Below are 57,671 nucleotides of genomic sequence, written 5' to 3' on the forward strand. Positions count from 1 at the left end.
GTTTTAGTGTCCCTATCGTCTAGAGGCCTAGGACACCGCCCTTTCACGGCGGTAACAGGGGTTCGAATCCCCTTAGGGATGCCACTTTTAAAAAGCCAGCTTATGCTGGCTTTTTTCTTTTCTGACTTTCAATAATCATTCGCAATAACATACTTAAAAGATAGCTACTGCTTTGGGTGTATACATTAATTTCCTCAATTCCCTTGTCTGCTAGCAGTCGGATTTATCTGAAACTAGATATAAAAAAAGCCCTAGCATTGTTGCTAAGGCTTTATGTACTAACTATTAATTTAACTATTTAATTAAATTAGTATATCTCCGACAAGCGATAAGTTACTTGGCGGCTTTTTCATCTAGTAAGTTAAAGATTTTCTTAGCGATATCGGTGTTATCTAGATGGCCTGAAAAATCAGTACTTCGTGATCCTATCGCATAAACAGGAACATCTACTGCCGTATGTCCACTTGTAGTCCATCCTGTGTTAGTTAGCCTATCGATAACTTTATTTATGGCTTTGCCAATCTGCATTGCAGGCTTAGGTTGACGAACTTTTTGTTTCTCTTCGTTACTAAGCGTTTGATATTTTTCTAAGCTATCCAGTGCCTTTTGTTTAGCATCCTGAACTAAAATAACCATATCTTCGGAAATGTCACTATTAGCTAGATTGGCAGATAGTGATTCTTTTGTCACATCATTGCTGATGAAGTACTCGGCGAGCTTATTATTTGATTGGGTTAGCTTAGTTAATAGCTCTGGCTGCCAGATATACTCTCCATTTGCTGCGATTGTAAAACCACCTGTGCTGTGATCCGCTGTAAGGATAACTTGAGTGTCAGGGTTGTTCTTTACGTAATTCGATAAATACTCAAAGGTAGCAGCTAGATCTTTCATCTCTGCCATTGCTGAGTTTATGTCGTTACTATGAGCTGCCCAGTCAACTTGACTTGCTTCAACTAATAAGAAAAATCCAGCTTCGTTTTCTAATTGTGGTAAAGCCGCTTTTGTCATAGTTAAAAGCCTGATTGGATCTTTATCATCAATTGCTGCAGGCAAGCCAACGTCGTCAAATAAGCCCAATACTTTGCTTTGAGGAGAGATTTTTTCTAAGTCTTCGTAGCTATCTACATAAGTGAATCCTGCGCTTTTAAACTCGCCGACAATATTTCTATCTTCTCTTATAAAGTATTGCCAACCACCGCCCAATAATACGTCAACGTTAATACCATTATCTATGTAGCTGTTAGCGATTTGATCATAGTTTCGTCTGCTTTCATTGTGAGTAATATACGAGGCAGGGGTCGCATGATTTACTTGTGACGTTACAACAACGCCCGTCTTCATACCCATAGACTTTGCACGGTGCAGAACTGTTTCTACTGGCTTTTTGTTAGCATCAACACCAATAGCACCGTTATATGACTTAATGCCTGACGCCAGGGCTGTTGCACTAGCTGCTGAATCCGTTACATAGCCAGACACTGCGTCAGGAAATGTACTGCTTTGTCCAACTAAATAGCTATCAAAGATAGAAGCTTCAACTTCTGGTGTATTTTTATCATCTGCATAGTATCTGTATGCAGTGGTAAAAGCTGGGCCCATGCCGTCAGCAACTATCATTATGACGTTGTTTACAGGCTGAGACGGGGTTACATTTAATTCGGTATGTTCTTCGGTAGTTTTACAAGCTATAAGAGAGCTAGCAATCAGTAAAGATAATAGTGTTTTTTTCATGATTATTACGCTTATTGAACGTTACTTTGTAAATTATTTAGAGGGCTTTAAAACGATATCCACCCACACTAACCTGTGATCTGAAGAAGCTTGACGTGACGAAATAAGCCTAAAGTCAGCGTCAGCTTTTTCTGGCCAAAATACACCACTGTTTTTAACCTCAATGCCGTGAGTTGATGGCACGACATAGTCTGCTCTCATTCGCCAATAAGCCGTGTGATATGGAGCGTTCGGGTTAGTTTGTGTATGATACTTTGCCCCTTTACTTTGAGGCATAGGGTCATTTGTTAGCGGGCTTTCAAGTAAGGCCTTTATACTCGTGTTAATAGCATCACCTTCAGTAGCGGACGCGTTTAAATCGCCAAGAAAAACGAAGGAGCTACCGTTTTGAATTCCACCTTTGTTACCATTGTCATCGTATATATAAGCACCTTTATCTGGTGTTATATAATCTACCCAAAAACGAATTTCATCATGGTTACGCTTGCCATTTCTGTCTTCAGGCCCGTCAAAAACTGGCGGAGTAGGGTGGCTTGCTAATACGTGTATTGTTTCATTACCAACCTGTACAGGTATGTCCCAGTGAGACTTTGACGATAACTTAATAGTTGACCAATTATCGTCGCCATACCAGCTATCGCCTTTTTCATTTTTAGGTTGCAAAGCTCCTGGCATATCTGCCCATTTAAATTGCTGAAAGGTTCTTATAGAGTTAGTATCAATTGGATACTTTGATAAAAGCACCATAGAGAAATGACCAGGAAAGTGACCAAAACCATGAGTGTCAGCTGGGCGAGTAATTTTTCCATCTTTGTTGCTGTCAAAATTTAGCAAAACACCCGTATTAACGGGGGCTAAATAAACGTATGGGAAATTTATTGGTGCTTGTTGATTTTGACTAACTGAAAGATAGTGTTTTTGAAAGAGCTTTACAGAATCAACATCGGAGTTGTTGGCATTATCAAATTCATTCAGCAAAATAATATCGGGTGATACTTTTTGAATGATTTCAGCAATATTTTTAATCTGTGGCTGCTGATTTAATAGCGCAGATTTTAACTCTGAGCCATTAATAGCATGACGGCTATCTTTAGCAGTGTAGTTTAACGCTTCCATACTAACGTTAAATGTTGCGATTCTAATTGATTCTGTCGCCATAACTTGAGTGCTTAGTAATAGTGCCGACCATGTTACTGATTGCTTAATAAGGGCCATTTACTCGATATCCAAGCCTTTTAAAACCATTGCTGTTAAGAAAGACGTAACCTGTTTTACATCTTCTTCTTCATAGTCTGCTTGATTCATAATCGTTAAAATTTGAGTTTCGAAGTCAGCATAATGTTGTGTTGTTGACCAAATTAAAAAGATAAGTTTGATCGGGTCTACATCTCGCATCCTGCCTTCATCAATCCATTTTTGGAAAATCTTAGCTTTTTCTCTAACCCATTGCCTAAGGTAAGTGCGAGCAAATTCTTTAAGGTGTTGCGCACCTTGAATAATCTCCATAGCATATATTTTAGAGGCTTTTGGGTGTTTAAAAGACATTTGAACTTTAGCAGCTATAAACTTTTCGATTGCCAATTTGGGTCCGTCTTCATAAGAAATATCGCCTATGCCTTCGTCCCACATGTTTAGCGTTTTTTCTAATACAGCGTGATAAATATTTTCTTTATTCTTGAAGTAGTATAAAACGTTAGCTTTAGGTAAGCCTGCTAAGTCAGCAATTGACTGAACGGTGGCACCTTTATACCCATGAGTTATAAATTCATCTTGGGCAGCAACTAGAATTTTTTCCTGACTTTGCTGACGAATCTTACCTTGTTTTTTTTCTTGATTGTTGTCCATACAGCTTTCTCTATGGTGGATCTTTGCAGAAGATTAAATCATTGACTAATGTTAGGGGGTAAACCCTATCAGAGATGGCTATTATCTTGCAATTATATTAAAGAATTATTAAATAAAAATTCAATTTTAATGATGTTTATATTAATAAATGGGGCGCAAGTGGTCTTTTGAGCTATTTATGGTCTATAAAAGTATGTTGTATAAAATTTAAGTCGATGAGGGTTTTTTAGTTGTTCATGTGGAATAACTATAATATTAAATTATTATCAGTATAAATGCGGTTTATAGAGGTGGGTTTTTAATAGTTGACCGTATGGATATGTTTATTTGGTGTTGTCATTATATCTCTTATTACTTTTTATTATGTAAAATGTGAACGAAATTTTTATTTTGTATTTATTTTGTTATCCTCTTGTATTGTAAGGGTTTGTTGTTGTTTTGTTAGTTGTTTTTGGTGATTTTTGACTATTTGTTAAACTTGTAAAAATGACAGCTTTGCAATAGTGTAATAAAATCGTAAAAAAAGTCTGGTCTAATTTCTAGGATTTTTACTTTAACCAAACGGGCAGGAAAATTAATTTTGCTCGCTAATAAAATAATAACTTAGCACCAAGGGAAAATAACAAGATGAAAACTCATCGCCTCTCTCGTATATCAAGTGCGTTAGTGTTTGCACTTGGCTTGTCAACGTCAGCGCTGGCAAATACAACCACCTCGGCTATTAAAGGGCAAATTACCGGCCCTGACGGAAAATCAGCTGCTGGTACGCAAATTACTATCCTTCACACGCCATCAGGAACAGTTAAAACTGTGACTGTTAACAATGCAGGTGTTTTTACTGCACAAGGCCTTCGTGTTGGTGGTCCTTATAAAGTCACTATTGATTCTGATCAATATCAAGATCAAGTCATAACAGATGTATTCATCAAATTAGGTGAGCCGTTCAACCTTAATCTTGCGCTTGAACAAGACAATATCGAAACAATTGAAGTTACAGGTCGTCAAATTACGGCTGCAGAGCTAGGCTCAACAAGTCCTGCTACTAACTTTAATATTGCTGATTTAGAATTTGCTGCTTCAGCAGATCGTGATATCAAAGACGTGGTTCGTATTGACCCGCGAATTAATATCGAAGAGAGTGATAACGAAGAAGCCATTATTTGTGGTGGTAGTAACCCAAGATACAGTAGCTTAACTGTTGATGGCGTTCGCATGAACGACAGCTTTGGTTTGAACTTTAACGGTTACCCAACAACTCGTATGCCGTTTTCATTTAGCTCGTTAAACCAAATTACTGTAGAGATTGCACCATTTGACGTGCAATACGGTGGTTTCACGGGTTGTAACATTAACGGTGTTACTAAGTCTGGTACGAACAAATTAAAAGGTAGTGTCTTCTACGATTACACGAGCGATTCATTGCGCGGTGACGAGATCGAAGGCGAGAAGGTTGATACGGGTGATTACACTGAAAAGCGTTACGGATTCGATGTAGGCTTCCCATTAATTCAAGATAAATTATTCTTCTACGGTGCGTATGAGAAGTTAGAAGGTGCGCAGATTTTCCAATACGATGCACTTGGCAACCAAATTACTCAAGCTGAATTAGACCGTGTTATTCAAATCGCGCAAGACGTTTATGGTTACGACGCCGGTGGTACACCAGCTTCAATGCCAGTTGAAGATGAAAAAGTACTACTTAAGCTAGATTGGAACATCAATGAAGATCATCGTGCAACTTTAGTGTACAACTACAATGACGGCTTTAAGCTTGATCAATCAGATGAGCGTAATAACACAGTTACTTTATCAAACCACTTTTACGAAGTAGGCGCTAAGTTAAACTCAATCGTTGGCTCTTTATACTCTGATTGGAATGATGACTTCTCAACTGAAATTAGAATTGGAAAAACAAGTTTAGACAACCGCCAGAATTCAATCGACGCAGACAGTGGCTTTGGTGAAGTTCAAATTGATCACAATGGCGCAACAATTTTCTTAGGCCCAGACGACTCTCGTCAAGCTAATGAAATGTACTGGGATAATACTACACTTAAACTTTCTGGTACTTATTATTTAGAAAACCACAAAATTACTGGTGGTTACGAATACGAGAACTTAGAAGTTTATAACCTGTTTATGCAGCATGCTATTGGTGAATATCGTTTTGGTGGTGATAGAAGAAGAAACAACCCAGAAGACGGTACTACAGGTATCGATGACTTTGAAGCTGGTATTGCTGATGACGTTTATTACAACAACTCTGCGGTAACTAATGACCCACGTGATGTAGCTCGAATATTTGAATATCAAACGCACTCTGCTTATGTTCAAGATGAATATATTTTTGACGATGTCGATTTAACTATCGTCGTTGGTGCGCGTTATGATTGGTATACAAGTTCTGACAAGCCAATGCATAATGAATTATTTGAATCTCGTTATGGTTACAGCAACCAAGCAACTTTCGACGGTAAAGGAGTATTCCAACCGCGCTTTGGTTTTAATTGGTCGCTTGCTGAAAACATGGAACTTCGTGGTGGTATCGGTAAATACTCTGGTGGTAATCCGAATGTTTGGTTATCTAACTCATACTCTAATGATGGTATAACTAATATTGATACATACCGCGGTGATGTAAACTTACTTAACCCAGACGGTACGCCAATTGATGGCTTATTTGTTGGTGGTGGTTTACCAATCTACTCGCCTTTACAGTCGATGTATGATGAAGTTGCAGAAAATGATCCTTCACTTGGTAATGAGCCTTCAGTAAATGCTGTGCATCCTGATTTTGAAATTTCAACTGAATGGAAATATAACTTAGGTTTTACGTACATCACTGAAGACGATTACGTATTCCAAGCAGATATTTTACATTCTCGTAAGCAAGATGCGCCAATTATCATCGCTGAAAACTGGGATGCCGATAGCCGTGAGGTACTTTTTGATGGCCGTGCATCTTATGATTACGTGCAAGTCGGCGAGCGCGATGATGGTCGTCCAATTTACCGTAGTTTCCGTAAGAGTGATTTAGTGCTAACGAATGCTAAAGAAGATGGCAAATCAACAACTATTTCTTTCGCTGTTAAGAAAGAATATGACTTTGGTTTAGACATGCAATTTGGTTATGCATACAATAAGTCTGAAGATGTATCGCCAATGACAAGTGCAATTTCATATTCAAACTTTACTAGCTTTGCAACAACTGATGCTTTAAACCCTGGCTTAGCAACGTCTAACTATGAAACTCCTCATAGATTTACATTGAACTTGCGTTATAGCCACCAGTTTGTTGATGGTTACGATACTGCGTTTACACTATTTGCTTCTCGTACAGAAGGCCGCCCAATGTCTTACTCATTTGATGAGTTCTCTGTTGGTGCAACTGAGTATGAAAGCCGCCGTCAGTTGCTATATATTCCATTAGAAAATGACCCTAATGTGACTTATGCAGACAACTTTAACCACGATGAATTCAACGCTTTCATTGAGAAAATGGGCTTTGAGCGCGGTAAAGTCACTGAGCGTAATTCAAGAAATGCATCTTGGCATACACGTGTAGATTTACGTGTTGATCAGGAGTTACCTGGTTTTAATGATGAACATAGAGCGCGAGCTTACTTTGTCATCAAAAACTTCGGTAATATGCTGAACGATGATTGGGGTGTTAAGAAAATCGGTAACTTCACTGCACAAAACGTAGTGCAAGCTGAAATTAACGACGATGGTACTTATCACTACAGTGAGTTCTTCTCTGCTAACGCAGAAGAAACCACTTACATCACTCAGTCTCTATGGGAAATTAGATTAGGTCTTAAATACGACTTCTAATTAACTAAGATTGAGATAAAAAGCCAATAGTAAAACTATTGGCTTTTTTTATTCCTATTGTTTAATATAAAACATAACCAAATGGTCAAGAAAATGTTTTGGAATTAAAATATGACGGAAAACAAGCACTTTAAAAAACTCGTTCCTCTGGCTAAAAGCGCTTTCGATAATGCTTATGCACCATATAGTCGCTTTCATGTAGGCGCAGCCTTGGTGACTAAAAAAGGTGAGTTCTATAAGGGCTGTAATGTGGAAAATGCTTCATACGGATTAACTGTGTGTGCAGAGCGCAATTGTATTTCTGCAGCAGTTGTTGACGGTGCAAAGGACGTTGAATGTCTTGTAGTTTACACCGAGCAGGAGCAACTAACACCTCCTTGTGGTGCTTGTCGTCAGGTTATTGCTGAGTTTTTGTCAGAAGAAGGTCAAGTGATCTCAGTTAACCACCTTAACCAATCAATAGCCTGGAACCTTGAACAATTACTGCCAGCCGCTTTTACTCCAAAAATGCTCAAGTAGTAGGGACAACATATGTATTTACCCCAAGAATTAATTCGTATCAAACGCGATAATGGCACATTAACATCAGAGCAAATTTCTTGTTTTGTTGATGGACTAACAAATAAAAACTTCAACGATGCTCAAGTTGGCGCAATGGCTATGGCTATCTGGCTAAATGGCATGACAGTCACCGAAACAGTAGAACTAACCAAACACATGATGAATTCTGGTCACGTATTAAGCTGGCCTGGAATTGACGCGCCAGTTGTTGATAAGCACTCTACGGGTGGGGTAGGTGACAAAGTTAGCTTTATGCTAGCAGCTATAGTCGCATGCTGTGGTGTTTATATTCCGATGATCTCTGGCCGTGGTTTAGGCCACACTGGTGGTACGTCGGACAAACTAGAAAGTATTGCCAATGTTGATATTCAACCCAGTGTTGAAAACTTTCAAAAAATGGTAAAACGAGACCACGCCGCTATTATTACTCAAACGAGTGATTTAGCGCCTGCTGATAAACGTTTATATAGTATTAGAGATATTAGTGCGACGGTAGAGTCTATTCCACTGATCACTGCCTCTATTTTATCTAAAAAGCTTGCTTCAGGTTTAGATGCTCTGACAATGGACGTTAAAGTTGGCAACGGTGCAATGATGCAAGATCTTGAATCGGCGAAAAAGCTAGCGCAATCCATCGTTAATGTAGCCAATGGGGCAGGTGTTAAAACACAAGCCATCATTACTGATATGAACCAAGTGCTGGGACATAGTGCCGGTAATGCATTGGAAATGATTGAGACAATAGACTACCTAACAGGAAAATATCAAGACCCACGATTACACCAAGTGACGGTTGAGTTGGCCGTGTCTATGCTTATCACATCTGGTGCTTATCAAGACAAATATTTAGCGGAGCAAAAAGTTAATCAAGTATTGACTTCTGGACAAGCTGCGGAGAAATTTGCACAAATGATTTCAGCACTTGGTGGTGCGAAAGACTTCATGGAAAATCCATGGGCGTCTATGAATAAAGCAAACGTGGTTCAAGATATATGCGCCGAAAAAGATGGTTATATCGGTGAAGTCAACACACGCCAAATCGGAATGGCTGTTGTTGCACTTAAAGGTGGACGCACTTTTAATGGACAGCAAATCGATCACAGTGTTGGTTTTGATAATGTTTTAGCTAAAGGTAGTAAAGTGAGCAAAGGCGACGTAATTGCAAGAGTTCATGCTGATAACTTAGATTCAGCTGAACAAGCTAAAACTCAATTTTTGGCTGCTATCGCAGTACAAGATTCACCAGTTCAAGTTGAACCTTGTATTCATACTATCGTTGATTAATACAGAAATTGGCTCAAAAAGAGCCATTTCTCTTCTTGATTGTAACTTTGTGTAATTTCAGCGTAACACTCTGTTAAGGCAGTAATAAAAGGTGTTGTTTATTGCCCTGTCTTTGACTAGTCTAGTCACATGTAATCAATTTGTTACTGTCTTTAGACAGATTCAGGAGTGACAATGTCAGAGCGCAATTCATCGGTTAAGAAAATTCTTCTTGTAGAAGATGATCGACAACTATCTAATCTTATATGCGACTTTCTAGAAGCTGAAGGGTTTCACGTCAAGCAAGAGTTTAGAGGTGATACAGTTAATAAACGCATAGAAGTATTTACCCCTGACCTTATCATCCTTGACATCATGCTTCCTGGTAAAGACGGTTTTGCAGTATGTAAGGAAATTCGTCCTACTTTCAACGGACCAATTCTAATGTTAACAGCAAAAGGCACAGACTTTGATCAGGTGCTTGGCTTGGAAATTGGTGCGGATGATTACGTTATTAAGCCCGTTGAGCCTCGTGTTTTATTAGCTAGAGTCAATGCGCTGCTTCGTCGCGGTCAACTGCCAAATGAAGGTAGCGAACTAGCAGAGCTTAATTTCGGTAACTTATTAGTTCGTCGCGGTTCGAGACAAGTCATTTTAGACGATGTGAATATTGAATTGACCAGTCAAGAGTTTGATTTATTGTGGCTATTGGCCAGTAAAGCAGGTGAAGTTCAGAATCGTGATTATATCTATAAAGCTGTAGTAGGGCGCGAGTACGACGGTATGGACCGTAGTGTTGATGTTAGAATCTCGCGTTTACGTAAAAAGTTACACGACAGCACTGAAACTCCTTTTAGAATCAAAACTATTTGGGGTCAAGGTTACCTATTCGTACCAGACGCTTGGTAAACTAAGTAAATAGAGCCCTAGGGCTCTTTTTTTTCAGCTTATTCTTCTTTGTGTGTATTGGTTATGAAACTTACTCGTTCCTTTTTTAGCATTTATCTCATTATTATCTTTACCTTTATCGGTTTCACCTATTTGCTAGATGAAGCCTGGCGTTATTACTTGAAGCAAGATATTGAATCTTACACTGGCTATAAAGTGATGCTGCACGCGGTAGGTGACTATCTAGAAAACCACCCTGAAGATGATTGGCAACATATTTTGTCAGAAGCTTCGAAAAAGTATCAGTTGCCTTTAGGTATGATGAACTACGGTGATATGCGCGATCATTTTGCCAGATCAGATAGAAAGTCGTTAAAAAAGGGGAATACTTTTGTTGCTTATAATGACGATGATGTTCAGCTATACCACTTGTTATCTGATAAAAAAACACTGTTAACATTAGGTCCTGCGAAAATGCCGACCCGCCCTAGAATGGAAGCATTAATGAGAATGGGGATTCTTGCGGCTTTAGGCTTGCTTATTTTGTGCTGGTTGTGGCCGATGTCGAAAGACTTAGACCAATTGCGCAAAGCGACTCAAGTACTTGGAAAAGGTGACTTCGATGTAAAAGTGCCTAAAGCTAGATCTGTCATGATGGGAACTATGGTAAAAGCGTTTAACATGATGGCGGCAAGAGTTAAGCGCCTAATTGATGCCCATAAAGAGTTAACGAATGCCGTTGCCCATGAACTTCGTACGCCTTTAGCCAGATCAAAATTTGCCCTTCAAATGTTAGAGTCGGTGGATGAGACAAAACAAGCTCGATATCGCCAACAAATCGCTGGTGATATATACCAACTAGAAGAGCTAATTAACGAGATGCTGCTTTACGCTTCATTTGATAGTGACAAGCCTACACTAGATTTAAAAGAAACTGACATGGAAACGTTAGTGTCTGAGCAAGTAGGACTAATGTCTCATTATCAAGGTGAAATTACCGTTGATAACCAGCTAAACGATAATTTAATTGCTTGTGATCGTCACTTTATTGCTAGAGCCCTAACAAACTTTATGACCAATGCCCAAAAATACGGTAATGATAGAATCCATATCACGTTATCGGCCGACACCGATTATTGCCAAATTTCTGTTGAAGACAACGGTGACGGGATTTGTGATGAGCTACAACCAATATTATTTGACGCATTTTCTCGTGGCGATGTCAGTCGAAATAAGGAAACAGGTGGCTTTGGCTTAGGCTTAGCTATTGTCAGTCGAATTATGGAATGGCACGAAGGAGAAGCCAGTGCGGGCGAAAGTCAATTTGGCGGAGCAAAATTTACCATTCGTTGGCCGAATAATTTGTCATAACCTCAAAAATTGATAATTTTTCTCTAAAGAATAAAGTTTTACGGACGATAACAAAGTATTCCCACTAATTTGTAGAACGTTTTGTTGTCGTCAATTTCTGAATTACAACCGTTAGTAGAAGAAGCTCAACTCGGCTCACGCTTGAATGAAGATGTGCATTCAGGTCAAAGAGCAGACTTCGCTTTACTATTATCGATGTTAAACGATGATGTGCGGGCTCATAGTCAATTCACGCTGCCTGCTGTTGACATTGAAAACCCTACCACAGACGACATTAAGCTAAGAAAACAATTTAACCTTCCACAAAGTGAGCCTCTTGCTATTTCTTCGCTAGACGATATTGCAGACTTTGAGCAGTCTGCCTTAGTTGCTTCGGGTGAGTTGAGCCAAATGCATTTGGAAAACTGTTTAAATAGAAAGGCACTATCTTTTCGAAATGATGCAAAACATGTTCAAAGCAGTGTTATCGAAAATACGAGCTTGCACTGTCAATTAAAACACCGCAACCTCACTTCAGAGCAGCCACAAAGAAAAGCGTTTGATGCTAAAGGCTTTGTGAACGCCATTCAGCAATCTTTAGTCAGCGCACCGCTCATTGCATAACAACATGTATCAAAAGCCATTTAAAAGATTAGTCAGGTTTAGCCAGTTTATCGACAGTTGAAGAGCAAGCTTCTAAAAAGGTATTAATAAAGTAATCCACTTCAGGCATTTCACTACAAAGTGTGTTGATTTTTTTTGCCAGCCTTTCTTCTACATGATCAAATTCATGGTTATTGTGGTTAAGTTCATCTTTAGCTTTCAAGTAGGCTACCAAGATATCGGCAGCTTTAACGATTTTACGATATACAAGGTCGACATTATCTTGAACGATAATATCTTCAAAAATGTCGTGAAATTGAGCAGGGAGAGAGCGTAAACACTCTTGTTCTGCATGTGCCTCTATCTTTTTAAATTCACGAGCAATTTCGGGGTTAGCATATTTAGTAGGCGCGACAATATCACCATAACGTGTTTCACTAGCTTCGTGATACAAAGCTATAGTCGCCACTCTATCTGCATTGAGATCGCCAGCAAATTTTTTGTTTTTAATAACAGCGAGTAAATGCGCAACAATAGCCACTTGATGAGAGTGCTCTGCAACATTCTCGGGCTTAACACAATACATTAACGCCCATCGCTTGATTAACGGCATACGAAACATCCAAGCTAAGAAAGTACTTTGTGTTGTGTCTAGTGGCTTTGTCATATCTCGTCCTTTCACTTGAAAATAGCTTATGGTTTTGAACTATAAGAATTACCTTTATTCTTCTGTATACTGCGTATAGGTGTCAAAAAAGTGCTTTAGTCGCTCTAATGCAGGTACAAGCTCATCTTCATGAGGCAAGAACACCAGCCTAAAATAATTCTTTTCAGAAATGTTAAACCCGCTACCGTGAACTAACAGTATTTTCTCTTGCTTAAGAAGATCGAGAACCATTTTTTCATCATCGACCAAGTTAAACTTATCAGCATCTACTTTTACAAATAAATACAGGGCACCCATTGCTGGGTTGCAAGACAAACCGTCAATATCGTTTATCATCCGGTAAGCAATATTGCGTTGTTTTAACAGCCTGCCATTTTCCGAAATCAGTTCATTAATACTTTGGTAACCACCCAGTGCAGTTTGAATGGCATGCTGCACAGGTACGTTGGCACAAAGGCGCATGGAAGCAAGAATGTTAAGCCCTTCGAGGAAGTCTTCCGCATGAAGTTTAGGTCCGCTTAGCACCATCCAACCAGCTCTAAAACCGGCAATTCTATAGTTTTTAGATAATCCACCCATTGTGATAATTAACACGTCGTCGGCCAGACTTGCAGTCGGGATGTGGGTTGCACCGTCATACAAAATTTTGTCGTAAATTTCGTCGCTAAAGATAATTAGCTGATGCTTGCGCGCTAGTTCGATAATCCCTTCAAGTAACTCTTTAGAGTACACTGCGCCTGTCGGGTTATTCGGGTTAATCAACACGATGGCTTTGGTCTTTTCCGTAATCTTACTTTCCATATCTTTAAGATCAGGAAACCACTGGTTTGCTTCGTCACAACGGTAATGAATAGGTTCGCCACCTGATAAGGCAACAGCAGCTGTCCACAATGGGTAATCAGGTGCAGGAATAAGGACCTGATCTTCGTTATCAAGTAACCCTTGCATTGCCATCACGATGAGTTCGCTAACACCATTACCAATAAAAATGTCTTCGACGTTGACGTTGCGAATACCGTTCTGCTGAAAATACTGCATGACGGCGACGCGCGCAGAGTATATACCTTTAGAGTCACAGTACCCTTGAGCAGTGGGTAGGTTATGAATCACGTCTTTTAAAATATCGTCAGGTGCTTCAAAGCCAAATGGGGCAGGGTTGCCGACATTAAGTTTTAGAATTTTATGGCCTTCTTCTTCCAGGCGTTTAGCTTCCGCAGCGATTTGCCCACGAATTTCATAACATACATTGTTGAGTTTTGATGACTTCTTTACAGCTTTCATAATAAGGGATACAGCGAACTTGACTTATCCCTATTGTTGCCAAAAAATTGGGTTATTGAAACAGTTACTTGCACTTTTTTTATAGCAAAACTATAGATTAAAGTTAATCTGGTTATCAAAACATCTAATGGAGCTTAATATGCCGTTACCTATAGTGTGGTTAGGTGCTGCAGCAGTATCTGCATTTGCTGCGAAAGAACTGGCTGAACATGATCGCAAAAAGCAACAAGCTAAGCGCGAATCCTTCACGCGCGTTCAAACCTTGGCAGATTTAAGAGAGCATGAATCACCAATCGCAATTTACCCATCAGATATTATGGATACTGAGTTTAGTGTAGCGCCACGAGTCGGAGCATTAGTGTGTTGTGGCATAGGTGGCATACTCGACCATACGGGAATATGGGTAGATGACAACACCATTATTGAGTTAGACGGTGAAGGGTTAATCAAACCTATTTCTCCTAGGCGCTTTACCCAAGAAAGAACAGGTAAACAGATTTTCATTGCTTGTGACTCTACAGGACAACCGATATGTTGCCAGGAGGCAGCAGAAAGAGCGGTTGCGCAAATATACCAATATCGCGATTATCACCTTATTGACAATAATTGTCATAACTTCATCTGGCAATGTTACCAGCCAAACGACGAAACAATCACAACCTTTAAATCGCTAAATATAAACTTAGCTAAGATGTTTAATAGACAAATTTATTGGGATCTATGTGATTGCTAATCGATAGTTGACGAACGATTTATTCTCAATAATTTCAGTTTTCGCTGTTTAAAGGCAATTTAATAAAAAATGTCGTCGCACTCTCTTTCATTGTGTCGAACCAAATAGCGCCACCTTGTGCTTCCACCATTAATTTGGCTGAATAAGTGCCAAGTCCTGTCCCTTGCTTCTTATTGCCAGTCGCATATTTGTCAAATAAGGTATCGCGTAACTCTAATGGAATAGTGCCTTCGTTTTGACAACGTATAATAACACTGTCGTTTTCGATAATTTTCGACAATTGAACCTTGCTGTTATTGGGCGCTGCCTCAACGGCATTTTTGAAAATATTGCTAAATATCGATAAGCAAAACAAAGGCTCAACTGAGACTTCAATACCTGAAAAATCATCGACGACGACGGATATGTTTTTGTTTTTGGTTTCTATTTCGATGGTATTGCATGCTTGACTAATTAAAGGCGAAAGAGAAACTGCTTGTGGGGTGAACTGATAAGTTCCTTGCTCAATTTTGAAAATTTCAAGGGACAAATTTACCATACCGATAAGGCTTTTAACGGTTGTCTTAATGGATTTAGCGAGTTCAACGTCATCAATTTTTTCAGACTGAAATAAAATACTTGCTAAAGGGCCTTTTAAATCGTGTTGAGTTATTTTTTCTATTTCTTCTTTCAATCTAGCGGTTTCTTCAAGTTGAATGACTTGCGCCGCTAATTGTTGCTGGCTTTTATGCAGTGCAACATGGGCTTTTACTCTAGCTCTCAGTAATTCACCTTGAATTGGTTTCGTCACATAGTCTACCGCTCCTAACTTGAACCCCAAAGTCATGTCTTCGACTTCAATTTTTGCACTTTGAAAAATTATGGGGATATCTTTAAATCTGGTCTCTTGCTTAATTTGCTGGCACAACTGATAGCCATCTGTCTCTGGCATCATAATATCTGACAGGATTAAGTCGATATCTTGGCCTCGCTTTTCAAGAATGTTCATTGCCAACTTAGCATTGGTGGCAGCGAGAATATGGTAGTCGTGATGCAAAAGACCTTTAATAATGTCGATATTGCTGGGTTCATCGTCAACAACGAGTATAGTTGCCTTTTCACTGATCCGATGTTGAACGCTTACAGGCGTTGATTGTTCCGCTTCTGAAACTGCAAACCTATCTGATTTTGTTAGTGTAAATAAGCTTTTGAGCAACTTCTCTTTCGAAAAAGGGCGACTTAATACCTGAAAGTTCACTGCTAAATTTGGAATGGTTAATTGTGTATTATCGTTGGGTTGAATAAAGACGAAATTGACCGACGAATCTTGAAACAGGTTAACTAATTGCTCAATAGAATTGTTATTAAAATCGGTGGAACAGATGACGAGGTTTGGCGCAAAAAATTCAACCAACTCTATCGCATCGTCAACTGCTTCAACAATCGCTATATCTTGCGCTGGAACGCCAGTATTTAGCAGTATTTTTGATATACCATCTCTAACGAGCTTAATCGGTTCAACAATGAGTGCTTTCATTCGTTTTGACAATTCTAGAGTTATTTTTCTTTTGTTGTTAACACAGTATGTTGATTTTAAGCAATAAAACAACTGCTTTAATACATCAATTTGCTATTCATTATCATTTTTTTAAAAAGCAAAATTTACGACTACGCTTTATACAGTGAAAAGAGTTTTCTGTTTTTGTAATGGAGATGGTCATGACAAAGCCAATTGTTGCTGATATTAAACCGTTTAAAGCTGTTTTAGCCAAAGGTGAAGAGAAGTACTTTTGTACGTGCGGCCGGTCAAAGAATCAACCTTATTGTGACGGTTCTCATGCCGGTACCACATTCAAGCCTAAAGCATTTAAAGCAGAAAAAGACGGCGATGTTTATTTATGCCAGTGCAAACACAGTGCAAACCTTCCTTATTGCGATGGAAGTCATAAACAATTTGATCAAACTTCTATTGGTAAAGAAGGGCCTGGTATTAGGGTAAATAAAGATAAAATGCCCTCTGCAATTGCGACTAAGGAAGAGCCGACCGTTGCTTTCATTCATCAATTAGCGCGCGAAGGACTATCAAACTTAGGTCATCATGGCCCTATGACGTCTATGGGCGTTCCTCGACATCTGTTGCCTCACTGGGATGACATCCAAATTATGGTTGCTCAAATGGCTACCAAACCATTGATGGAAGACATGCCTGTTGAAACGGGGGCTGTCATTGGCCCATTAGCCAAAAAACCGCTGCATTTAAAAATACCTTTGTTTGTTTCTGATATGAGCTTTGGTGCCTTATCTGAAGAAGCAAAAACGTCGTTGGCTAAAGGGGCGGAACTTGCGGGGACTGGTATTTGTTCTGGTGAAGGGGGAATGCTAGTAGAAGAGCAGCAGGCCAATTCTCGTTATTTCTATGAACTGGCAAGCGCCCAATTTGGTTATGACGAAGAAAAATTGAAGCAGGTTCAAGCATTCCACTTCAAAGGTGGACAGGGCGCCAAAACTGGTACTGGCGGCCATTTACCCGGAGCGAAAAATATTGGCAAAATATCACAAGTTCGTGGAATCGAAGAGGGCACAGATGCGGTCTCGCCTCCAACTTTTAAAGACTTAAACACATCGCAAGACTTTAAAGCCTTTGCAGATCGTGTTCGTGAAATTACTGGGGGCATTCCAGTAGGGTTTAAGCTTAGTGCGAACCATATTGAAGAGGATATTCAGTTTGCTTTAGATGCCAGCGCTGACTACATCATATTAGATGGTCGAGGCGGTGGTACAGGTGCAGCGCCAGAAATGTTTCGTGACCACATTAGCGTACCAACCATTCCTGCGCTTGCTAGGGCAAGAAGGTATCTTGATAAAGCAGGCGCTAGTGGTAAGGTCACGTTAATTATTACGGGTGGTTTACGTGTGCCGATAGATTTTGTTAAAGCGCTTGCCTTAGGGGCTGATGCTGTAGCTGTGTCAAACTCGGCGATGCAGGCCATTGGCTGTGTTGCCGCTCGAATGTGCAACACCAATAATTGTCCAGCAGGAATTGCGACTCAAAAGGCCGATCTTCGTCAACGGTTAAATGTCGATAAATCAGCTTCGCAACTTTATAACTTTTTTACTGCTTCAACAGAGCTTATGCAAGTGATGGCTAGAGCATGTGGTCATGACAGCTTGAACAAATTTAATATAAACGATCTGGCGACTTGGCACAGAGAGTTAGCTCATTTGTCTGGCGTGAAATATTCTGGGTTTACAACGGATTAAGATTTTTATTGGCGAATCAGTGTGCGTGAGGGTTGAATTCTAGTGTGACAATACCATGTTTTTAATAAGGTTAGTTTACATCGGGTTAATATGCTCTCATATTTTTTACCAATTGCTATTGCTGTTCTTCTTATTGGGTATTCAGTTGGAAAACCATATTGGCGTGAGTACAAACGCAGCCAAATAAAACGACAGCCATTTCCCAAAGAGTGGCGAAGAATCATTCAGAGAAGAATGCCATTTTTTCGAAAAATGCCTGCTGATTTACAGCTGCAGCTAAAAGATCACATACAGGTTTTTTTATCTGAAAAGCAATTTGTTGGCTGTAACGGTGTAAAAATTACTGATGAAGTTCGCGTTACTATCGCGGCTCAAGCTTGTTTATTATTGCTTAATCGTAAAACAAATTATTACCCCAAGCTGACAACAATTCTTGTCTATCCTAGCGCATTTATTAAAACGCAGCAGTCAGCTGGCGCAGGTGGTGTTCAATTTACTGAAAGAAAAGCACTAGCAGGTGAGTCATGGGATATCGGTAAAGTTGTGTTGTCGTGGGATGATGCAGTTGAAGGAGCTGAAGTCCCAGATGATGGCAGAAACGTTGTAATTCATGAATTTGCTCATCAGTTAGATCAAGAAAACGGCCCTGCAAATGGAGCGCCTATTTTAGGTAAAGCGCAAAACTATCAGGAATGGTCAACAGAGTTTTCAAAGGAATTTCAGCAATTACAGCAGCGTGCTGAACACAATGTGCCTTCGATATTTGATTATTATGGGGCAACGAATCCGGCGGAGTTTTTTGCGGTTGCCAGTGAGGTGTTTTTTGAAAAAGCACAACCGTTTTACCAGTTGTACCCTAAGCTATATCGTCAATTAGCCCTGTATTATCGTGTTGACCCAATAAATTGGCACTAACAGATACCACATGCTAGTGCCCAGAGAGATTCAATTTGTTTTTGTTTAAGTGCGGCAACGATCCAAGTTTTCATTATTAGAAATGTGAATTTGAATATTATCGCCGTCAAATTCTTTAATACTCGGTTTTATTAACCTTTCAAACTCTTTAGCTGCTAGGCTGAGCCTTTCTGCACGTTGCTCAATCGCGGTGATATGTGGTTTATGAGCGTCAACGATGCGCTTCATTTGCTCTGCAATTTCTTTGTGCTCTTTTACCAGTGCCTTGTTCACCACAAGCTTGTCTTCAGTTTCCATGACCAATTGATCAGAGAGTTTCTCGAGCTTTTCTTCATAAAAAGCTAATTCTTTCTCCATTTCGTGTGTTGGTTTTTCAAAATCTTCAAAGCTATGTTCGTTTTCTTTTAAATTTTTATATGCCTTAAGTTGCTCTTCAGTCAGCTTGACTTCGGCAAGCTTGGTACACTCCTGATAGACGAATATTTTGGCTTCACTGCCGAACGTTGACTCTGCGTTAGCCCAAAAAGTTAAAGCGAATGTTGACGCTGCTAAAACAGACAAAGATAGGTGTTTCATTTTCATGTGTATGCCTTTACTTGAGTGGTTTATAAGTAGAGTCGAGGCAAGTAAAGAAAAAGTTTGTTTTATTATAAATATTTTTTGTTCATCTCCAGTTTTGCACGTCACTCCGTTTGTTTTTCCTTATTGTTTGCACAATTCCTGACTATTCTTTGTGTATTGTTCGTGTAATTTGCAAATCACATTAATCATTTCGTTTATGCATTAATTAGTGCACTTGAAATAGCTGTAAATAGGAATGTCGCAAAATGAAAAACAACACTGGGTTCATTGGTATAGGGTTAGCTTTCTTGTTAATTGGTTGTGGTGGTGGGGGCTCTTCGAGCTCGGCTTCAACTTCACCTTCAACACCTGAAGTACCGAGTAACCAGTCGCCTATTGTTGCTTTAGCAATCGCTGATCAAGATGTCACCTTTGGTGACGAATATCATTTTGATTTTACTCAAAGCGGTACGACTTTTTCGGATGCCGATGGTGATGCGTTAACTTATGTGGTGTCTATTACACCAGATAACAGCGGCTTAACAAGAAGTGGTACGGACATTTCTGGTACGATAGCTACAACCGAGCAAATCAATATTTCAATTTCTGCTAGTGACCCAAGTGGCTCCTCTGTTAGTGAGAGTTACGCTATCAATGTTACTGAGATTAACTCCCCCCCCTTTGTAAGCTTGCCTATTGCCGATAAAACAGCCGTTGTCGGCGAAGAATTTAGCTTCGATGTCACCCAAAACGGGCAAACATTTACCGACCCTGATGGTGATAGCTTAACTTATACCGTTAGTTTATCGTTAAATAGTGTTGGCTTATCTGTCACTGGTACAACAATTTCAGGCACGCCTTCAACCGCACAACAAATTACTGTCGATGTTATAGCTGCTGACCCTGAACAGCTCTCTGTTACGGAGTCCTTTACCATTGTCATTAGTGAGCCGCCATCGAATACAGAACAAAAAAATATTCTATTCATCATCGCTGATGACATGGGGCAAGACTCTTCTTCTCAATATAGCTACTCAACTGACTTACCTGTAACGCCGACATTAGACGCGCTGGCAAATCAGGGGATCGTATTCGAGAACTTATGGGTAAATCCTATTTGTTCCCCTACAAGAGCAGCTATCATTTCAGGTAAATACGGGATTAGTACGAATGTGTTAGCACCGGGTGATGTGCTAGCCCAAGAAGAAATAACCATTCAAGAAAGTTTAAAAGCGAATCCTTCTACTGCTAATTATGCCACAGCAATGATCGGTAAATGGCATTTAGGGGGCGATAACAATAGGCCTAATGATTCAGGTATAGATTATTTTGCCGGCTTGCTTGGCGGTGGTGTACAAGATTACTATGATTGGACTATCACAATTAATGGCGAAGATAGCGCTCGCACTTCATACACAACAACCGAATTTACTGATCAAGCAATTAGTTGGGTAAATGATCAAAATCAACCTTGGTTTTTATGGCTCTCATACAATGCGCCCCATACACCTTTTCATTTACCGCCAGAAAACCTCCACAGCCGAGATTTAAGCGGTGAAGCCTCAGATATAGACAACAACCCTAGACCTTATTATTTAGCCGCTATTGAAGCGATGGACAGCGAAATTGGCAGACTTCTTTCCTCAATGAGTGACTCAGAGAGGGAAAATACTGTAATCATCTTCATTGGAGATAACGGAACGCCTGGCAGGGCAAGAGATAATAGCGCGACAGTTCAAGGCACGAAGGGCGATATCTACGAAGGAGGCATGAGAGTACCAATGATAGTGGCTGGTGCAGATGTATCAAGGATGGGGCAACGTGAAAGCGCGATTGTTAACGGAACAGATTTTTACACCACAATTTTAGCGCTAGCTGGCCAAGACGTAGTACCAATTCACGATAGCGAATCGTTTGCTCAACTGTTAACGGAGCAAAATACCGGTACGCGCGACTATATTTTCACTCAAAATGAAGAAAACTATGCGTTGCGTTCTCAGCGTTACAAGCTAATTCAAGGGCTAGATGGTACTCGAGAGTTATACGACTTAAACCAAGATGCAGCAGAAGCAAACAATATCATCGATCAAAGCGCTTCAATAGCGAGTGATTTTCAACAACTTGAAACCGCGATGAGTCGCATTATTAACGACGGTTGGATTGTGAATGAATCTGATAATCGATCGCCATATTTAATGGACGGTGGTGAGTTTGTTGAGGTCAATGTGTTAAATATTGAGGACGATGGTACTAGTATTTCAGTGAATGCGAAAGCTGTTCCTAATTATCGTGTTGTTGTTACTGAAGAGCTTTTGACTGTTTACCAAAGTCGCCCTGATTCAGCATTTCGAAATGGACAAACCCTTGGTTTAGGGCAAGAAATTGAGTGGGGTGAAGATATTGGGCTTACAGCAAATTGTGGTGCAACTGGCGGTGATGGTTGGTGGCCACAAACGGGATCGGCTTGCCCTGAAGCACAAACAGACATGACTTTACAGTTCCCTAAAAATCCAACGCCAGCAATTAACGAATGTGAAACAGGCCTAGGACCTGTTGGTTTATGGGTGAATGGTGTCCCAATCTACAATTGGTCAGATGCCAGTTCATACAACAATGAAGGTGTTTGGGCTAACTATGCTGAACCATTTAGATCTGCGGCAATGGATGTATGTAATGGCCACGCGGGTAATGGCATGTACCATCATCATAGTTATAACACTTGTTTAAAGCAGCAGCTTGGCGATAAAGGGGATAGACACTCGCCTATCTACGGCTATGCTGGTGATGGATACCCAATACATGGTCCATATCACAGCAAAGATACTTTAACAAAGAGCTGCTGGAAAAAACGCGAGTATACTGCAACGAGTGCCACAGGCTGCGGAAGTGATGGCGATAGAACCTGTATATTCGTTGATGAAGAAGATATTAGCTTAGGTGTACAAAGTGTCGCTGCTGGGCCTAAAACAAGTGACATTATCAACTTCTTTTCTGCAGGTGAAGGTGTCGCGGAATCAGGTATTTTCTATCAAGATTATTACTATGATGCGAGCTGTACAGCTCAAGGAGATGAATATTTAGATGAGCACAGTGGCCATGACCATGATGGCTTAGGGTACCACTACCACACGAGTGTTGATGAAAATCTTCAACCAGTTTTTCCATTAGTGAACGGTCCTGACTATTACGGCGCAGTTAACAATGGTTCATTTCAATGCTTTAGGAGTAATTTCTAATGAAGGTATTTACTTTCCTCGTGTTATTAGTCGCTCCGTTAGTTTTAGTTGTCAAAGCGCATGAAGTTAATGGCAGTAATATAACCGTAACTGTTAAAAACCATCAGGTTGAGGTGTTGCAATCAACGCCATATGGCGATGCTAAAAAAATACTGGCGAACTTAGGTAAGCAGCCAGTTGAAAAAGAGGGCATCCTACAAGCTATGGCTGAGCAATGGAGAATCGAAAGTAACTCGCAACTCTGCCGCCTAGATAAACAAGCCGTACGGACGGTGCATCATGATTCTCAGTTACAAATGCGTTATTTATTTAGCTGTGAGCTAGGAACAAAGCCAGATATTGTTGCTTTGCCTTGGCTAAATCAAGCACCAGACGATCACTTTATCATTATGCAGTTAGTTATTGATAAACGTGCAAAGACGATCATCTTTCAAAAACAAGATTTAGTTATCGATTTACAATCTCACACTTAATTTAGTGACTGACATTTTTAAGACATAAAAGCTGCTAAGCTTATTTTCAGGAAAAGAATGTCGACCATTTATCGTAAATATCTGATTTTTTATCTTTAAATAGATGAACAGTGGCTCGACTTCTTATATTCTAATGCAAATAATTATTATTTAAGTTTTTAGGTCGTAAGAAATGTTGAGAAGCGCAACACTACTATTTTCTCTGTTGCTTGTGTTGGCAGTAAATGCTGAGCAGGCAACGAAAGTTAAAGTGATAAAAGGTGAAGCCGGAAGTAATGAAGAAGTACTTTCTTTATCTGGCACGGTAGAATCGGCTCAAAACGCAAGTTTAGCACCGCTAGAATCAGGTGTTGTTGCTAGTGTGTTGGTCGAAGCGGGTGACAGAGTTAGCAAAGGGCAAACGCTACTGGTTCTTGATGATAAATTGGCAAAAATCGCATTACTTCAAGCCGAGGCTGACATGCAAGCAGCTTCTGCTTCTTTATCTGAAGCTGAGCGACTGTTAAAAGAAGCGGTTGATTTGTCGACTAAAAAAGTGATCGCCAAATCAACAATAGATGAAAGGCGTTCACAAGTAGCGATTAGCCAAGCAGAGTTAGCAAAAGCTAAAGCGGTTGTCATGCAAGCAAAAGAAGAGTTAGCCCGCCATCAACTGAAAGCGCCATTTGCAGGTGTAATTGCCGAGAGACAGATTGATATCGGTGAATGGATTACGCAGCAAACGGTTGCTTATACGCTAATCGCACAAGACAAATTGCGAGTATCTATCGCTATACCACAAGAGTATTTATTGCAACTAACTGACATTGAAAACTTAGGGGTAACAGTTATTCCCGATGCGACCAGTGCCTCAGCAATGTCTGCAACACTGACTAAAATAGTAAGAGCCGCAAATAGCACTAGCAGAGCGGTAACTGCTTGGGTTGATTTACCTGCACAAAATGAAATGGTATCAGGCATGTCAGCAAAAGTGTTAGTGGCCTTTCCAAGTGCTGACGCAAACTTAGTATGGCTTCCTAAATCAGCATTAAAAGTTCACCCAGATGGTGGGAATAGTGTTTTTGTAGCTGAAAGTGGCATCGCTAAAAATATTCCTGTTGTTGTCGCTAGAACCGAAGGCAATAAAGTTGCTGTTTCAGGTGTTGAAGATACACAAAACGTTATAGTTTCTGGCGTGGCAGTATTGAAAGCTGGCGCTCAAGTTTCTATTAGTGGTGAATAGCCATGATTAAAGAAGCTGTCTCAAGAGGCATATTAGTCGCCGTTGTTGTATTAATTTGCAGTATTTTAGGTATCGTAGGTGCGTTAAATATTCCTGTGCAAATGATCCCTGACCTAGAAGTTAGAACTATTACTGTACAGACAGGGTGGCCGGGGGCAACGCCACAAGATGTTGAAAAAGAAATATTAATAGAGCAAGAGCGTTATCTACGTGGGCTTTCCAATTTAAAGCGCATGGTTTCATATGCAGATATGGGCTCTGCATCGATTGAATTGGAGTTTCCTTTTGGCGTTGATGCAAATGATGCGTTAATTCGGGTAAATAACGCCCTTAGCCAAGTGCCTGCGTACCCAGAAAATGTTGACCAGCCAAGGCTATTTTCTAGTTCTTTCTCTGGCAATGCCTTCATGTATTTTTCATTAAAGCCACAAGCTGGAAATCCGCTATCACTTGATGTTGATATGCTAAGGGATTTTGCCGAGGACTTTATTCGACCTCGCATGGAAAGTGTACCCGGTGTTTCTGAAGTGCGTGTTGGCGGTGGTGCTCAGCGTCAAATTCAGATTAAAGTGGACGCCGCACGCTTAGCACAACGTGGTATTAGCTTACCTGAATTAAGAACAGCAATTCGTAGTCGTAACCGAGATACATCCGCAGGTGATATTGAAAGTGGAAAGAGCCGATACTTATTGCGAGTAATTGGGCGCTTTGAACATATTACTGAGCTTGAAAATGTAATTGTTGCCAGGCGCGATGGAGCTGACATCCGTTTAAAAGATGTAGCAACAGTGGAGTTAGATCACTTTGAAACGCGCAGTATGTCGTTTAAAGATGGTGAAAGAACTCTGAGTTTATCTGTTAGACGTGAAAGTGGTTCTAATGTATTAGCTATTAAAGAAGCAATGCTACCTGTGGTTGAAGACATCAATAAGCAACTGCTTGTACAGAATGGCTTAGAACTTATTCTAACGAGCGATGATGTAAAGTACGTGAAAAGCTCATTAGAAAATGTCTGGGTTAACTTAGCATTAGGTGCTTTATTAGCAACGCTCGTCATGTATTTGTTCCTGCGTTCTGGCAAAGCGACTCTAGTTGGCGTTATGGGCATACCGCTTTGTACCATTGCCGCGTTTCTAGCGTTAATGGCCTTTGGTCGAACTATCAATGTTATTTCTCTTGCGGGCGTAGCATTTGCTATAGGTATGACGGTAGATAACACCATCGTTGTGCTTGAATCTATTGTGCAAGCAAAGCGACAAGGTATCAGTAAAATTGAAGCAGCGATTAAGGGGGTTACTGAAGTGTGGCCTGCTGTACTTGCCTCTACGGCGACTACGGTATTAGTTTTTGCACCTATTTTATTTGTTGTTCAAGAAGCAGGTCAGCTTTATTCAGATATTGCTATCGCCATTTCTGGCGCTATTATCGCTTCGATGTTAGTGGCTATTTTTGTTGTTCCCGTTGCATTAGCAAAATTAAGTAAAAAAGAAGATTTAAAACAAGGTAAGCAACTAGTTTTATCTGATAAATGGCTTTCATTGGCAAAAGGATTTACCGCGACTACACAGCGCGCAAGAATTTTTTCTGCTGCGTTTGTTGTCCTAGTTTTAGGCAGTGCATACGTATTTATGCCAGCAGCTGAGTACTTACCAGAAGGAGAAGAGCCAAAAGCGTTCTCGATGATGATTGCTCCGCCTAGCTACAACTTGTCTGAAATGACGGTAATCGGCGAAGAGCTAAGAGAGTATTTAGATCAATTCGTTGCGATGGAAAATGACGAAAGTTACTTAGCCGGAAATGCTGATATGCCTGCACTTGAATACTATTCAATGTCGGTTTCTGTTGGTCGAATTTGGTTATTAAGTGCGCCTAAAGATCCTACGTACATTAACGATATGATGGAGGCAATAACCACCAAGTTTAGAAGCTACGATAACATGCGTGCTTTCTCTTCTCGTGGTTCGATTATCTCCAGTAACGATGGTGGTACAAGAGCGGTTGCCGTTGATATTGCAGGCAGTGATATTAATGAGCTTTATGCGGCAGCAGACGCTGTTTATCAGCAAGCTAGTGTTGTCTTTGATAACCCGCAAATTAACTCAGATCCCGGCTCTTTAACACTAGACCAGCCATTGATTGAAATATCGCCAAGATGGCAGCGTTTAGCTGAGCTGGACATTAACAATAGTGATTTTGGTTATGCTGTTGCTGCCATGAGTGATGGTGCTTTTGTTGATGAATTTATTCTTAATGACGATAAAGTAGATATCTTCCTGTTTAGTGGTGCTGGTAATCAGCAAAGCTTAGAGCAATTGGCGAATACGCCTATGGTAACGCCAAATGGAGATATTCTGCCGTTAAAAGCACTTGCAGATTTAACTGAAAGCCAAAACAGTAACTCGCTTCGCCGTGTTGATGGTAATCGTACGGTGACGGTTTATATTATTCCTCCGAGAGATGTCGCATTAGAAATTGCTGAACAGGTTGTTCGAACCGAATTGCTTCCAGCCCTGTGGCAAGAAGGTAAAATTGCCCAAGGTATAAACGTAAGTATTAGCGGTGCCGCTGATCAGCTAGAAGAAACTAAAGCCTCTCTTAGCAATAACTTCCTTATCGCTGTTGTGCTTTGTTATTTATTACTGGTGGCTATTTTTACCCATTGGCGTTATCCGCTATTCATTCTAGCGACAGTACCGTTAGGCATGGCGGGTGGCTTATTAGGCTTAGTGACGGTAAATGGTATAAGTTCTGTATTTGCCGCGATTGGTTTGCCAAGTATCCACCTACCGTTTGATATGATCACCATGTTAGGCTTTTTAATCTTGCTAGGTACTGTCGTCAACAACCCAATTCTTATCGTTGATCAAACGCGTCGCTTTGTTGTTGAGCAGGGAATGGAAGTTAAGAAAGCGGTAATTCAGTCAGTTGAAAAGCGCCTTAAGCCTATATTAATGTCTACGGCTACAACCATTTTTGGTCTTGCGCCGTTAGTTCTGATTCCTGGTGAGGGAACTGAGCTATACAGAGGTGTTGGCGTTATTGTATTAAGCGGCATTTTCGTCTCTACCTTTATTAGCCTGACATTTTTGCCTGCTTTGCTTGTAGCTGTAATTAGCAAGCCAAAAGCATAAATAATAATTCTCTGATGATAAAAGAGCGGTTTACCGCTCTTTTTTTTATCTGCTGCTAGACTGAACTCTAGCGTTGTATTGTTCGTAAAATAGTCACTTTATTTTTAAAATCATCACTTTTAATAAAGGAGATATTATGTCGATTTTCACTTTACATACTGTTGAGTCAGCACCAGAAGGTAGTAAGCCGAGTTTAGAAGCCGCTAAGAAAAATATGGGAGCAATTCCGGGGTTGTATAGTGTTATGGCGGAATCACCTGAAACGTTAAAAGCGTATCAACAGTTACATCAACTTTTTACGCAAACGTCGTTTAACGCGGAAGAGTTAACGGTTGTGTGGCAAACAATAAATGTCGAACATCGGTGTCACTATTGTGTACCTGCACATACAGGAATAGCACACTCCATGAAAGTGTCATCCGACATTATTGACGCATTGAGAAATGAAACTCCGTTGCCGAGCGACAAGTTAGAGGCCTTAAGAGAATTTACCTTAGCCGTGGTAAGAACTCGAGGAGAAGTATCTCAAGAGCAAGTTCAGCGGTTTTTAGATGCAGGTTATACCAAGCAACAAATCTTAGAGGTTATTCTAGGTTTATCGCAAAAAGTTATCAGTAACTACGTCAACCATATTGCAGAAACGCCCGTTGATCCATTTTTTGAAAAATATACTTGGCAACCAGCAGGTGGTAGTTAGGAATTCCTGCTCACGTAATTAAACTCATTTAGATGGGCGCGCGGCAGAGTAAGAGTGTCAGTGGTCGAAATAGCCGAGCTATTTTAACGCTATAGATTCCGTTTTACTCAAACTCTCAACTGTCATCGACTTTTGTTTCTTTTTAAGTTTTTTCTCTGCTCGTTTGATTTCCGCTTTATCAATGTGCTTTGAAACCCATTTAACTAGTTTTTTCATTAATACTGGTGGAAAGTCGTGTCCCATGCCTTCAATAATTTTTAACTTTGACTTTCTAATGTGCTTAGCGGTTTCTTTGCCGGACGATACAGGAATTACAGGATCTTCAGAGCCATGAATCACCAACGTTGGGGCTTTAATTCTTGGCAGTAGTTGTTTTCGACAACCGCTCGACGTAATCGCAACTAACTGGCGCTTCACTCCAATTGGATTATGGGCTCTATCTACATGATATTCGGCATTTTTAAGCAGCTTTTTTTTCTCTATTGGGTAGCTTGGGCTACCAATTAATTGGTTTAATTTTACATTGTATTGAATGGCAGATTCCCTATTAGGTTTGTTCGGATGTTTGGCAAGTTGCAAGGCAATGTTGATTAAGTTTTTATGTAAGCCAGGTGTTCCTGTACTAGACATAATCGACGTTAAACTAATGACCTTCTTTTTATGTTTTGCGGCAATAATTTGTGCAATCATCCCCCCCATAGAGGCACCGATTAAATGTGCCTTTTTCACACCTAAAGCCGACATTAAATCTAATACATCTTGTGCCATGTCTTCTAAAGTATATGGTGCAGAGCTGGGTATTCGAGCCTTTTGGCTTAACCATGATTTTACTAGGCTAGGTGAGCCTAGATTGTTTAATTGGCTTGATAAGCCAACGTCGCGATTATCAAATCTTATCACCCGATAGCCTCTTTCTACTAAGCCAAAGTAGAATTCATCCGGCCATACAGTTAATTGGCAACCAAGTCCCATGATTAAAATTACCGCGGGTGCTTTTTTGTCACCTTGGTCTTGGTAATGCAAAGAAATGCCTGAATCAAATGTGACGGTGTTCATATATAAATCAATCATCTAGCAGATAAAGCTAACTATAGTCATGTTAACCTGATTTTCTATGGTTGAAATTAATTAAAAACAATTTAAACCTTTTTAAGCGTAACCTTCACTAATTAGTTTAACAAGGCTAAACACGTTAAGGATATAAAAATGAACAAGATGATGACAATGGCTTTATTACTGACAAGTTCTTCACTTATGGCTTTTCATTATGGTCATGAAGGTGATGATTACGTAAAAGTAGACAGCAAAACCTTAAAGCTAGATGCCGACAGCATTAGTAGCTTTAATATTGATGCCGGCTCAGGCAAGTTAACTGTAATTGGCGGTAATCAAGATAACATTGAAGTATTGGCAGATGTTTATCAAAAAGAAGGAATAGAAGAGGATTATTGTTTAGCACTTGAAGAAAAAGGAAGCACTGCTGAATTAAAAGCCAACTCATGTCACCACAATTCTCAAACCAGAGTTGATGTGACGGTATGGTTACCTAGCTCACTTAAAACGAAGATTGAAGATGGCTCTGGTTCTATTACCGTTGAAAATGCCACAATTGCAGTGATAGATGACGGCTCCGGCTCAATTATTGTAAAAGACAATCATACTGCGCTAGTAATTAACGACGGTTCAGGCTCGATTAGCATTGAATCTAATAAAGGAAATGTAGATATTGACGATGGCTCTGGAAGCATTCGCGTGACAGACGTTATTGGCGAAGTAAAAGTAAATGATGGCTCGGGCAGTATTTACGTGGCTAATGCTGACAAATTCACTTTGTTAGGTGATGGCTCGGGCAGTGTAAACTTGGAAAACGTTACCCAACAATAATGGTTAGTATTAGCTAGATATAAATTACCTGTAATTGCTCATCTCTGTTTAGACAAATAAAAAGCCTCAGTCTTATTTTGCCAGCAGTGATGAGCAAACAACCCGTGGCTTGTGGTTCATCGTCGCTAATGTTAGCCAAGCATTTAACAGCTCTTTATCTACGCGTATCTAGAACGCCCCACACTAATCGTTACATTTTAGTTTTGACGTATCCTCTACAGCCCCCTAAATTTAAATCAATTTTCATATAGCAAACTTAGTAATAGTTTGTTTATTTACGAATGGCTGTTGAAAACAGCGCCCACGCAACAAATATCAATTAGAGATAGACCTTTGTGATTAATGGAGAGGTAATATGCTAAAAAAAATCTTAGCGAGTGTAGGAATAGGTAAAGCGAAAGTAGATACAATTTTATTGACAGATGTTTTACGTGCCGGTGAAAATTTTGATATTGAAGTGATCATTACCGGTGGTGATGTTGAGCAAGAACTTCAAGCGATTGAGCTTGCTGTTATGGCACAAGTTAAAGCGGAATCACAAGTAGGTGAAGAGGAAGTTGAGTATAACAAGAACATGGTGTTACAACATTGGCATCAACCGTTAGATATCATTGTTCAGCCAGGTGAGGTGATTACACAACAATTTACCTTGCCACTTCATAGCGAAGTGCCTGCAACCACGCTATTTGGTCAGTCAATTTCTAAGTGTTGGTTGCAAACAGGCTTAGATATCAAAATGGGAATTGATGGCTCTGACAAAGATCCATTGCACATTGAACCTTCTGATACCCAGTTAGCAGTATTAGATTACATCTCTCAGCAAGGCTATCGTTTATTTAAAGTAGACATTGAACAAGGTGGCGTGCGTGGTAATGGCTTTGCATCGCATTTACCTTGTTATCAAGAATATGAGTTTAAGCCAGAATCTCGTTCTTTTTTTGGTGCAAAAGAGCTCGAAGTTACTTTTGTTGATAATGGTGAGGAAACAGGCGTTTTGATTGAAATTGATCGCGCATTTGTTGGCGATGGTTATTTAAGTGTGTCGATTCCAAACGATTGTCGAACAATTGATGATGTTGCACCTTACATCTCAGGCTTATTGAATTAACTAAGTTTAGTCGCTAAAAAGCAATTTAGCTTTGGGTACTAAGTTATTGGATGTACTTGAATCTTGAGTGGTATTTGTTCTGAATAATTTGATAAAAACGCTTATTAAGGCGAATTGGCATAGAGCTTTTGTTTTATTGCAGTTAAGCGCAGTTTTGGCATTAACTGGCTGTGTATCTCCGCTTAATCTAGCTACCGCTAAAAATGAGCAAGTGATATTAATTCACGGCTTTGGGCGAAGCGACAGTGCGTTAAGAAAAATGAAAAGCGCACTTCATGAAGCTAATTATCACGTATGTACATTAGATTATGACACTGTTGGTGTTGAAATTGACGCGCTTTGGCAAGAGACAGATGAACAAATTGATGAATGTATTGACCGGAAACTAAAAACACATTTTGTCGGCCATTCATTAGGGGGCTTAGTTATTCGTCATTATTTATCACAACCTGATAAAAGAGCGAATATTACCAATTTAGGTGAAGTTATTCTGATCGGTACGCCCAATAAAGGAAGCGAAATCGCCAATGCTTATCAAGAAACCTTTTTAATGAGCTTTGCTGGAGAAGTTGGAGAAGCACTGCACACAGGAAAGGGGACGCTAGGTGCAACAATTAACCCAATTGACGCAAATATTGGCGTTATAGCTGGAAGTTTAGACTCTTGGTACTCAAAGGAGTATTTTGATTCTGCTAACGATGGTGTTGTTTCAGTAGAGTCTGCAAAATTACCATCAATGAACGATTTTATTGTGCTGCCCGTTGGTCATGCTTCGATGAAAAGGGATGATAATGTTATCTCTCAAATGATTCATTTTTTGAGGTTAGGAAAGTTTGATCATAGCCAATTAACGAGTTCGAATTAACAGCAATAGACAGTAGCAAATGTAGAAAAAGGGCTTACCATGTAAATTGGTAAGCCCTTTTCAATGTTAAGTAACTAGGGTTTTCTTAGTTATCTAAACTTTTCTTCTTAAGAATAATAAGCCAGTTAACATTAACGCTGCACTTAATGGCTCTGAAACGACTGCGAAGCTAGCTGATTGTGGACCAAAAGTTTCGATGTTTACATTGGCAAAATCGACGAATTCAGCGCCACCTGCTAGGTTTACAGTATGAATGCCTAATGATTGTGCCGTGAAGGTAAAACTCGCTAACACAAATGATGTTCCTTGATTTGCTGCTATCACAGCCTCATCGGCAAAAAAGTCAGCTGCATCTGATAAAAATAAGGTACCAGGTACAAAATCATCAGCAAAAGGGAAGCTACCTAAGCCATCATCAAAGCCATTGCCGAAAGACCAGCCTGTTAACATCAATTCTAACTCATTGAAGTTAATTTCTGCTGCGAATAAGCCTAAGGTATCAGTAACGTTGTTTGCTACTAGTTGGCCTGTGATTGTTTCATTCTGCTGGTAAGTGTCTTTGTCAAATTCGAGCGAAATCAACGTTGCTTGAGTAGACATGCTCACCATAAAAGTGAATAGAGCGATTATTTTTTTCATTGTTACTTCCTAATTATTATTGAGCGATTGCACAGCGAGGTAAATCACAAAGCTGCATCATTGGTCGAAGATCTCTGTTGTTTACTCGGCCGTCTTGGTTAAAGTCTAAATCTAACGATAGATCAGTCGGGTTTCTTAGCATGCTTCTAAATAAGTTGATGTCCCGAATATCGACTGCGTTATTACCATCTATGTCAGCAGGATTCGATTCTTGAGCAACACATTCACCATTGCCTGCAACGACACATGCTAGCCATTCATTGAAATCCGCATCAAAATTCGTTCCCCACGTCGTTAAAATATCTTGGTAAGGTGTAAATGAAGGAATAACTGGGTTTTCTTCTAACGGTTGACCACATGTCCACACCCACGAGCCTGATGCCCATTCGCTATCGTCGTGAGCATAAAACCAATTGTTTTCTGCTGCTGTGGTTTTGCGCTCCCAGCGCCAATCAAAGGTACAATCACCTGCAGGTAGGGCTTGCTTTTTCGCGCGCAAAGTAGGTAATAGGGTATTTTCTATTTCACTTGGCTGCTCTTCCATCATGTAACGTACGCTTAGGTAACCCCAATGATAGACACGCTCGGTGTCGCCATTGTCATAAGTGGTTTGAAATAAATCACTTAGTTGATAGGTGCCATTTAACGCAACGTTTAAAGCATTTGGATTATTGTTAGGTTGTGACAGATATTCCGCTAATCCTTCAGACCACCAAACGGTGTTTGCTGGTTGCTGGCTATAGCTTCCCCACTTATTGAATCGGCCATCTAAGTAGTGAATATATTCGTGCTCTAGGTTCCATACTTGGAATTCAGGTAGCCATGTTGCTTGGTGAGCAATAAATCTGGCTTGATTGCCTGTTTCCCACGGATTTCCTTCTAAATACATACCACCGTTATCTGTACCTATGCCGAAAAATGTGCCTGCGTAACGTTCGTAGTCGTTGTAAGAGCTAAATACAACCACTTCTAAATCGGTGTTTTCATCATTAGCTACAGGAGTATTGCTGTTCGTTCCAAACATTTGATGAAACTCTTGTTCTTTTTGCGACAAGCTTTGACACATGCTGGTAAGGTTTTCGTTTGAAATTGGTTCTTGGAAACGAATTTTTAAGCTAGAACTACAGGTGTGGTTTCCAGACAGGATTGCATCTTCTAAACTGAAGCTACATGCATCGCCATACAGGTCGCAATTTGCGCTGTCGTAGAAACCGACCGCTGCTTGAGCATTTAGCCAGCCTTGGCTGCCTGCACCAACATGACTGTAATCAGATAATATCGCTTGAATACTTGGACGAACAGCATCGGCGATACTACCACCAAAACGAAGGAAGCGAGAGAGTTCGTTTACACTATCAGACCATTGATATTCGCGTGTATGACCCACTAACCATTTACCGTCAGTATCGACAAACTGTTTTAAGTTATTGACTATCGCAGGGTTATTAAGCGCCTCTTGCTCTAGCTCAGCCGTTTGATCACTTGAAGCGTTGAACAAGTGCGTTAAAATGCGCGTTACACCATTTTCTTCATAGTACACACCCCAATCATCAGTTCTAGAAACGGAATTCGCATAGCCCAATAAAGAGCCTGTCATGTCAGTAATATAAGGGATACGATTAGTACCTGAACTATCGACTAAAATGAGCATTTCATAACGAAGCATAAAGTTTCTGGTCGCGCTTCCGTTATAAGTGTCAAAGGCATTACTTGAAAAGTAGCTAGTAAATGCTTGTTCTAAACCCGTAAGGTATTCTGTTGGAAAAACACGATTGTTACCCCATTCAGCCCAGTGCATCGCACGTAAATAAATAACCAGTTTTTCAAGTTCGGCTGCTTGGGTTGCGTTTGTTGCATCATATGTATTTAACGCTGTGTTTATTGCGCCGACAATCGTTAGTAAGCTTTGATCAGAAAAAACGTCTGTGCCTACCCAAGATGTATTAAATAATCCATATAAACAGTTATTTAAGTCGCCACCTTTTACGGCAGAGATTAAGTCTTCTCCAGCTAGGCCCGATAAATCGCTTGCCGCTGAACATCCTGCTGTAACAGAGCTCATCAGGCTATCTGTTGCTTGTCTGAACTTCTTCACCGGATGACCATTATTTTTATAAATACTGTCTAACGATTTATCTGCTCGCATCAACTCTTGAAATTGTTGCGGAGACATAGTTCGAGGTGGATTAAAGCCTTTATTTAAAGACGAAGTACTTTGTTGAGCATGGGATAGCGACTTAGCTAAAGCTCCTGCGTGTTCTTTCGCTATAACATTTCCTGTGCCAGCGCCGAGCATGATGCTAGCACAAAGCAAACTGTGTGAAATTTTCACGGTATATTCCTCTAGAATTGAGTTTGTAATTTTTATTAGTAGTGTACTTAGTACACAGTTAGAGTATATTGTATGCAATAAATTTTACAACGTTTTAATATAAAATTAACTTTGTTGTGTTAATTCAGTCGAGGTTAGAGGAACAAAGGATTTGACGTCTTTTCGAATATAAAATTTAAAATCCCATAAAATAAGGGGTTTTGTTGTTCACTTGCCTTGTTTCTTGAGTTTTTGAGCTCTGTCGTTAAGAAGCGATGTAGCTCAAGTGTAAAATAATTGTAATGTTAAAAGGGGGGGAAGTTTAACTTTTAGTCATTCTTTGCAAATGACTAAAAGCTTACTTGATGTCTAAATAAAACGTTTTACCAGTTACAAAAATCAACCTATATAAATTGCGATCATTTAGTAGGGTTGATGATTGTCTTTTAGCCAGCTTAACACACTAGCTTGTTGCTCTTGTGTCAATTCTTCGTTGAATGCAGAAAGGTTTTCTTCAAGCTGTGTTGTTGATGTAGCGCCAATAATGGTTGATGTTACCCCATTGACTTGGTCAACCCATTGTAACGCAAGCTGAGCAGGCGATTTACCCATTTGTTTGGCAAGAGACACAAAGCTTGAAATAGCTTGGTTAACTTGTGGGGTATCTCGAAATAAGCCATGTCTTTGCATTAAAGTCCATCGACTGCCATCTGGTCTGTTACCATCCAAATATTTACCCGAAAGAATACCAGTCGCAAGCGGTGACCAAGGTAGGTAGGCTAAATCTTCATGAACACAGGTTTCAATCACATAAGGCCAATCTTTGGTGTGGAGTAAGCTAAATTCATTTTGTACAGACACCATTCTGGGTAGCTTATGTTCTTTTGCGAGTGTTAAGTATTGGTGAATGCCCCATGGCGTGTCGTTTGATAAGCCACACGCGCGAATTTTCCCAGCAGCTACACAGCGTTGCAAGCCTTCAAGTACATCAAGCATACGCTCTTTTTCTTGCTCGGCATTGAAGTCAGTTAAGCTAAGATGATTCGGCCAGTGTTTAGCAAAATGAGGCGAGGCATAACAAGGCCAGTGTAGCTGGTACAGATCAATATAATCTGTTTGTAGTCTTTGTAACGAATCATTCACCGCGACTTCTAGGCTTTTACCATCAAAGGGCTTTCCGCCTCGAATATAAGGTAATCCAGGGCCTGCAATCTTTGAGGCGATGATTAACTGCTGGCGACGGCTAGGATTTGCAGCTAAATAATTTCCAATAATAGCTTCTGTTTTACCGTAGGTTTCAGGTGATGGAGGAACAGCGTACATTTCTGCTGTGTCAATAAAGTTTACGCCATGGTATTGCGCTAAATCTAATTGTTCATTGGCATCTTCTTGAGAGTTTTGTACTCCCCAAGTCATCGTGCCAAGGCAAACACGTGAAACTTCCATGTCACTGCTGCCTAATCGTACATACTTCATATCAGACTCCTTTTAACTATCATTCTCTTGTATTGTAAAGTTAATCGTAAGCGGTTTTTTGACGCAGTTTCTATAACTATTCTTATGATAACTTGCTTTTAAGCCTGTGCTTTTAGCTAATACTTTAGCAAGCACATACTGCCGTTTATCTTACGCCTTCGATATCACCTCGTGTTACCGGGTAACCTAAGTTCATCCAGCCAAATATTCCCTCCCAGAGTACCGCTGTGCGCGTATAGCCTTTGCGGCGAAGCTTATTGATTACATGATCAGCAGCAGCTCGAGGACAAGAACAATAAGCAATAATTTGCACATCTGTCGGTATGTCTTCTACCATTTCGTCAAGGTCGGCATAATAGGGCAGTGGTACTGAGCCTTCTATATGGGCAGTTTGCCAAACTGACGTAACTCTAGTGTCGAATAACACCATTTTTTTCTTTTCTATCAAGGCTTGGTTTAAATCTTTAGACATGACATACATGTTGTCTTTTAAGGTGAAGTTAGGGTCTTCACCTGTAGGGTTTACTACATATTCGTCTGGGGTAGGTAAGGCTTGAAGTACAGGTTTGTCCTGAGTCCAGCCACTTGCCTTACTGCGTAAAAAGGCGGTTATGTTATCGATTTCTTGTGATGAAAGCTTGTCTTCAAAAGCTTGCATAGGTGTGTCTTGTCGTCCGTGTCTAATGGCATATCGAATAACTTCATCGGTGTTGTGCGCTAGCGCTGAAGGGTTAGCAAGAGCAGGTGCATTGACGCCTTCTCCTTTCACACCATGACAGGTCGAACAGTTCTTTTGATATAGAGCTTCACCAGATTTTATATCGCCTTTAACAGGTAACGTGGAAAGCTTTACTCGCTGTGCGCCTGACATCTCAAATAGCCAATAGGTTAAGTCCCATGTTTCATCTAGTGTCATTGGGCCACCAACTTCATCTAAATAGCCGCCCATTGCTGTGCCTTCTCTGCCATATTGCATTGGTCTTAAAACTGCATGAGGAACACCCGATTGAAACAAACTTTTGCTGCGCAAAGACGGTGCATGATCATTGGCGTGTCCTTCGCGATCCGCGCCATGACATAAAGAACAGTATTTTTGGTAGTTTTGCTCTGCTACTTTTGCTTGCTGATCCGTAAGTTTTCTTGGTGGACCTAACTTTTCGTATTCGTATTGCTGAGCTAGCGAACTGCCGCAGACCAAAAGCGCAAAGCCAAGTAACGCGCTTTGATTTAACTTTTTCATGGTTTATTCCAAGGTTATGAAAACAATCATTTTTATTAAGGCTAGCATGAATAAAAATAAACCAGAATAGAAAAACGTAACAAAGTAAGAAACAGGTAAGATTCTGAAATAAAGTCAGGTTCTAACATTCTTGCGCTGCGAATCTACAAAATATTGTGTATGATGCGACTTTTTAACGTCTTGAGAAAAGTGATGACACAAGCTAATCAATATCCTATAGGAACGCCTGGAGAAAAGTGGGGAGCAGCCGAAAAGCAACAATGGTATAGCCTGCAAACGATTAAGCGCAGTTACCTTGAAGAAGTGGTCACAAAAATTAACGCATTATCGGATCAATTTTCGGTTAAGCAATATGGTTCGTTATCTGAAAACAGCGAAAAGTACCCTTTGTTTTTACTTGAAAGCAAAGGCTTTGATACTAACAAACCGGTAGTTGTTGTTACTGGCGGTGTTCATGGCTATGAAACCAGTGGTGTACACGGCGCGCTTTTATTTGCTGAGCAGTTCGCCAAAAACTTTACAGACAAGGTTAACTTTGTCATTGCACCTTGTGTCAGCCCGTGGGGCTATGAAACCATTAATCGCTGGAACCCTCAGGCTATTGACCCTAATCGTTCATTTTATCAAGACTCACCCGCAGAAGAGTCAGCAGCATTAATGGCGGCAATCTCAGCATATGGCGATAGCATTATTGCTCATTTCGATTTGCATGAAACAACCGATACCGATAACAGTGAATTCAGACCTGCGTTAGCCGCTAGAGATGCAGAGGTACATAGCAACTGGAATATTCCAGACGGTTTTTACCTTGTAGGCGACAGTGAAAAGCCTGAGCCGGCATTACAAAAAGCGATTATCGAAGCGGTTGAGAAAGTAACACACATTGCACCAGCTGATGACAATGGCCAATTGATAGGTGTTGAGTTAGAACAGTTCGGTGTTATTAATTATGCGGCGAAACCTTTGGGGTTATGTATGGGAATGACCAATGCGCCATTTGTTACTACGACTGAGGTCTACCCAGATAGCCCGCTAGTAGATGATGAAAATTGTAATAGAGCGCAAGCAGAGGTTGTGATCAGCGGATTAAACTATATTATATCGACAGAACAATTGACGATCGCGAAATAAGCTTGTTGTCACTAAACACAATATAAAAAGGTAAAACTTATGCCAAAGGCAAGTGAAGTAAAGAAAAACCAAGCCATTGAACATAATGGTGGCGTATATATTATTAAAGATATTGAGCGTTCAGTACCGCAAGGTAGAGCTGGTGGTAGTTTATATCGTATGCGTATGTATGATGTGGTTACTGGCGGTAAAGTGGATGAAACGTTTAAAGATGTCGACATGTTAAATTATGCTGATTTAATCCGTCGTCCAGCGATGTTTTCATACTTAGATGGCGAAGAATACGTGTTCATGGATAACGAAGATTACACGCCATATAACTTAAACAAAGATTCAATCGCTGATGAAGTGTTATTCATCAATGAATCTACGGCAGGCATTCAAGTTATTTTAGTTGATGGCAATCCGGTAGGTTTAGACTTACCTTCAAGTGTTGAGTTGGAAGTATTAGAAACTGACCCATCAATTAAAGGTGCTTCAGCGACTTCACGAACTAAGCCTGCAACGCTAAGCACTGGCCTTGTAATTCAGGTACCTGAGCATATTTCTACTGGTGATGTCGTGAAAATAAACACCGAAGAGAAGAAATTTATGGGGCGTGGAGATAAGTAATCTTTTCGTTAACGCTAAAAATTTTTCGAATAAAAAAGGAAGCCATTTGGCTTCCTTTTTTGTACTACTGAATGAAGTTTAGATTAACTTGCTTGTGACTGGGCAAAAGGGCCTGACACTAATTCGCTTGAATCGAAATCATCTACACTAATGACTTGTAAACGTAATTTCTCAGCTTCACGAAGTTGTTCAGCTTCTTGCTCTGAAATAACGGATAAGGATAAGCCTTTGTCTGCTAATCTGTCTAGATAGTAGAACGGGAACTTTTCGCCAGCTTCTTTACAAATCTTGTCGTAAATAGGTTCACAGGCAATCAAGCTAGTTAATGCTGTTTCCAATTGGCCCATTAAGTTTTCACCGTCATCAGTTAAGTACTGACCTTGGCCAAGGCGGCTTCTTGCCTCGCTTGGTGTTTGTAATATACGTGAAACTTTATGGTCGATTTTGTCGCTTGGTTTCTTCAACCAAGTGCCAAATGGGAAAATAGCTAATCTAAGTGCAATAGCTACTGCTTTATTAGGGAAGTTCGCAATAAGTTCGTCGATAGCTTCCTGACAACGGTATAAGCTATCTTCAACAGCCCAGGCTACTAATGCTTGGTCTTGGTGTTGACGGCCTTGGTCATCAAAGCGCTTTAAGCTTGCACTTGCTAAATATAAGTAGCTAAGAATATCACCCAAACGCGCTGATACACGTTCGCGGCGCTTCAAATCTCCGCCTAGCGTTAACATCGCAATATCCGACAACATAGCAAGGTTAGAGCTAAATCGTGTCAATAACTGATAGTAGCGACGGGTAAAATCGTTATATGGTGCAGAAACAAAACGCGAACCGCTCCAAGCTAACCATTTACTGCGAGCGATGTTGCTCATAGCAAATCCGATATGACCAAATAACGCGTGATCAAAATCTTCAAGTGCTTGTCTTTCATCTTCATTGTTGGCTGCAGATAACTCAGCTAGAACGTAAGGATGACAACGGATAGCTCCTTGACCGTAAATAATCATGCTACGCGTTAAGATATTTGCACCTTCCACCGTAATGGCAACAGGCGCACCTTGGTATCCACGTCCTAAATAGTTATTAGGGCCCATACAAATACCTTTACCGCCATGGATGTCCATCGAGTCGATAATGGCTGTACGTAGTTTTTCAGTAAGGTGATATTTACAAATAGCCGACACTACAGAAGGCTTTTCGCCCATATCGATAGCGCCCGTGGATAGAGTTGTAACGGCATCCATAAGGTATGCGTTACCGCCGATACGTGCTAACGGCTCTTCAACACCTTCCATTTTACCAATTGGTAATTTGAATTGACGACGAATTCGGCTGTATGCACCTGTTGCTAGGGCAATCGATTTAGTTGCACCAGCACTGTTAGAAGGCAAGGTAATTGCACGGCCAACAGATAAACATTCAACTAGCATACGCCAGCCTTGTCCGGCCATTTTAGGACCACCAATAATAAAGTCTAACGGTACGAATACTTCGTTGCCTTTAGTTGGGCCGTTTTGAAATGGAACGTTTAATGGGAAGTGGCGGCGACCGGTTTCAACACCTTCAATATCGGTCGGAATTAGTGCACAAGTAATGCCTAAGTCTTCGGTATCACCAAGTAATCCGTCAGGATCGCGTAATTTAAATGCTAAGCCCAATACGGTCGCAACTGGCGCAAGCGTAATATATCGCTTGTTCCAAGTAAGCTTCATACCAAGAACCGTTTCGCCTTCAAATTCGCCTTCGCACACAATACCAAAATCAGGAATAGCGCCAGCGTCTGAACCCGCTTCTGGGCTCGTTAAAGCAAAACAAGGGATTTCTTCACCTTTTGCTAAGCGTGGTAAATAGTGGTCTTGCTGCTCTTTAGTACCGTAATGTTGCAACAACTCGCCTGGGCCTAAAGAGTTTGGAACACCTACGGTACTCGCTAACACTGTGCTAACACCGGAAAGTTTTTGTAAAACACGAGACTGGGCATAAGCACTAAACTCTAAACCGCCGTATTGGCGTTTGATGATCATCGCAAAGAATTTATTGTCTTTTAAGTATTGCCATACTTCAGGAGGCATGTCTGCACGATTATGAGTCGTATCCCAATCGTCAACCATACGACAAACAGTTTCTACAGGACCGTCGATAAACGCTTGTTCTTCAGCAGTTAAACGCGGTTGAGGGAAGTTATGTAGTTTCTGCCAATCTGGAGCACCACGAAATAAATCAGCTTCAAACCAGGTTGTACCTGCATCGATAGCTTCTTTTTCCGTGCTAGACATTTCTGGCATGATCTTTTGGAACATACGCAGTAGAGGTTGGCTGATTTTTTCTTTTCGAAAACTCTTAACATTCACTGGAATAGCGACGATGGCAAAGAGTAACCATGTCCAAAAGCCGAGAGGGCCGAAGAATGTGCCTAGCGCTAAAAAGCCGGCAAACGATAAAGTAAACGTCGGCAACGACACGCGGTTATATAGCATAAAGCCAATAACAGCTATCGCACCTATTATCCAAGTTAGTAATTCCACATTTCACCTTTTTAAAATTTTGCTTAAGAGGTCTGACCACTTAATCTTAAGCATAGTACTGTCTGTTAATAATTGCAACGGAATTTAGTCAAGCGGTTAACAAATACCCATTTAAGATGATCAGAGCATGACTTTCTCATGACAATAAGTACAATCACTTAATAATGATTATAGTAAAGGTTGTGTGTAGATGTGTGAATTGCTAGCCATGTCGGCTAGATAGAAAAACATACCGAACATATTGATCGCAATACTTTATTTATTTGAAATATAGTTTTTGCCTATACGTTCGGCACATGTTGAACATAGAATACTTAAACTAAGTGTCACTTTTACTGACACTGTAGTTATAAAATTTACGGATAAACAACTTAAACCAAAACCGCAAGAAGAAAAACGGTATTATCTGAATTCTGAAAATTCAAGAGTTACTAGCAAAATTGAATCAAGAAAAGCAGTGTCTTCAAATGAGCCAGTGAAGCTCAAAGTCATTTAAAACTATAGGGATTAACCATGGATAAAGAAGTAGTTAAACAAGCTGTTATTGAGGCTATGAATGATACATTAATAGATAACTGGCTACTGTACTTATTTCTGATTTGTATTGGTTTTATCGTTTCGTTCATCGGAGGGTTTTATCAAGGAGGCGGTAAAAAGCTGGGTGAGCTTAAAACGATTGAAGCGAATCTAGATATTCTTGTAAAAAAAGCAAAGGCTGAAGCAAACGTGTCAGAGAACGAAAAATACAAAGTAATTGAAGCTAATTTAGATATTCTGGTAAACAAAGCACAAGCCGAATCAAATGCGTCAGAGAATGAAAAATATAAAGCGATTAAAGCTAATTTAGATATTCTTGTTGAAAAAGCAAAGGCTGAAACGGGCGCGTCAGAGAATGAAAAATATAAAGCAATACAAGACAATTTAAAAACCATCATTAGACAAGTTGATTTAACAACTACAACATCTGAAGAAATTAAACAGTCAATTGAACACAGCAAATGGCGAGAAAAAGAGCTAGAAACTATAAAAAGAAATAAATTAGAGATGTATTACACCTATATTTCAGCAACGACAGAACACCTTCAAAATGAAGGATTTGACAGGGTGCTTGATGTTGATAGTGACTATGACGATCAAGTAGTTGATAAAGCACAAATGCTACAATCTCTATATTTTCCTGAGTTACTTGAGCCACATTTAGAGTTTTGCAAAGTAGTGCTTGAATATAGAGATTGGCTATCTCAGGCACTAAAGGAAAAAATGAATTACAAAGCTAACAAGGATACAGTTCCTAATCCTTTAGAATTACATTTGAAAAGACAACGAGAACTTTTAAATGATTTATCAAAAGCAGCTCGTAAACCTTTGCGAGCAACAGAAGAACTAGCAAAACAGATTAATTTCTAAATTACGTAGCGCCTTCCGAATTTCCGCAATTTACACTGCGCTATTTGTTTTTTGGAACCTGAATTTTCTTAATCTACCCAACCAGAACCTATTTATCCTCAAAAAAATAGAGAGAATCTACTAGTTTTGCAAGATCATAAATAGTGTTATCTTCAACAATCAAAAACTCAGAAATAGCTGTGACTGCGATTTGATAAGTAGTTTCATTTTTATAGTTGGCACCCATAAGAGCCTTAAGAAATTCGTCAAGTTTTATTGCTAGTTCTGTAGTCTCTTTATTTATAAGTTCTTTGGATTTTCCGGTCGAATGGAACCCAAATTTAGACACGGTCCAGGTGGAGATTATGTCATCAAACAACATTTCTTCAAAACTGTAGATATCACGGTAAAAGTAACGAATAAAAACCACAATATATCGTTGTGCAGTGCTGTCGATGGCAGATTTGTTTTTCACGATTGACTTCTCTTGAATGAGGCTTTTGGTAGCACTTTCACCTAAAGGGACTCCGGAGTATCTATTTATTACACTGGTAGCCCAAGTTCTAATATCCTTATCACCTTCGCTTGGGGTTTCAGATAAAATTTTAACAGCCAACTCTACAAATTTTCCTTCTAACTCTCTTTCTTTCAGAGCATCGGAGTAGTTATAACCAACTATTGCAATAGTTGCTGGAATTAGAGCTGTTCCCACAAACGTTGTTATCTGGGTTAAGTCGATTTTTCTTTTTTCTTTTTTACTGCTTTCTTTTTTACTTTCCATGATGGCAATATCCCGTGTTCGATAACATTCGAGCACCCATCATATCAATGTTCATCGTGTATAGTGAGAAAATTCAATTATAAGTATAGGCTAATTTATCAGCATTTAAGCCGATGTTAATGGATTTTAGCGCAATAATTAGAAAAACGAGGGAGCAAAGACAAGCCAAAGGGACGGCAGAAAACGAGCGTTTGGGGCTTAATTCCGTCAGCTCCGCTGACCATTCTTGGACTAGTGGAAATAACTGTACGCCTTGTACAACAGCCACTAGAGCTGAAAAAGAGCTCAGCAAGCTAGGGTTATCAAAAGAAAATATTTTTGTTCTGAAAAAAGGGCATGTAATAAGTACGAAAGATTCATTTTATTACCTTTTTGATGGTCAATTAGTCAGTTATGGAATAGGGGAACCAGACCCCAAACGAATACAAAAGCAAAAAGTTCAGAAGAAAGCCGAAATTAAGCACTTTGCGCAAAGCTTTGCGCGCAAAGCTGGGCGCAATATGCCTTACAAAATTGATTTTTATCAAGCTAAGCAACTTGATAATGCAGGATTTAATCAAGCAACAAACAATGATCGATTAATACCAAATGCAAATGACTGGGTTTATGGCAGGAAGTTAGCCAACGGTGAAATTGAGCCAGATTGGTGGGATTAACCGATTTTATTTGATTTAATTAGCTGACATTATGGACACACAGACGAAACAGAAGTTCGAAGACTTGATAGACGATTTAACCAGAAATGTAGATGAAAATAAGTTTAACAATAACGAACAAAAGTCTTGTTAGTAACACTATTAATTCTTTAATTAATATCGAGTCATAATTGAATAAAAAAACTAACAAAAGTGGCTGTTTGTATGAAAAAATGCATGAAGCATACATATTAAGGAACAGGATGAATCAAATGGAAAAGACAACCGTAGATGAAAGCACAACAAATTATAGTATTAAAGGGCGAGAAGCGGTTTTACTTTGGTTAAAGGGAAAAGATGCTTGGAACATATATATGGAAGCTCACCCCAATACTGATGTTTGCTTTTCTCATGTGATATTTAACTATGATGATATTTGTAATTTGGCTCAGGATGTAGACACAGCAAATTTAGGGGCTTTAATTGATGCTGGTTACTTCGAGGGGTATAACTTCAACGGCGACGTGAGTTTTAGGTGTGCTACGTTTAGCTGCGACGTGAGCTTTGAGAACGGAACATTTAGCGGCCATGCGAATTTTTCAAAGGCAACTTTTAGTGGCGACACGAACTTTAATAGCGCAACTTTTAGCGGCGGTACGGACTTTTTTGGCACAACCTTTAACAGCCTTGCGAACTTTTGTGAAACATCCTTTAACGATCAGACAAGCTTTGTGGGCACAACGTTTAACGGCAGTGCGAGATTTCCTTACGCAACCTTTAGTGCCTACGTTGATTTTGAGAGAGCAATCTTTAGCCGCAAAGCGAATTTTTCGAACACTACCTTTAGTGATAATGTCAACTTTTTTCGTGCAACCTTTAGCGACGTTGCGGTTTTTTCGGGCGCAACCATTAGCGGCTTTGTTGACTTCCAATTCGGAACATTTAGAAAGTATGTGAACTTTTATGATGCGACTTTTAGTGGTAAAGCCGACTTTAGCGCCTCAGTTTTTGAGGCTATCGTATGTTTTGACTTTGTTAACTCTAGCTCTCACTTAATCTTTAAACCAAAAGATCCAGAGAAGATAAGAGAGCTAACTTTTAAGGGGGCGACGTTTGAAAAAACTCTTACTTTGAAGGGGGAATTTAAGTGTGTACCTGATTTAAGACTATCTAAGACAAACAATCATGTTGATTTTACTGGTTTGAAAGTTGACTTTGATAAAGTTTCTACTTGGTTGGGGAACAAGGCAAAAGATTATGATGATTGTGAGCGCTTGTGTCGGTTAAAAGAAATTGCTGAAAGCAATAAAGATAATGCTAGAGTTTTAGCGTTTCACGCTGATGAATTAAGGGCAAAGCGTTGGCATAAATTAACTACATCACAGTCAATTCTTGATTATTTATACGCTCTAAGTAGTGGGTATGGTCAAAGTATTGTTAAACCTTTTTTGTGGTTGGTCTTTTCTATTGTAGTATTCATGCTCTATACAATGAGCTACGCTACGGCCTCCAAACCAATAGGCGTTATACCCGCTGCTGTTGTTTCAATAGCTACAGTTACTCCATTTATTTCATTATCAAAATCTGCTCGCTCAGATGGATTAAAAAAAATATTTGGCGATGATATTCCCGATAAATACTATCTTTGGAGTTATGTACACGCCTCTATATCCCTTGTGTTTATATTTCTCATAGGCTTAGGCCTTAGGAATCGATTTAGGATTTAAGTAAATCACAACAATTGCTAAGGTGTTCGCCATTGGTATGTTTAAGTCGACTCTCTATCAAACTAACGAGTTAGTGAAAAGTCTATACTTTTTAATGCTCCAGAATTTATATCGCTTTATGCTTTGAACCTAGGAAAAGATTAAATTAATTACAATTAAAGGACTTATAAATGAGCTTACCTTGTAAATATCAAAAAGAATTTTCTGGTTTTAATTTTAAAGATTGCAAATTAGCAAGGAAGGAATTTGCTAAATTTCTATTGGCGAATATTAGCGAAGAAAAAGCTGGGTTTGTTCTCAATTTAAATGGCCAATGGGGTACAGGAAAGACTGATTTTTTAAAAAGGTTTTACAATTTATGTATTCAAGACAGTAACCAGCCTGCAATTTATATAGATGCGTGGACTAGTGATTTTGTAAAAGAACCTTTGACTGTGATAGCAAGTGAGCTAACTTCACAGCTAGAGGAAATGATTCATAATATCGGAACGGATCTCAATGTTATTAAAGATGTATTTGGAAGAGTTCTCAAATCAATTGTAATTGGGGGCAGTGGTATTACGTCAAAATTTTTACTCGGCGATTCAGCAGTTGGTATTGAATCTATGAAAGCAATTATGGAAAAAGATAACGTTGAAACAATGAACATTACAAATGGTGTTTACGTTGACCAAATTAAAGCAATGGAGCAAGTAAAAATACAACTTTCGCAAATCGCAAATGTAATAGAAGAAACGTACAAGCATAAAATGCCTATAATTGTGCTTGTTGATGAACTCGATCGTTGTCGCCCTTCATATGCAGTTGAATTCTTAGAAGTTATAAAGCATTTTTTTGAAACGCCAAACTTTGTTTTTGTTGTAGCCACAGACACTAGTCAGCTCATAGAATCAATAAAGTCTGTTTACGGAAACAATTTTGATTCATTTGAATATTTGAAACGTTTTTTTCATCAAGAAGTTCGTTTACCAACTCCTGATCTAAATCAATACTTGCTTCTTCAAACGTTTGATTTATCAGATCAAAATACTCACTATTATCCACTTGACCATGAAACAGAAAATGAGCAGTTGAGGCGTACAATAGCGCTTGTGGGAAAATTCTTTCACCTAAGTTTACGGGACATTGAGCAAGTCTGTATGAAATTGAAAGCAGCTATACGTTCTATTAAAAGGCATAATCAACAAAGGAACACTATTAATATAGCGTCCATCGTCATCGGTATTTGTGCGAAGCACCAAAATGACGAAGCTTATAAGAACTTTAAAAGTATAGAACCAGGAATTACCTTTAACAACAAATTGACTGAAGATTTTGATTTACCTAATGGAGGTAGAGCATTTGATTTTATTAAGTTAATGATTCAATCTTCTGGAAAATTTTCCACTAATAATCTGGGTGACTCAGGCTTTTATCTAGTTTCTCATAGAAGATGTAGAGTAGAGTTGCCCGTTCATCATGAAGACGGTTTTATTCTTCGAGCCGCTCAACTAACACAATCTGCATTGCAGAATTCTAATGGCTCAAAGGTATGGCTTTGGGATGACATTAAATGTTTAGTTGATTTAGCGGGACATATAAGTTGAATATTAGCCTTGACTTAAAATGTACTGGTTGTGAAGTTCCTTTGATTGTGGAAATGCTGGTGGCTATCGCTGCTTTTGCGATAAATGCGTTGCTAAAATTCCTGAGTTACCAAAAGACAATCACCCTATTGGTTATTACTTAGATGGGTGTTACCCGAACTTTGAATGGGTTCGGGGTTAAATGGCTACTTTTAATAAGACCAAGACCACTTACAACCACTTGTTTCAAGTGCTTTTTTCAGCACTTCTGGCGAGTCATACAAAGTAAATGGTAGGAATTTTTCTCTATCAAAATGCGTGGCTTGCCAGCCTACAATTTCATTTTTCTTAATAAAAGTTACTGTGTTAATCAGAGAGTTGTCGCGGTAGATTTTTAGGTACTTAAATTTCATGTTCTAAATGTGTGCATGTATGCACAGTATCCTTTCGGCTAGAATATAATTTATGGAAGAAAATTCAAGTACGCAGCTTTATCTTTTTATCCACATTTACCGTTAATATTCTGATATTTCGTCTTTTACTTATCGTTTATTGTTACTTGAATTTAGGATTAGTTTAACCGTACTATGTCACCAAAATGGATTTAAGATAAACCTCAATGTTTAGAAAAAGAAATAAGAAAAAAGATAAATCCTTCGCTTACTTAGGGTTAGTTCCTGCAAAAAAGAAAAGGTTTTTGCTTAACGAAAAACTTCACAATTTCGCTGATAGTTTAGATGCTTGGCACGTAACGAGAATTATGTCCTCAATAGGGAGCCTTGCTCTGATTTTAACGTTAATAATGATTTGGATCGATTTTTCTGATAGGTATGCTCAACGTTCTGCACAAGCATGGAGTATTCTTACTAATAAAGCGAGTGGTAACGCTGGGAAAACACAAGCTTTAGAGTACCTGAATTCTTCGCAATGGCCATTTAAGAAGAAAGAACATATGTTTGGCATTGACCTGACGCCTGAGGATGATAATGAGGGCGCTTATTTAACAGATGGGGACTTCAAAAGTTTAGAACTCGAATACTCGGAAATACCTAGAGCAATCATAAAGAATATACGCTTTGATAACGCAGAATTTAAGTCCAATATTTTTCTGCTGTCGAGGTTTAATTCTGTAAACCTAGATTCATCTGTGATCATTAGAAACGAATTTGCTCAAGCTAAGTTTTACAGAGTTTTACTCTCCAATGCATACCTATATGGGAATAATTTTCCACATACAAGTTGGGCTGATGTAGCTTTCAATAACACTGAAATAGAACATTCATCTTTTGAAGGAGCAAAATTTGAAAGGGTTTCATTTGTTAGAAGTAAGTTTAGTAATGTTGATTTTAGAAATGTCAGATTTAGATACGTAAATTTTGCCAAAGCAGATTTACGTGATGTAAAAGGTCTAACAGATGAACAGCTTTGGGTTTCATGTGGGGATAATGAAACCAAATTGCCGCCAAAGTTAAAAAAAATTCAGAATTGTCGTGATATGGATTGGAATTTCGATGAGCATGGAATTCCAAATAGATTAGGCAGAGTGAAAAATACACTAGACAATATTCAATAGTCTAATTCAAAATTACTACCACACTTCGCTGTGCTCGTATAGTTCAAATAATTAAATTGAAGGGAATTAATTCAATTTTAACAATTCCAACTGCTGTTCACGCGGCAGCTGTTTTATGTAAGAAGCAGCAATTTTTGCCGTTGTTGCGCTAGTCGGATTTAAGTAGTGATCAAATCCGAGTGTCACGCGAAAAGTGTCACCGCACTTTTTGGCGTCTGTGCAAGAGCAATATAAATGGGTTACGTGCGCACTTTGTTTTTCTCTCGAACTTACAGTTGCCTTACTTCCACAATTTGGACATTCAACACGTGCCATATTTCTACTACTCTAAAACCCCTCTGCTGTTATTATATACAGTTATATTGCATGGGTAAATTAAGTATGATGATAGAAGTTTTTTGTTAAAAAAGGATTTAATTTGAAAAGGTTAGCTTTATTAATTGCGGCAACAACATTTTCCGCGGCATCGATTGCACAAGATATGTATGCACTTAAACTAAAAGTAACAACACCAAATGGTGAAGTTGCAATCGATGGCGGTGTAATGACTTATAAAATGCCAATGTCAGGAAAAACAACAATAACTATAAAAGGTAAAAAAATAACGTCACCAGAGCACTATTTATTTAAGAACTTTTCACACTCAAGCGGTAAAGGGAATGAAACTTACAATAGACTTATTGCCGTCATTACACAAGATAACGTTCTTAGGATATTTCATGACACTAATATTTGTGGAGAGTCTTCCTATTCTACTAATTTTACGAGCTTCAATGGCAAAGCATCTTATACGAGTAGTAAAGGGTGCAAAATTGACGCAGATATACTTAAAGGTAACTCACTAGATGATTTTATGAAATAAAAGCCGAAATGAAAGAAAAAATGAAAGAAAACATGAAAGAAAAAATGGACATATTTCATTGTTTGTGGGTGCTACCTAATGGCGGTATATCTTACAATGCAAATTTGAGAAAAGAAGCTTTAGTAGAAAACTATCTGATACCGTATATAAACAATCAAGTTATTCTAGAAGATTTTCAAGAGTTTGAAGGCGAAGCTTTGTTAAACCTGAGTAACTCCATGTTTTTAATGATATTAAAAACAGACCAAAATATAAATAATGGTATTTTTCGTCTCCAAAACCCCACCGCAATTATTGGAGAACTTAGAAATATAAACATTTCGGTCGAAGTATGTACTAAAGAGGTATTTGAGTTTTCAGACATAGACTTAAACTACAATAGAGCTTTACGGAGGCAATTGAAAACAAACAAAAACCAAGTTTTTGTTGTTATGAAATTTGGTGATGAAGTTTTAGATTCAGCGTATGAAAGTATAAAAATGGCTGTTAGTGAGTTTGATCTAAAAACGGTTCGAATTGATGAGATTGAGAGTTCGGGAGCTATCACTGATGAGATACTAAGACATATAGACGAATCAAAATACGTTCTTGTCGAACTAACAGGTGCAAGGCCTAATTGTTATTATGAAGCTGGATATGCTGATGCTTTAGGCAAAGAAATTATCTATGTAATTAAAGAAGATGAAGAGATTCATTTTGACCTAAAGCACAGAAAGTTCATTTTCTGGAATACAGAATCAGATTTGAGAACTAAAATAAAACAAAGGTTTGAGTCTTTATTGTCAGAAAGCAAAGGTATTTCATTTGAAAAAGAAAAATAGGCGCAGGGCATGTGCCCTGCGTTAAAATCTATTTCTCACCTAGCTCAAAGTTAAGTTTTAAGCTTCCTCTGACTTCTTTGTCACGCTCCACTGCTTCAACAACCTTTTTTATTAACGGCTTAGTCTCATTCTTAAAGTAAACACTGTCGTACTTGGTCGGGACTCCAAGACCTGCGTTGTTTACTGGAATTATACCCGCTAGTCCTGGTGGGAATCGGTGAGCGTTTAAAACGTCTTGAGCAGATACATTTTTAACGTCCATAAATTCGTATTTATTTTCAAAGTTACCAACAGGAATAATTTGTAAGCCTTTTCTTTACCGGTTGGAATATTTACAAATAGTGAACGGAAATTACCAACACCTTTAGATTCTTGAATTTTTTCCTTTATCGTTTCTTCTACTTCGGGGTCTAAATAGAGTGGCATCTTCATTTAACATAGCTGCTTGCAAGCTATCTAAATAATCAGGGCAACCATAGATTTGCTTTACTGCGTCATACTTAATTAAAATCTGAATAATTGCACTGTGTTTCTCTATGGGGCTGTATCCAAGTAAATAATCACCATGTAATAATCGCGTCACGTAATCCGCACTCTTCCTCACCCTCCTGCGGGGCTTATGTCGCAATTTTTTTTCAGTTTTTAATTGTTACAGTTATTTGCTCTAGGCGACAAGTAATAAGCTTTTTATAAGGATCAGAGGATCTGAAAAAAATGAAAAATTTTGTAGCGTTTTTCAAAAAAAGGATCGGAAAAGTTAGTGGTTGAAAGAAGAAAGTACTTGTAAACAATAGCTTTTTTATGATTTACGTGAGGATCGAAAAAGGGGGGGCGGAATTAAATAATTGTCTATGTAAAACAACAGCTTAAAGAAAACGAAACTGAAACTTATAATGTAGTGATATTTGATGCGTGTATTGGAAATTTTTTAGTAGTACAATTGATTATAAGTCACGTTTGTTGGCAAGGAAAAAGTTCTATGCTGACACCCTAAGTGACACCTATTGTGATTTTCAATTTAATTTATCGTTATAAGTCTTTGTTTTATATGGGGTGTGTAGTTTATGTGTGAACTCCTAGCCATGTCGGCTAATGTTCCAACAGATATTTGTTTTAGCTTTACAGGACTAATGCAAAGAGGCGGTAATACCGGGCCGCATAAAGACGGTTGGGGGGTTACTTTTTATGAAGGAAAAGGCTGTCGCAGTTTCAAAGACCCATTGCCGAGTGCTGAGTCGCCTATAGCTCGTTTAGTCACTGAGTACCCGATAAAAAGTGAAGCGGTCATATGCCACATAAGACAAGCTAACTCGGGTAATGTTTGCCTTGAAAATACGCACCCTTTTACTCGACAAATGTGGGGAAAGAACTGGACCTATGCCCATAACGGTCAGTTAGCGGGGTTTAAAGAAAAGCTACCTATTAAATATCACTTACCTGTGGGTACGACTGATAGCGAACTTGCTTTTTGTTGGATTTTAGATGAGCTGTTAGCGAAATTTGGTGCCGATGAGCCTGATGACGAGTCTTTGTACCACTATATTGCAAGCTTAAGTGAGCAGATAAATCATTTGGGTGTCACTAATTTAATTATTTCCAATGGCGACTGTTTGTTTGCCTTTTGCTCTAATAATTTGCATTGGATCACTCGTAGAGCACCCTTTGGGGAAGCGAGCCTAATCGATGCTGAAATGGTGGTAGATTTTCAACAGGAAACCAGTAATAAAGATGTTGTTTCTGTAATCGCTACGCGCCCTCTAACAGATGATGAAACTTGGCACAAAATGCAACCAGGTCAATGGCAAGTATTTAGGTTAGGGGAAGTGTTATTGGGGGGCCAAACAAAAGAGATTATTTGGCCATCACAAGCAAAAGCCTCTTAGAATAGGCTATTGTTTTTCTTCGGTTAAGGCAGTGACTTTGTTTAATTGAGCTTCAAATTGCTCGTTGCCGCCTTTACTTTGGTACAGTTTTACCAATAAATAATTGTACTCTGGCGCAAACCACGCATAAGTTATGCGTTCTTTTCTTTTTACTTCTCGCTTGAGTCGAATTGCTTTCACTAAACCAATAGGGAGGAGAACTTCTTCTTCTCCGTCGTATTCAAATTCATAATCTTTGATACTGCCAGAGGTTGAAACGACAGGGTAACTGAAGGTCTTTTGCTCAGGGTTTTTGATGAGTGCTAGGCGGTTTTGCAGGTGATAGCTGAGCTTATCTTGAATACCGTCAGGGAAATCAATAGAGTGGTTTTTGTTTTCTTTGATGTCTTTAGCTTTGTTTTCAGTAACATCAAAGCTCCACTCATAGAACTTATCTCGACCAGTACCCGTTCTTTCATATTTGTAATGAAGTGGCGTTACAGCATAGCCGTTTAATTGGACTTTGGTATTTTCTTTTCGTTTATCAGAAAAAATTAGCCATTTGATTTTAGTTTGGTAACTATACTCAGCAGAGTTATCATCGAGATAGGTTAATGATCTAACGCCTTTACCGACAGGGTCAGATTTATGTAGGATGGTGTATTCAGCTTTAAATGGTTCAATTATTTTGTTGAGTGAAGCTGTTTCTGTTTCTTCAGTTGCACTTGCGTTTTGCGACAATGAGAGCAGGGTAGCTAGCCCGAAACAAAACATTCTTACCATAAATACACCACCTAGTTTGAAATCTATTATTCGTTCTCGCTAGCGTAACCCGAAACAGGTAGTTCTTGGCCATCCAATACGGCCGACTGCCCATTCATAGATAATCTATTGTCACAGAACCACTTAACTACAAGTGGGTAAATGCGATGTTCTTGTTCGTGCACTCTTGCTGCTAAGTCAGTTGCTGTATCGTTTTCAAATACAGGCACTTTCGCTTGCAAAATTACCGGACCGCCATCGAGTTCTTCTGTTACAAAATGAACGCTAACGCCATGGGTATCGTCACCAGCATCAATTGCTCTCTGGTGCGTATTTAACCCTTGGTACTTCGGCAACAAAGAAGGATGAATGTTCAATAATTTTCCTAAATATTTTTGCACGAACTTTGGCGTTAAGATTCGCATAAAGCCAGCTAGCACAATTAAATCAGGATTGAACTTGTCGATTGTTGTCATCAGAGCGTCGTCATAGGACTCTCTTGAGTCATAGTCTTTATGGCTACACACAGCCGCTTCTACAGAAGCATTCGCCGCTCTTTCAAGGCCGTAAGCGTCAGCTTTGTTAGAGATAACGCCTACTACCTCGCCAGGATAGTCGCTCACATTACTTGCGTCTAAAATCGCTTGTAAATTTGAGCCACTACCTGAAATTAGTACAACAATGCGCGATTTTGCAGCATTATTAGTCATGGTTGATTACTACTTGCTCTTGACCTTCAGCAAGTGGAGCAATTTCACCAATGTGCCATGCGTTTTCACCTTGCTCAGATAAAATCTTTAAGCTTTGCTTTAATTGGTCTGCTGGAACAGCAATGATCATACCTACACCACAGTTAAATGTGCGGTACATTTCGTGTGTAGTGATATTTCCTTTTTCTTGTAACCAGTTAAAAATAGTTGGCCATTCCCAGCTATTGCCATTGATTACAGCTTGAGCATTCTCAGGTAAAACGCGTGGAATATTTTCCCAGAAACCGCCACCTGTAATGTGAGAAAGTGCGTGAACATTAACTTCTTTAAGAAGTTCTAATACTGATTTAACGTAGATCTTTGTTGGCTCTAATAAACGGTCAGCAATTGACTTACCGTCTAATAGTTCAGACGTATCAGTATTGTTAACTTCTAATACTTTGCGAATTAATGAGTAACCGTTTGAATGTGCACCAGATGAGCCTAATGCAATAAGTTGGTCGCCAGCTGCCACTTCGCTACCGTCAAGTAAACGAGATTTTTCTGCAACACCAACACAAAAGCCTGCGATGTCGTAGTCGCCTTGGTGGTACATACCTGGCATTTCCGCTGTTTCACCACCAACTAAAGCACAGTTTGATTGCACGCAACCTTCAGCAATACCCGCTACTACTGAAGATGCAACATCTACATCAAGTTTTGCAGTCGCGTAATAGTCTAAGAAAAATAGTGGCTCTGCGCCTTGCACGATCAGGTCATTAACACACATAGCGACTAAATCGATACCCACAGTGTCATGTTTATTTAAATCGATCGCTAAACGCAACTTTGTACCAACACCGTCAGTACCTGCTACTAGTACCGGCTCTTTATAACCAGTTGGTAATTGACAGACTGAGCCAAAGCCGCCTAGTCCACCCATAACTTCTGGGCGAGTTGTGCGCTTAACTGCGCCTTTGATGTTTTCAACTAATGCATTACCTGCATCGATATCTACACCAGCGTCTTTGTAACTTAGTGACTGTTTTTGTTCACTCACGGGGCAACCTCTTTCGATTCTAATTTAGCGATTTGCTACGATTAACGGTATGAAAAGTGCGTATTCTACCAGCGCAAGCAACAGGTGGAAATCCTTTCAATTAATTATTTTTAATATCTTAGATATTTTAACATTATCCTCGGTTAATTCTTGTGGTAACATTATGGCTATGAAACCTTTTTTCTTTAATTCATGACACGTCAATTACTGCTCAACATTCTTGTCTCTTTATTGCTGATGACTTCTGTCGCTAGCCAAGCTGTTGAAGTAAAAAACCTATATCAAGCAAAAGTTGAAATAGAATCGCAACGAAGCCAAGACAGGAAAATTGCCTTACGTAATGCCTTGCAAACAGTACTGATTAAAGTGTCGGGGCATCGCGAAGTATTAGATAACCTCGAAATCAAGAAAGCGATCAGACGCTCGGAGCAATTGTTAACTGATTTTAGATATCAACGACAAGACAACAAAATGTACGTTGTTGTTAACTTTAATGAGCAAAAAATTAATCAGCTGTTAGTCGATAATGGTTTACCTATTTGGGGGCGATTAAGACCTCAACTTGTTGTTTGGCTGGCTGACGAAAGAAAGTTAGAGCGCAGTGTGATGCATAGCGCGAATATGAGCGATATTCGACAAGTAGTGTCAGAGTTTCAAGCTGAGCGCGGTGTTCCTGTAGTCATTCCCGAGCAGTCAGTGATTGAAAGTGACGCCATCAGTTCAACGGATGTATGGGGGCGTTTTGATCAAATGGTGTCTAATGCTTCACAATCATACGCGCCAGAAGGAATTGTCATTATTAGACTTTCTGATAATAGTTTGCTGAAAGTAGAGCAGTTAGATGCGCTAGAATCTTGCCCTATTTTATGCCCTAAGCCTATTGCTGTAGATTGGAGTTTTAAGTCTACTGAAAGTTACGATTCACTTCCGCAATATAGTGAACGTTATTACGGTGTGGATAGACAGTTATTATTAAAGCAAGCCTTGGCGGATATCGCTGATATGTTGGCTTCTCGTTACGCATTGGCGCCGACGGAAAAAAATGAATACGTCATTGATGTCGCCAATGTAGAGTCTTTGTTTCAACATGTGAAAATTACCCGTTTTTTACAGGAGTTATCTGCAGTTAGTTCCGTTACTTTGGTTGGCGCTAAAGGTAAAACCCGCCGATTCAGTTTAAATTTATTGGGTAGCGAGCAAGCGTTTTTGGCATCGTTAAAGTTGAATCGTTCGTTAACTCGCTATTTCGACCCACTCGATCCTAGCTCAAAAGAGGGCGTTCCTTTGTTTTATTGGGAGTCTGAATGAGCGTAAATAACCAGCTAACCTTGTCTGTACAATTGCCTGACGATGAAACTTTTGAAAGTTATCGAGGCAGTACCAACGAACAAGCTATTCATTCAATTAAGAACTTGTTAGACGATAAACAAGATAAATTGAAAGTGAATGTGTGTTATTTGTTTGGCCGCACAGGTGTCGGAAAGTCTCACTTGTTACATGCTGCGTGCGCTTATGCACAAAGCAAAAACTTAAGTTCACTTTGCTTATCGCTAAAAGAGCTAGAACACCTTTCTGTTGAGTTGTTGATGGGGCTGGAATCATTTGACCTAGTTTGTTTGGATGACATTCATTTATTGGCCGAGCGCCCTGATTGGCAGCAAGCCGTATTTGATCTGTTTAATCGTATGACTGAGCAACAAAAAGTGTTGATTATATCAGGCGACAGTGCAGTTAATGAATTAGACTTGTCGCTTCCAGATTTGCGCTCTCGTCTTTCATGGGGCTTAGTTGAACAACTTAAACCTCTATCAGACAAAGATAAAGTTCAAGCCATACATTATCGAGCCCAGCAAAGAGGGTTATTGTTAAGTGAAGAGGTGACCAAGTTTTTGATGGTGCGTATTTCTCGTGATATGAATAATCTTA

49 protein-coding genes and 1 tRNA gene (1 of these 50 running past the window's edge) are annotated in these 57,671 nt (G+C 39.5%); 30 read left to right on the forward strand and 20 right to left on the reverse strand.

The genetic code is table 11. The features are described from left to right. The first annotated feature begins 8 nt into the window (after positions 1-8). Positions 9-84 (forward strand) — tRNA-Glu (locus ACOB80_RS05365). Positions 85-333: 249 nt separating this feature from the next. Here the strand turns inward: ACOB80_RS05365 and ACOB80_RS05370 are convergent. From ACOB80_RS05370 to ACOB80_RS05380, 3 genes are read right to left on the reverse strand one after another with little or no spacing between them, the layout of a single operon-like run. Continuing rightward, positions 334-1,731, reverse strand: a complete 1,398-nt coding sequence (locus ACOB80_RS05370; RefSeq protein WP_473164794.1) for an alkaline phosphatase — start codon at positions 1,729-1,731, stop codon at positions 334-336. A gap of 33 nt (positions 1,732-1,764) precedes the next feature. Continuing rightward, positions 1,765-2,946, reverse strand: a complete 1,182-nt coding sequence (locus ACOB80_RS05375) for an endonuclease/exonuclease/phosphatase family protein (RefSeq protein WP_473164795.1) — start codon at positions 2,944-2,946, stop codon at positions 1,765-1,767. Continuing rightward, a complete protein-coding gene (locus tag ACOB80_RS05380; protein ID WP_473164796.1) occupies positions 2,947-3,576 on the reverse strand; it encodes a TetR family transcriptional regulator C-terminal domain-containing protein in 630 nt (209 codons plus the stop codon). Positions 3,577-4,203: 627 nt separating this feature from the next. Between ACOB80_RS05380 and ACOB80_RS05385 the strand changes: the two genes are divergently transcribed. From ACOB80_RS05385 to ACOB80_RS05410, 6 genes are all read left to right on the forward strand, one after another. Beyond that, a complete protein-coding gene (locus ACOB80_RS05385; protein ID WP_473164797.1) occupies positions 4,204-7,410 on the forward strand; it encodes a TonB-dependent receptor in 3,207 nt (1,068 codons plus the stop codon). Between the two features lie 111 nt (positions 7,411-7,521). After that, positions 7,522-7,929, forward strand: a complete 408-nt coding sequence (locus ACOB80_RS05390; protein ID WP_473164798.1) for a cytidine deaminase — start codon at positions 7,522-7,524, stop codon at positions 7,927-7,929. Positions 7,930-7,941: 12 nt separating this feature from the next. Beyond that, positions 7,942-9,255: a thymidine phosphorylase gene (locus ACOB80_RS05395; RefSeq protein ID WP_473164799.1), complete on the forward strand. Its 1,314-nt coding sequence runs from the start codon at positions 7,942-7,944 to the stop codon at positions 9,253-9,255. A 174-nt stretch (positions 9,256-9,429) separates the two neighbouring features. Then, a complete protein-coding gene (locus ACOB80_RS05400) occupies positions 9,430-10,143 on the forward strand; it encodes a winged helix-turn-helix domain-containing protein (RefSeq protein WP_473164800.1) in 714 nt (237 codons plus the stop codon). 63 nt (positions 10,144-10,206) lie between these two features. Then, complete coding sequence (locus tag ACOB80_RS05405; protein ID WP_473164801.1) at positions 10,207-11,493, forward strand: ATP-binding protein; 1,287 nt, start codon at positions 10,207-10,209, stop codon at positions 11,491-11,493. An 84-nt stretch (positions 11,494-11,577) separates the two neighbouring features. After that, complete coding sequence (locus tag ACOB80_RS05410; RefSeq protein ID WP_473164802.1) at positions 11,578-12,096, forward strand: VC2046/SO_2500 family protein; 519 nt, start codon at positions 11,578-11,580, stop codon at positions 12,094-12,096. A gap of 28 nt (positions 12,097-12,124) precedes the next feature. On the opposite strand, the gene yfbR is transcribed toward ACOB80_RS05410, so the two are convergent. Together yfbR and ACOB80_RS05420 are read right to left on the reverse strand one after the other, a co-directional pair. Then, entirely contained in the window at positions 12,125-12,742 is a 618-nt protein-coding gene (gene yfbR, locus ACOB80_RS05415) for a 5'-deoxynucleotidase (RefSeq protein WP_473164803.1), read from the reverse strand. A 54-nt stretch (positions 12,743-12,796) separates the two neighbouring features. Beyond that, positions 12,797-14,023, reverse strand: coding sequence for a pyridoxal phosphate-dependent aminotransferase (locus ACOB80_RS05420; protein ID WP_473164804.1), 1,227 nt, complete (start codon positions 14,021-14,023; stop codon positions 12,797-12,799). 139 nt (positions 14,024-14,162) lie between these two features. Here ACOB80_RS05420 and ACOB80_RS05425 point away from each other — a divergent pair, with 139 nt between their 5' ends. Continuing rightward, positions 14,163-14,756, forward strand: a complete 594-nt coding sequence (locus tag ACOB80_RS05425) for a hypothetical protein (RefSeq protein ID WP_473164805.1) — start codon at positions 14,163-14,165, stop codon at positions 14,754-14,756. Positions 14,757-14,790: 34 nt separating this feature from the next. Here the strand turns inward: ACOB80_RS05425 and ACOB80_RS05430 are convergent, their stop codons facing one another. Beyond that, entirely contained in the window at positions 14,791-16,272 is a 1,482-nt protein-coding gene (locus ACOB80_RS05430; protein WP_473164806.1) for a hybrid sensor histidine kinase/response regulator, read from the reverse strand. A 182-nt stretch (positions 16,273-16,454) separates the two neighbouring features. Between ACOB80_RS05430 and ACOB80_RS05435 the strand changes: the two genes are divergently transcribed. Then, entirely contained in the window at positions 16,455-17,996 is a 1,542-nt protein-coding gene (locus ACOB80_RS05435; RefSeq protein ID WP_473164807.1) for a glutamate synthase-related protein, read from the forward strand. Between the two features lie 90 nt (positions 17,997-18,086). Then, positions 18,087-18,911, forward strand: a complete 825-nt coding sequence (locus ACOB80_RS05440; RefSeq protein WP_473164808.1) for a M90 family metallopeptidase — start codon at positions 18,087-18,089, stop codon at positions 18,909-18,911. 45 nt (positions 18,912-18,956) lie between these two features. On the opposite strand, the gene ACOB80_RS05445 is transcribed toward ACOB80_RS05440, so the two are convergent. Next, a complete protein-coding gene (locus ACOB80_RS05445) occupies positions 18,957-19,493 on the reverse strand; it encodes a hypothetical protein (protein ID WP_473164809.1) in 537 nt (178 codons plus the stop codon). Positions 19,494-19,738: 245 nt separating this feature from the next. Here ACOB80_RS05445 and ACOB80_RS05450 point away from each other — a divergent pair, with 245 nt between their 5' ends. The 5 genes from ACOB80_RS05450 (at position 19,739) to ACOB80_RS05470 (ending at position 28,231) form a co-directional block, all read left to right on the forward strand. Then, positions 19,739-22,708 (forward strand): sulfatase-like hydrolase/transferase, encoded by a 2,970-nt coding sequence (locus ACOB80_RS05450; RefSeq protein WP_473164810.1) that lies wholly within the window; start codon positions 19,739-19,741, stop codon positions 22,706-22,708. After that, on the forward strand, positions 22,708-23,181 hold the full coding sequence (locus ACOB80_RS05455; RefSeq protein WP_473164811.1) for a hypothetical protein: 474 nt from the start codon (positions 22,708-22,710) through the stop codon (positions 23,179-23,181). Before ACOB80_RS05450 ends, ACOB80_RS05455 begins: the two co-directional genes overlap by 1 nt. A 172-nt stretch (positions 23,182-23,353) precedes the next feature. After that, a complete protein-coding gene (locus ACOB80_RS05460; RefSeq protein WP_473164812.1) occupies positions 23,354-24,403 on the forward strand; it encodes an efflux RND transporter periplasmic adaptor subunit in 1,050 nt (349 codons plus the stop codon). Positions 24,404-24,405: 2 nt separating this feature from the next. Then, a complete protein-coding gene (locus tag ACOB80_RS05465; RefSeq protein WP_473164813.1) occupies positions 24,406-27,534 on the forward strand; it encodes an efflux RND transporter permease subunit in 3,129 nt (1,042 codons plus the stop codon). Between the two features lie 136 nt (positions 27,535-27,670). Then, positions 27,671-28,231, forward strand: coding sequence for a carboxymuconolactone decarboxylase family protein (locus ACOB80_RS05470; protein ID WP_473164814.1), 561 nt, complete (start codon positions 27,671-27,673; stop codon positions 28,229-28,231). A 78-nt stretch (positions 28,232-28,309) separates the two neighbouring features. Here the strand turns inward: ACOB80_RS05470 and ACOB80_RS05475 are convergent, their stop codons facing one another. Then, positions 28,310-29,287: an alpha/beta fold hydrolase gene (locus ACOB80_RS05475; protein ID WP_473164815.1), complete on the reverse strand. Its 978-nt coding sequence runs from the start codon at positions 29,285-29,287 to the stop codon at positions 28,310-28,312. Positions 29,288-29,437: 150 nt separating this feature from the next. Here ACOB80_RS05475 and ACOB80_RS05480 point away from each other — a divergent pair, with 150 nt between their 5' ends. From ACOB80_RS05480 to ACOB80_RS05490, 3 genes are all read left to right on the forward strand, one after another. Continuing rightward, entirely contained in the window at positions 29,438-30,115 is a 678-nt protein-coding gene (locus tag ACOB80_RS05480; protein WP_473164816.1) for a DUF4097 family beta strand repeat-containing protein, read from the forward strand. A gap of 355 nt (positions 30,116-30,470) precedes the next feature. Next, positions 30,471-31,223, forward strand: coding sequence for a sporulation protein (locus ACOB80_RS05485; protein ID WP_473164817.1), 753 nt, complete (start codon positions 30,471-30,473; stop codon positions 31,221-31,223). A 136-nt stretch (positions 31,224-31,359) separates the two neighbouring features. Next, positions 31,360-32,088: an esterase/lipase family protein gene (locus ACOB80_RS05490; RefSeq protein WP_473164818.1), complete on the forward strand. Its 729-nt coding sequence runs from the start codon at positions 31,360-31,362 to the stop codon at positions 32,086-32,088. Positions 32,089-32,181: 93 nt separating this feature from the next. On the opposite strand, the gene ACOB80_RS05495 is transcribed toward ACOB80_RS05490, so the two are convergent. The 4 genes from ACOB80_RS05495 to ACOB80_RS05510 form a co-directional block, all read right to left on the reverse strand. After that, positions 32,182-32,727, reverse strand: a complete 546-nt coding sequence (locus ACOB80_RS05495; RefSeq protein WP_473164819.1) for a hypothetical protein — start codon at positions 32,725-32,727, stop codon at positions 32,182-32,184. 16 nt (positions 32,728-32,743) lie between these two features. Beyond that, a complete protein-coding gene (locus ACOB80_RS05500) occupies positions 32,744-35,059 on the reverse strand; it encodes a collagenase (RefSeq protein ID WP_473164820.1) in 2,316 nt (771 codons plus the stop codon). A 402-nt stretch (positions 35,060-35,461) separates the two neighbouring features. Further along, positions 35,462-36,514: an aldo/keto reductase gene (locus tag ACOB80_RS05505; RefSeq protein WP_473164821.1), complete on the reverse strand. Its 1,053-nt coding sequence runs from the start codon at positions 36,512-36,514 to the stop codon at positions 35,462-35,464. Positions 36,515-36,659: 145 nt separating this feature from the next. Beyond that, positions 36,660-37,754, reverse strand: coding sequence for a c-type cytochrome (locus ACOB80_RS05510; protein ID WP_473164822.1), 1,095 nt, complete (start codon positions 37,752-37,754; stop codon positions 36,660-36,662). Between the two features lie 159 nt (positions 37,755-37,913). Between ACOB80_RS05510 and ACOB80_RS05515 the strand changes: the two genes are divergently transcribed. Together ACOB80_RS05515 and efpL are read left to right on the forward strand one after the other, a co-directional pair. Further along, positions 37,914-38,885 carry a M14 family zinc carboxypeptidase gene (locus tag ACOB80_RS05515; protein WP_473164823.1) on the forward strand — a complete coding sequence of 324 codons (972 nt, stop codon included), beginning with the start codon at positions 37,914-37,916 and terminating at the stop codon, positions 38,883-38,885. A gap of 39 nt (positions 38,886-38,924) precedes the next feature. Beyond that, positions 38,925-39,497 carry an elongation factor P-like protein EfpL gene (efpL, locus tag ACOB80_RS05520; protein WP_473164824.1) on the forward strand — a complete coding sequence of 191 codons (573 nt, stop codon included), beginning with the start codon at positions 38,925-38,927 and terminating at the stop codon, positions 39,495-39,497. A gap of 83 nt (positions 39,498-39,580) precedes the next feature. Here the strand turns inward: efpL and fadE are convergent, their stop codons facing one another. Beyond that, positions 39,581-42,022 (reverse strand): acyl-CoA dehydrogenase FadE, encoded by a 2,442-nt coding sequence (gene fadE, locus ACOB80_RS05525; RefSeq protein WP_473164825.1) that lies wholly within the window; start codon positions 42,020-42,022, stop codon positions 39,581-39,583. 513 nt (positions 42,023-42,535) lie between these two features. Here fadE and ACOB80_RS05530 point away from each other — a divergent pair. Next, positions 42,536-43,429: a hypothetical protein gene (locus ACOB80_RS05530; RefSeq protein WP_473164826.1), complete on the forward strand. Its 894-nt coding sequence runs from the start codon at positions 42,536-42,538 to the stop codon at positions 43,427-43,429. A gap of 88 nt (positions 43,430-43,517) precedes the next feature. On the opposite strand, the gene ACOB80_RS05535 is transcribed toward ACOB80_RS05530, so the two are convergent. Continuing rightward, positions 43,518-44,189, reverse strand: coding sequence for a hypothetical protein (locus ACOB80_RS05535; RefSeq protein WP_473164827.1), 672 nt, complete (start codon positions 44,187-44,189; stop codon positions 43,518-43,520). Positions 44,190-44,308: 119 nt separating this feature from the next. Here ACOB80_RS05535 and ACOB80_RS05540 point away from each other — a divergent pair, with 119 nt between their 5' ends. The 3 genes from ACOB80_RS05540 (at position 44,309) to ACOB80_RS05550 (ending at position 48,137) form a co-directional block, all read left to right on the forward strand. Then, positions 44,309-44,845 (forward strand): hypothetical protein, encoded by a 537-nt coding sequence (locus ACOB80_RS05540; protein WP_473164828.1) that lies wholly within the window; start codon positions 44,309-44,311, stop codon positions 44,843-44,845. Positions 44,846-45,087: 242 nt separating this feature from the next. Beyond that, the gene (locus ACOB80_RS05545; RefSeq protein WP_473164829.1) at positions 45,088-46,551 is read left to right on the forward strand and encodes a pentapeptide repeat-containing protein; all 1,464 of its coding nucleotides are present in this window, start codon (positions 45,088-45,090) and stop codon (positions 46,549-46,551) included. A 170-nt stretch (positions 46,552-46,721) separates the two neighbouring features. Next, positions 46,722-48,137, forward strand: a complete 1,416-nt coding sequence (locus tag ACOB80_RS05550; protein ID WP_473164830.1) for a KAP family P-loop NTPase fold protein — start codon at positions 46,722-46,724, stop codon at positions 48,135-48,137. A 191-nt stretch (positions 48,138-48,328) separates the two neighbouring features. On the opposite strand, the gene ACOB80_RS05555 is transcribed toward ACOB80_RS05550, so the two are convergent. Then, positions 48,329-48,529, reverse strand: a complete 201-nt coding sequence (locus ACOB80_RS05555; protein WP_473164831.1) for a hypothetical protein — start codon at positions 48,527-48,529, stop codon at positions 48,329-48,331. Between the two features lie 206 nt (positions 48,530-48,735). Between ACOB80_RS05555 and ACOB80_RS05560 the strand changes: the two genes are divergently transcribed. Continuing rightward, positions 48,736-49,689 (forward strand): pentapeptide repeat-containing protein, encoded by a 954-nt coding sequence (locus ACOB80_RS05560; RefSeq protein ID WP_473164832.1) that lies wholly within the window; start codon positions 48,736-48,738, stop codon positions 49,687-49,689. Positions 49,690-49,755: 66 nt separating this feature from the next. Here the strand turns inward: ACOB80_RS05560 and ACOB80_RS05565 are convergent, their stop codons facing one another. Next, positions 49,756-50,004, reverse strand: a complete 249-nt coding sequence (locus ACOB80_RS05565) for an ogr/Delta-like zinc finger family protein (RefSeq protein ID WP_473164833.1) — start codon at positions 50,002-50,004, stop codon at positions 49,756-49,758. A gap of 103 nt (positions 50,005-50,107) precedes the next feature. On the opposite strand from ACOB80_RS05565, the gene ACOB80_RS05570 reads away from it, so the two are divergent. Both ACOB80_RS05570 and ACOB80_RS05575 read left to right on the forward strand, forming a co-directional pair. Next, positions 50,108-50,551 (forward strand): hypothetical protein, encoded by a 444-nt coding sequence (locus tag ACOB80_RS05570; protein WP_473164834.1) that lies wholly within the window; start codon positions 50,108-50,110, stop codon positions 50,549-50,551. Positions 50,552-50,559: 8 nt separating this feature from the next. Beyond that, a complete protein-coding gene (locus tag ACOB80_RS05575) occupies positions 50,560-51,372 on the forward strand; it encodes a hypothetical protein (RefSeq protein WP_473164835.1) in 813 nt (270 codons plus the stop codon). Positions 51,373-51,400: 28 nt separating this feature from the next. On the opposite strand, the gene ACOB80_RS05580 is transcribed toward ACOB80_RS05575, so the two are convergent. Further along, positions 51,401-51,634, reverse strand: coding sequence for a hypothetical protein (locus ACOB80_RS05580; protein ID WP_473164836.1), 234 nt, complete (start codon positions 51,632-51,634; stop codon positions 51,401-51,403). A gap of 802 nt (positions 51,635-52,436) precedes the next feature. On the opposite strand from ACOB80_RS05580, the gene ACOB80_RS05585 reads away from it, so the two are divergent. Next, a complete protein-coding gene (locus tag ACOB80_RS05585; protein WP_473164837.1) occupies positions 52,437-53,255 on the forward strand; it encodes a class II glutamine amidotransferase in 819 nt (272 codons plus the stop codon). 6 nt (positions 53,256-53,261) lie between these two features. Here ACOB80_RS05585 and ACOB80_RS05590 read toward each other — a convergent pair whose 3' ends face one another. Genes ACOB80_RS05590 through purM form a run of 3 tightly spaced genes read right to left on the reverse strand, consistent with a single transcriptional unit; the run spans position 53,262 to position 55,745 of the window. Then, positions 53,262-54,017, reverse strand: a complete 756-nt coding sequence (locus ACOB80_RS05590) for a DUF3108 domain-containing protein (protein ID WP_473164838.1) — start codon at positions 54,015-54,017, stop codon at positions 53,262-53,264. Between the two features lie 26 nt (positions 54,018-54,043). Then, positions 54,044-54,706: a phosphoribosylglycinamide formyltransferase gene (purN, locus tag ACOB80_RS05595; protein ID WP_473164839.1), complete on the reverse strand. Its 663-nt coding sequence runs from the start codon at positions 54,704-54,706 to the stop codon at positions 54,044-54,046. Beyond that, a complete protein-coding gene (gene purM / locus ACOB80_RS05600) occupies positions 54,699-55,745 on the reverse strand; it encodes a phosphoribosylformylglycinamidine cyclo-ligase (RefSeq protein ID WP_473164840.1) in 1,047 nt (348 codons plus the stop codon). Before purM ends, purN begins: the two co-directional genes overlap by 8 nt. Before the next feature lie 192 nt (positions 55,746-55,937). On the opposite strand from purM, the gene ACOB80_RS05605 reads away from it, so the two are divergent. Together ACOB80_RS05605 and hda are read left to right on the forward strand one after the other, a co-directional pair. After that, entirely contained in the window at positions 55,938-57,053 is a 1,116-nt protein-coding gene (locus ACOB80_RS05605; RefSeq protein ID WP_473164841.1) for a DUF2066 domain-containing protein, read from the forward strand. Further along, positions 57,050-57,671, forward strand: the 5' portion of a protein-coding gene (gene hda, locus ACOB80_RS05610; protein ID WP_473164842.1) for a DnaA regulatory inactivator Hda. The gene runs 89 nt beyond the window's last position; only the first 622 of its 711 coding nucleotides appear in the window; the start codon lies at positions 57,050-57,052; the stop codon falls past the right edge of the window. The genes ACOB80_RS05605 and hda overlap by 4 nt, the downstream gene beginning before the upstream one ends.

This window comes from Thalassotalea coralli (assembly GCF_055786205.1).

Excerpts from the sequence above, each read along its gene's own strand:
- ACOB80_RS05405 (WP_473164801.1), top strand. The coding sequence starts at position 10,207 with ATGAAACTTACTCGTTCCTTTTTTAGCATTTATCTCATTATTATCTTT.
- ACOB80_RS05580 (WP_473164836.1), bottom strand. The coding sequence starts at position 51,634 with ATGGACGTTAAAAATGTATCTGCTCAAGACGTTTTAAACGCTCACCGA.
- ACOB80_RS05560 (WP_473164832.1), top strand. The coding sequence starts at position 48,736 with ATGTTTAGAAAAAGAAATAAGAAAAAAGATAAATCCTTCGCTTACTTA.
- ACOB80_RS05440 (WP_473164808.1), top strand. The coding sequence starts at position 18,087 with ATGCTCTCATATTTTTTACCAATTGCTATTGCTGTTCTTCTTATTGGG.
- ACOB80_RS05465 (WP_473164813.1), top strand. The coding sequence starts at position 24,406 with ATGATTAAAGAAGCTGTCTCAAGAGGCATATTAGTCGCCGTTGTTGTA.
- ACOB80_RS05450 (WP_473164810.1), top strand. The coding sequence starts at position 19,739 with ATGAAAAACAACACTGGGTTCATTGGTATAGGGTTAGCTTTCTTGTTA.
- ACOB80_RS05475 (WP_473164815.1), bottom strand. The coding sequence starts at position 29,287 with ATGAACACCGTCACATTTGATTCAGGCATTTCTTTGCATTACCAAGAC.
- ACOB80_RS05400 (WP_473164800.1), top strand. The coding sequence starts at position 9,430 with ATGTCAGAGCGCAATTCATCGGTTAAGAAAATTCTTCTTGTAGAAGAT.
- ACOB80_RS05540 (WP_473164828.1), top strand. The coding sequence starts at position 44,309 with ATGGATTTTAGCGCAATAATTAGAAAAACGAGGGAGCAAAGACAAGCC.
- ACOB80_RS05565 (WP_473164833.1), bottom strand. The coding sequence starts at position 50,004 with ATGGCACGTGTTGAATGTCCAAATTGTGGAAGTAAGGCAACTGTAAGT.
- ACOB80_RS05550 (WP_473164830.1), top strand. The coding sequence starts at position 46,722 with ATGAGCTTACCTTGTAAATATCAAAAAGAATTTTCTGGTTTTAATTTT.
- ACOB80_RS05535 (WP_473164827.1), bottom strand. The coding sequence starts at position 44,189 with ATGGAAAGTAAAAAAGAAAGCAGTAAAAAAGAAAAAAGAAAAATCGAC.
- ACOB80_RS05480 (WP_473164816.1), top strand. The coding sequence starts at position 29,438 with ATGAACAAGATGATGACAATGGCTTTATTACTGACAAGTTCTTCACTT.
- ACOB80_RS05590 (WP_473164838.1), bottom strand. The coding sequence starts at position 54,017 with ATGGTAAGAATGTTTTGTTTCGGGCTAGCTACCCTGCTCTCATTGTCG.
- ACOB80_RS05495 (WP_473164819.1), bottom strand. The coding sequence starts at position 32,727 with ATGAAAAAAATAATCGCTCTATTCACTTTTATGGTGAGCATGTCTACT.
- ACOB80_RS05395 (WP_473164799.1), top strand. The coding sequence starts at position 7,942 with ATGTATTTACCCCAAGAATTAATTCGTATCAAACGCGATAATGGCACA.
- ACOB80_RS05575 (WP_473164835.1), top strand. The coding sequence starts at position 50,560 with ATGAAAGAAAAAATGAAAGAAAACATGAAAGAAAAAATGGACATATTT.
- ACOB80_RS05545 (WP_473164829.1), top strand. The coding sequence starts at position 45,088 with ATGAATCAAATGGAAAAGACAACCGTAGATGAAAGCACAACAAATTAT.
- ACOB80_RS05470 (WP_473164814.1), top strand. The coding sequence starts at position 27,671 with ATGTCGATTTTCACTTTACATACTGTTGAGTCAGCACCAGAAGGTAGT.
- ACOB80_RS05435 (WP_473164807.1), top strand. The coding sequence starts at position 16,455 with ATGACAAAGCCAATTGTTGCTGATATTAAACCGTTTAAAGCTGTTTTA.
- ACOB80_RS05605 (WP_473164841.1), top strand. The coding sequence starts at position 55,938 with ATGACACGTCAATTACTGCTCAACATTCTTGTCTCTTTATTGCTGATG.
- ACOB80_RS05445 (WP_473164809.1), bottom strand. The coding sequence starts at position 19,493 with ATGAAAATGAAACACCTATCTTTGTCTGTTTTAGCAGCGTCAACATTC.
- yfbR (WP_473164803.1), bottom strand. The coding sequence starts at position 12,742 with ATGACAAAGCCACTAGACACAACACAAAGTACTTTCTTAGCTTGGATG.
- ACOB80_RS05530 (WP_473164826.1), top strand. The coding sequence starts at position 42,536 with ATGGATAAAGAAGTAGTTAAACAAGCTGTTATTGAGGCTATGAATGAT.
- ACOB80_RS05420 (WP_473164804.1), bottom strand. The coding sequence starts at position 14,023 with ATGAAAGCTGTAAAGAAGTCATCAAAACTCAACAATGTATGTTATGAA.
- ACOB80_RS05455 (WP_473164811.1), top strand. The coding sequence starts at position 22,708 with ATGAAGGTATTTACTTTCCTCGTGTTATTAGTCGCTCCGTTAGTTTTA.
- ACOB80_RS05430 (WP_473164806.1), bottom strand. The coding sequence starts at position 16,272 with ATGAAAGCACTCATTGTTGAACCGATTAAGCTCGTTAGAGATGGTATA.
- ACOB80_RS05505 (WP_473164821.1), bottom strand. The coding sequence starts at position 36,514 with ATGAAGTATGTACGATTAGGCAGCAGTGACATGGAAGTTTCACGTGTT.
- ACOB80_RS05375 (WP_473164795.1), bottom strand. The coding sequence starts at position 2,946 with ATGGCCCTTATTAAGCAATCAGTAACATGGTCGGCACTATTACTAAGC.
- purN (WP_473164839.1), bottom strand. The coding sequence starts at position 54,706 with ATGACTAATAATGCTGCAAAATCGCGCATTGTTGTACTAATTTCAGGT.
- ACOB80_RS05370 (WP_473164794.1), bottom strand. The coding sequence starts at position 1,731 with ATGAAAAAAACACTATTATCTTTACTGATTGCTAGCTCTCTTATAGCT.
- ACOB80_RS05515 (WP_473164823.1), top strand. The coding sequence starts at position 37,914 with ATGATGCGACTTTTTAACGTCTTGAGAAAAGTGATGACACAAGCTAAT.
- ACOB80_RS05425 (WP_473164805.1), top strand. The coding sequence starts at position 14,163 with ATGCCGTTACCTATAGTGTGGTTAGGTGCTGCAGCAGTATCTGCATTT.
- ACOB80_RS05585 (WP_473164837.1), top strand. The coding sequence starts at position 52,437 with ATGTGTGAACTCCTAGCCATGTCGGCTAATGTTCCAACAGATATTTGT.
- efpL (WP_473164824.1), top strand. The coding sequence starts at position 38,925 with ATGCCAAAGGCAAGTGAAGTAAAGAAAAACCAAGCCATTGAACATAAT.
- ACOB80_RS05385 (WP_473164797.1), top strand. The coding sequence starts at position 4,204 with ATGAAAACTCATCGCCTCTCTCGTATATCAAGTGCGTTAGTGTTTGCA.
- ACOB80_RS05485 (WP_473164817.1), top strand. The coding sequence starts at position 30,471 with ATGCTAAAAAAAATCTTAGCGAGTGTAGGAATAGGTAAAGCGAAAGTA.
- ACOB80_RS05555 (WP_473164831.1), bottom strand. The coding sequence starts at position 48,529 with ATGAAATTTAAGTACCTAAAAATCTACCGCGACAACTCTCTGATTAAC.
- ACOB80_RS05380 (WP_473164796.1), bottom strand. The coding sequence starts at position 3,576 with ATGGACAACAATCAAGAAAAAAAACAAGGTAAGATTCGTCAGCAAAGT.
- ACOB80_RS05510 (WP_473164822.1), bottom strand. The coding sequence starts at position 37,754 with ATGAAAAAGTTAAATCAAAGCGCGTTACTTGGCTTTGCGCTTTTGGTC.
- ACOB80_RS05460 (WP_473164812.1), top strand. The coding sequence starts at position 23,354 with ATGTTGAGAAGCGCAACACTACTATTTTCTCTGTTGCTTGTGTTGGCA.
- ACOB80_RS05390 (WP_473164798.1), top strand. The coding sequence starts at position 7,522 with ATGACGGAAAACAAGCACTTTAAAAAACTCGTTCCTCTGGCTAAAAGC.